Genomic DNA, 56343 nt, shown 5'->3' on the forward strand with positions numbered 1-56343 from the left:
TATCGATGCGCTGCGGCAGTATTCGAAACGCGATCCGGGCAAGGCGCTGGCGGTACTGATCCTGATGTTCAGCCTTGCAGGCGTGCCGCCGATGCTGGGCTTCTTCGCCAAGTTCGGCGTCTGGCAAGCGGGTGTCAGCGCGGACCTGACCGGGTTGGTGATCGTCTCGGCCATCGCCTCGGTCATCGGTGCCTTCTACTATCTGCGGATCGTGTTCTACATGTATTTCGGCGAGGAAAACGAGGACCCGATCGAAACTTATTCGACCCCGGTTCTGTGGGTCGCCCTGATGGGATCGGCCGCGCTTATGCTGATCGGTGTTTTCTATCAGTTCGGCGTCGAAGGTGCGGCGGCAGCAGCGGCGGCTACACTTGTCAACTGATGTCCTGAAACGTCAAACGCAGGGGGCTCGGTCTTTGGACCGGGCCTTTTTGACATGAGCGAATGGCCCCAAGGCTACGGCCTGCATGTGCTGCAAGAGGTTGATAGCACCCTGAACGAAGCCGCGCGCCTTGCGCCCACGGCCCAGGGACCGGTCTGGATCATGGCGCATCACCAGACCGCCGCGCGCGGACGGCGCGGGCGGGCGTGGGCGAACCCCAAGGGCAACCTTGCCGCGACTCTGCTGATGCGCCCCACCGGCGAACCCGAGCAGGCCGCGCTGCGCAGTTTCGTGGCGGCCTTGGCGCTGTTCGATGCGTGTGTGGCCGTGACCGGGCGTGCGGCGGGCCTGTCGCTGAAATGGCCCAATGACGTGTTGCTGAACGGCGGCAAGCTGGCTGGTATCCTGCTGGAAAGCACCGGGCAGGGGCGGGGTGTGACGCATCTGTCCATCGGCATCGGCGTGAACCTATCCGAAGCGCCCCGAGCCGACATGCTCGAACCCGGTGCCGTCCGCCCGGTGTCGCTGCTGTCCGAGACCGGCGCGCATGCGAGCGCCGAGGATTTTCTGACCGAACTCGCCGCCGCCTATGCCGACTACGAGACGCAATTCACCACCTACGGGTTCGAACCGATCCGCACCGCGTGGCTGGCGCGCGCCGCCCGGTTGGGCGAGGTGATCACCGCCCGGACCGCAGCGTCAGAAACCGTCGGCACCTTTGAAACGGTGGACGCCGGGGGCAACCTTGTCCTAAACACCGCAAAAGGCCGCGTCAGCATACCGGCGGCGGATGTGTTTTTCTGAAGGGGGCTCAGATGCTTCTGGCCATCGACTGCGGCAATACAAATACGGTTTTCTCGATCTGGGACGGTGAGAGGTTCCTGTGCACGCTGCGCACCTCGACCCACCACTCGCGTACGGCGGATGCCTACTTCACGTGGTATTCGACGCTGGTGAAACACTATGGGATCGAAGCGGACATCACCGATGTCATCATCTCGTCCACCGTGCCCCGGGTTGTGTTCAATCTGCGGATCTTTGCGGATCGGTTCTTTGGCTGCAGACCGCTGGTCGTGGGCAAGCCCGATTGCCTGCTGCCGGTCCCGCCTCGGGTTGATGAGGGCACGGTCCCCGGACCGGATCGACTGGCCAATGCAGTCGCCGCGTTCGACCGCCACGGCGGGAATTCGGTTGTCGTGGACTTTGGAACCGCAACGAATTTCGACGTTGTTGCAGCGGACGGGGCCTATGTCGGCGGCATCATCGCGCCAGGGGTGAACCTGAGCCTGGAAGCACTGCATCAGGGCGCAGCGGCGCTGCCGCATATCGACATCACCCGGCCCGAAAAAGTGATTGGTACAAATACGGTTGGCTGTATCCAATCCGGCGTGTATTGGGGATATTCCGGTCTGATCGAAGGGCTGATTGCCCGCATCAAGGCCGAATTCGGGATGCCGATGAAAGTCGTTGGAACCGGCGGGCTCGCCCCGCTGTTCGATCAGGCCGACGTTGGGTTCGACGTTATCGAAGATGATCTGACGATGCATGGCCTGACCGTGATCCATCGTTACAATAAGGAAAATGGCTCAACATGAGCAGTGAACGACTGATCTACCTGCCGCTGGGCGGAGCGGGCGAAATTGGCATGAACGCCTATGTCTATGGCTATGGCAAGCCGGGGCAGGAACGGCTGATCCTTGTGGACCTGGGCGTGACCTTCCCCGACATGGACACAACGCCGGGGGTGGACCTGATCCACGCCGATATCGCGTGGCTGCAGGAACGCGCCGACCGGCTCGAGGCTGTTTTTGTCACCCACGCGCACGAAGACCACGTGGGTGCCGTGGCCCATTGCTATGACGCGCTCGGCGCGCCGGTTTATGCCCGCGCCTTCACCGCCAACATCGCGCGCCGCAAGATGGAAGAACACGGCCACCCCGAAGACGCCGTGCGTACGGTTTCGGGCTGGCCCGAGCAGGTCTCGGTGGGGCCCTTCACCGCCGGGTTCCTGCCGGTTTCGCATTCGATCCCCGAAAGCGCGGCGCTGGTTATTGACACTCCGGCAGGGCGGATCGTGCATTCAGGGGACTTCAAGCTGGACGTAAACCCCGTAGTGGGTGAGCCGTTCGACCCCGATCTGTGGGCCGAGGTCGCCAAGAGTGGCGTCAAAGCGCTGGTCTGTGACAGCACAAATGTGTTCTCGCCGCATGAAGGACGCTCGGAATCCGAGGTCGGCCCCGAGATTACCAAACTGGTCGAAGGTGCCGAGGGGATGGTGGTGGCGACCACATTTGCCTCGAACGTGGCGCGGGTAAAAACACTGGCCGAGGCAGGCCAGCGGGCCGGGCGGTCCGTCGTTCTGCTGGGCCGCGCGATGCGCCGGATGATCGAGGCCGCGACGGAAACCGGCATCCTGTCGGACTTTCCCAAGGTGATCAGCGCGGAAGAGGCGGTAGACCTGCCACGCCAGAACCTGATGCTGATCGTCACCGGTAGCCAGGGCGAACGCCGCGCCGCCAGCGCGCAGCTGGCACGCGGCAAGTATCGCGGGATCGAGTTGAAAGAGGGCGACCTGTTCCTGTTTTCCTCAAAAACCATCCCCGGCAACGAACGCGGCGTGATCTTCATCATCAACCAGCTCAGCGAAAAGGGTGTGGATGTCGTGGATGACAGCTCGGGGCTGTATCACGTCTCGGGCCACGCCAACCGGCCCGATCTGGAAAAGGTACATGCGCTGGTCGATCCGCAAATGGTCATCCCAATGCACGGCGAACACCGTCATCTGCGCGAACACGCCAAACTGGCCGAGGCCGGCGGCCGCACCGGCATTCTGGCAGTGAACGGCACCATGCTGGACCTGACCGGGAACGCGCCGCGGGTTGTGGATTACGTCGAAACGGGCCGGACTTATCTGGATGGCACCGTCAAAGTGGGGGCGCTGGATGGCATAGTTCGGGATCGTATCCGCATGGCGCTGAACGGCCACGTCACGGTAACGGTCATTCTGGATGATGAGGATGAGCCGCTGGGCGAGCCCTGGTGCGATACGATGGGTCTGCCGGAAACCGGCACCTCCCGCGCCGCGCTGGTTGAGGTGCTGGAAGAGGATCTGAACCAATTCCTGATGCGGGCCGATGCCAAAACCCTGCGCGATGACGACAAGCTGGAAGAGGCGATGCGCCGGATCGTGCGCCAGACTGCCAAGACCGAGATTGGCAAAAAACCCGAAGTCACCGTGGTGATCAGCCGGATGAGGTGACCACTTAGTCGGCCTGCGGCATGGGATAGCCTTTTAGGCGCAGGAAAAGGTTCTGCTCGTCCTCATTCTTGTAGAAGGGGACGGAATCGGGCGGCTCGGGGGTCGTCACCCGGGCTGCGATTTCGGCCAGAACGACCTCGGTTATGAAGGGCAGGTCGAAATCCCGCGCCCGGTCAAGTTTGACCCATTGCAGATGCGACAGCTCGTCCGAGGCGCGGCTGAAATCATCCAGATCGCCCTGAATCGCCCCGGCATCGACCAGAAAGAACCGCGCATCAAAGCGGCGGGGGCGACCGGGCGGGGTTATGGCCCGGAAAACGAATTGCAGCGCCTCGGCCGAGGGTTGAAACCCAAGCGCGGCGAAGCTGGCCCAATCATCGGGCGCGTCGCCCTGCCATGCACCCGGCTGGCCCAGAATCAGGCCGGTCTCTTCCCAAAGCTCGCGGATTGCCGCGATGGCAAGGGCGTGTTCCAGACCGGGCTGCGATTGTTCACCCAGCCGATCGTGGCAAAGCGCCGGAAGCGGCGAAGCGAGCGGCACGCCAGCGTCTTCCGGATCGACCGCACCGCCGGGGAACACGAACTTGTTCGGCATGAACGCCGCTTTTGCACCGCGCTGACCCATCAGTATCGACGGATCGGTCAGTCGGTCGCGCAGCACGATCACCGTCGCTGCATTGCGGATTGCGGTTTTGTCTGGTGTCATGCCTGTGGTCACGAGGCCTTGTCGAACCCGTGCATGCGCCGGGCCCACTGATAGGCAACAACCGCCCCTTTCAGGCGCGGCAGCAGGAAAAGCGACAAGGCCACGCAGCCGATCGAAAAGCCGATGGCCATGGTCCACGGATCAGGCCGCCAATGCACATAGGACACATGCAGCGCCGGTGCCAGCAAGTGACCGACCAGCAGAATCGTCAGATAGGCCGGCCCGTCATCGGCGCGATGGTGAAACAGCTCCTGCCCGCAGTTCGAGCAGGAATCGTTGACCTTCAGGTAGCTGTGCAGCAGCTTGCCTTCGCCACATTTGGGGCATTTGCACCGAAACCCCTTGACCAGAGCGGGCCATGTCTGGCGCTCTGTCCCGTCCGTGGTGTCGATCGTCTGATCCGTCATAATATAACTCGCGCGTTCATCTTTGCCGGATATTGCGCCTGTTTTGGCCAATATTAAAGGGGGGTGCGTCGCTTTGCATCGCCCCGAACGGGAAAACTCTTGTGAGCGTCGACAGGGGCCGTTTCGAAAAAGTTGAGATACTGGCGACGGAAACCCGGCCCCGCCGCGTTTGAATGGGTATGAGCAGCGGCAATCAGGTCGCGTCAACAAGGGAAAAACCGATATGAAAAGCTCGAAATTCATCACGGCCATTGTTCTTTCGGCGGTCGCAGTCACAGGCACATCCGTTTTGGCCGCAGGCCCGAAAGACCGCGAGCCGGTTTCGTTTCAGGAACTGGACGCCAACAATGACGGTCAGGTGACACAGGAAGAAATGCTGGCGCATCGCAACCAGCGTTTCACGCAGGCCGACACCGATGGCGACGGCCAGCTGAGCGTCGAGGAAATGCAGGCGGCGGCCCAGCAAAAGGCAAACGACCGGGTCACGAAGATGTTCGACAAGTATGACGCCAACAGCGACGGATTTCTGAGCGACGATGAGTTGCCCAAGCCGCGCCGGGCTGACAAGATGTTTGATCGGATGGATGCGGATAACAGTGGCGGCATCTCAGAGCAGGAATTTGCCGATGCGAAGGACAAGATGGGCCGGCATCACAAGAAGCGTGCCAAGGCGGGCTCTGACGACAACTGATGCGGGATGGAGGATCTGACCTCCCACTTGCAACAGGTTCGCGGTGCGGATTGCGCCGCGAACGACCTCAGCGACGATGTGTTGCTGGGGCGCTTTGCCGATGGCGACGCAAAGGCCGCGCGGATTTTGACCGACCGTCTGGGGCCGCGCAGCTATTCTGTCGCGCTGCGCATGCTCGGGAACCGGGCCGAGGCCGAGGATGTGACTCAGGACGCGATGATGCGGCTGTGGCAGATGGCACCGGATTGGGTTACGGGGCAGGCCAAAGTGTCGACTTGGCTCTACCGGGTGACGCTGAATCTGTGCGTCGACCGCAAGCGCAAGAAGGCCCCCGACCGATTGTCGGACGTGCCCGAGCCCGAGGACGGCGCGGCCAGCGTGGTCGACCGGATGCAGGACACGGCGCGCAAGGACGCGCTGCAGGTTGCGCTGTCGCAACTGCCTGACCGGCAACGGCAAGCGGTGATCCTGCGCCATATCGAGGAATTGCCCAACCCCGAGATTGCCGGGATCATGGGCATTTCGGTAGAAGCGGTCGAAAGCCTGACGGCGCGGGGAAAACGGGCATTGGCGGCCATATTGGCCGGGCGTAAGGACGAACTGGGGTATGACGATGGCTGATGACAACATGGAACTGGATCAATTGTTTGCCCAGGCCCGGCAGGATCGCCCGGCGCTGCCGGATGATCTGGCCGAGCGCATCCAGACCGATGCCGAAGCGGTTCGGCTGGGGCGTCTCAGAACCGCGCGCCAGCCGCGTTGGATCCGCATTCTGAACAGTATCGGAGGCTGGCAGGGCATGGGCGGACTGGTTGCCGCCAGTGCGGCGGGCATCTGGATCGGCTTTTCGGCCCCTGGATTTCTGCCTGACCCCGCAGGTCTTCTGACCGCGCAGGACACCTCGTATCTGGTGGCTGACCTCGGGTTCGACACCACCTTTCTGGAGAGCACGGAATGAGCGCTGATCCCAAACCGAAACGGCGTTGGATGCCGATTGTACTGGTCGTTTCACTGGCCCTGAACCTTCTGATTGTCGGTATGGCGGCTGGAACAGCGCTGCGGCTGAAGGGCGGTGATCACGCCAAGTCACCGCCGGGATTTGCCTCGGCCCTGTACCGTGCGCTGCCCAAAGAGGATCGCAAGGCGATGCGCGGCGAATTGTCGGGGCTGCACAAGAAGGGTTCGAAAAACCGCAAGCAGGACTTTCAGGAACTCAGTCAGGCCCTGCGCGCGGTGCCGTTTGATCCGGCTGCCGTTGAAAACCTGTTGCAGCAGCAGGCGCAATCCATGGCCGATCTGCAGGTGGCTCTGCAAACCCAGTGGCTGGACCGCGTGACCGACATGAGCGATCCGGAACGTCAGGCCTATGCGGATCGATTGGAAGAGGTCGTGGATCGCGGCCCGCGTGGCCACAAGAAAAAGGACTGACCGGATCAGGCGGCGTTTTGCCTGATCCAGACCTGATTGCGCCCGGCCTTTTTCGCGGCATAAAGCGCCTTGTCGGCGGATTTCAAAAGGTCTTCGGCAGGTTCCGGCGCGCTGTTTTGGGACAGGAAAGCCGGGGCGGACATTTTTAGCCCGATGCTGATGGTGACATCAACCGAGCCGTGGTGATCGGGAAGATGGAACGGCTTTTCACAGATGCGGGCGCAAAGAGCCTCGGCCAGTTTCAGGGCTTTGGTTCGTGACGTGCTCGGCACCACGATCACAAACTCTTCCCCGCCGATACGGGCAACGAAGCCTGTTTTGCCAAGAACGTCCCGCATACGCGCGGCGGCCTGGCTGAGAACCAGGTCGCCGCCCGCGTGACCGAAACTGTCATTGATGGCTTTGAAATGATCGAGATCGGCCAGCATGACGGCAAACCCTCGACCGGTCTTGACCGACTGGCGTGCGATCAGATTCAGTTCGTGCATCGCGTAGCGCCGGTTGTAGAGGCCGGTCAGCGGGTCGATCCACGAATCCGCGATACCCTTTTTCAACGAGGCCCGCATACGGTCCATCCGCGCTTTGCGGGCGATCTGGTTTTCCAGCCTCAGCAACACTTCCTGCCCGCAGAACCCGCCCAGGCAGACGGCATCTGCGCCCCGGTCCAAAGCCTCGGCCGCGCGGGCGGCGTTGTTGTCCTGCAGCACCCCGATCAGAACCGTGTTCCGCGTGGCACCGCGCGATCTGAGATCGGCAAGAGTGCGCAGGCAGGATGGGTCTGCGTCCAGCTCGACCACAATCGCGTCCGGCACCGCGCCAGACAAAACGCCCCGCAGGTCGGATTGGGTGGACCAGGTCAGGTTGCGGCCCGACTGCCCGTTCAGCGCCCTGAGCCATGCCGCGCCGGTGCGCGCCGTGTTGGTCAGGATACCCACATGTGCAGGCTTGCGTGGGGCGATCAGGTCGGCAGCGGGTTCCGCAAAACCGATCGATTGCGGGCCGTCTTTGACATGCAGCTCCTGCGTGTCGGCACGAGCCCGCAACAGGCTGCGGATGCGCGCCAGCAGCAAGGTGTCCTTGAACGGGTGAACCAGCACATCGTCCAGCCCATCGGCCAAGGCCCGCAGCCTTGCACCCTTGTCATTCTGAACCGCGATTGCAACGACCGGAACATCCGCAAGGTCCGGTTCATCAGCGATCATCTTCTTGACCTCTGCCGCCGTTCCATCGGGCAAGGTCTGGGCGGTCAGCACCAGATCGGGCCGGGTGCGCCGAAGAAGGGCTGGCAGGCCTTTCAGTTTTTCCCCCTGAACCACGTGATACCACGCCGCCGTCAGCTGAACCTTCAGCATGATGCGATTTGTCGATACCCCGTCGAGGACGAGGATGGTTCCCTGCACGGACATAGTTGCTCACCATTGATTGCATGCGTGAACAAAGTGTTTATGAGTCTGGTTAACAAACCCTTTCCAAGCCTGCGATCCGGGAAAAATTAATGTCCATCTCCGACGATTCTGCGCAAACGCTGGCCCTGAAAGCTCTGGGCTGGCTGGTCGGGAATGAGGAACTTCTGCCTGTTTTCCTGGGCTCAACCGGACTGACTGCAAGCGATCTGCGCGACCGGGCGGCCGAGCCGGAATTCATGGCCTCGGTGCTGGATTTCCTGATGCTTGACGATTCGTGGATCATGGCGTTTTGTGACGCCAACGCAGTCGCCTATGACCAGCCCGCACAGGCGCGGGCGGTTTTGTCGGGCGGCGCGGATATCCACTGGACCTAACTCTTACTGCCGCAGGAGCCCCCTTATGCCCATCGAAGCGATCTTGTTCGACAAGGACGGCACGCTGTTTGATTTTGCCGACACATGGGGCACCTTCGCGCGCACCTTGCTGCTGCGCCTGTCCGACAACGACACGGCGCGCGCCGCCGAGTTGGGGCAGGCTATCGGCTTCAACTTTGAGCGCGAGCATTACGCGCCCGACAGCGTCGTGATCGCCGGAACGGTCGAGGAAATTGCCGAAGCCCTGCATCCGCATCTTGAGGACATCGACCGCGCTGAGCTGATCGCGTTGATGAACCAGGAAGCCGCCGCCGCGCCGCAAGCGCCTGCTGTGCCCTTGGGGCCGTTTCTGGAAGGGTTGAAGGAATCGGGGATCAGGCTGGGTGTGGCGACGAATGACAGTGAACACCCGGCGCTGCAGCATCTGGAATCGGCGGGGATAAAAGAGCATTTCGACTTTATCGCCGGGTATGACAGCGGCCACGGGTTCAAGCCCGGACCCGGCCAGTTGCTGGCTTTCGCGACCCATATCGGCGTCGATCCGGCCCGAATTGCCATGGTCGGCGACAGTTTGCACGACCTTCAGGCCGGGCGGGCCGCCGGAATGACCACAATCGGCGTGCTGACCGGACTGGCCGAGGCCGAAGCGCTGGCCCCGATGGCGGATGTCGTGCTGCCGGATATCGGGCATATCCCGGCATGGCTGGCGCAAAACTGACCGCACGAAGCTGAAATTCGGCGAGTCAGGTTAGAAAACCGACACAACCTGTCGCAGACAGAGCGGCCTGCTGCCCCGCTTCGGGGCTTGCTTGAAGGAAAGCAAAAGCAGGAGGTGATGATGGCTGACACCACAACTCGCAAACGTCGTGGCGGCGGGCGTGCCGGAGCAGCCGCGCGTCGGGGTAGCGCTGCCATCGATCAGATGCCCTGGAACCCGCCGGTCAATATCGACCGACCCACCGAGCCGTTGGATCAAGCGGGGGTCGAGGCGATCCACGATGGCGCGATGCGCATCCTCGAAGAGATCGGTGTCGAGTTCTACAATGAAGAGGCCATCGGAATTCTGCGCCAGGCCGGGTGCATCATAGACGGTGACAACGTGCGCATGGGCCGCGATTTCGTGATGGAAATGGTGGCGAAAGCGCCAAGTCAGTTTTCAATCACGCCGCGCAACCTGAACCGTAAGATCGAGATCGGCGGTAAGAACCTGCTGTTCGGCAACGTGTCCTCTCCGCCGAATTACTGGGACATGGAGATCGGAACCAAAGTTCCCGGCAATCGCGAGATGTGCCGAAATCTGCTGAAGCTCACGCAGTATTTCAACTGTATCCACTTCGCAGGCGGCTATCCGGTTGAGCCGGTGGATCTTCACGCCAGTATCCGGCATCTGGACGTGCTCTACGACAAGCTGACCCTGACGGACAAGGTGATGCACGCCTATTCGCTTGGCAAGGAGCGCGTCGAAGACGTGATGGAGATGGTCCGCATCGCGGGCGGCCTGAGCCACGAAGAGTTCGAGGCAACCCCCCGGATGTACACCAACATCAACTCAACCTCGCCGCTGAAGCATGACCATCCGATGATCGACGGCTGTCTGCGTCTGGCGCGGCGGGGGCAGGCGGTGGTGGTGACGCCGTTCACGCTGGCCGGAGCGATGGCCCCGGTGACCATGGCGGGCGCGGTTGCCCAGTCTTTGGCCGAGGCCTTGTGCGCGATTGCGCTGTTCCAGTATGTGCGGCCGGGTACTCCTTCGGTGATCGGCACGTTCACCTCGAATGTGGATATGAAAAGCGGTGCACCGGCCTTTGGAACGCCGGAATATATGCGTTCGACCCAGATGACCGGCCAGATGGCGCGGTACTATGGCCTGCCGATGCGGTCCTCGGGCGTATGTGCCGCGAATGTACCGGATGGGCAGTCGATTTGGGAGACATCGAACTCGCTATGGGCGGCGGTGCAGTCGGGGACGAATGTCGTTTACCACGCTGCGGGATGGCTTGAGGGCGGGCTGATCGCCAGCCCCGAGAAGTTCATTATGGATTGTGAAATCCTGCAGCAAATTCAGCGGTATATGGACCCTGAACTGACAGCGACCGGCCCGGATGAGATCGCGCTGGACGCCATTCGCTCGGTCGGTAATGACGGTCATTTCTTTGGCATCCAGCACACGCAAGACCGTTATACCACCGCGTTCTACCAGCCGTTCCTCAGCGACTGGAAGAACTACGAGGGCTGGGACGCGGCCGGCGGTATCTGGACGGCGGAACGCGCGCATCACATGTTCAAGGAAATCATCACCAGCTTCGAGGCCCCGCCGATGGATGACGCCATTCGCGAGGAACTGGCGGACTTCGTGGAACGGCGCAAAGCCGAAGGCGGCGCGCCCACGGATTTCTGACACTCAAAATCTTCGCATATCCGAGCAGAGCTTGTCGTTTTGTTAAGGATTGTCGGGCCAGATTGGGGGCGTAACCAATCCGGGGCATCTGATGCATGGTCTGATCAATCGGGCGCTACAGTCGTTTGTCTGCGCAACCTACGGGCGCCCCTGCTGGCAGCGCGTGACCGGGGCGGCAGGTCTTGGCTTTACCGAATTTGAAGCCATGCTGGTTTATGACGATGCGGTATCGGCGCGGGTTCTGACGGCGCTGAGTGACGACCTGAACCGCCCGCAGGCAGAGATTCTCGAGGATCTTGGCACCTACCTTGTGTCGCACCCGAACACGGAAGGGCTGCGCCGTCTTCTGCGCTTTGGCGGGGTGACTTATGTGGAGTTTCTGCACTCGCTGGATGATCTGGCGGATCGGGTAAGGTTGGCGGTCTCGGACCTTGCACTGCCTGCCCTTGAACTGCGGGAGCTGAACGCCGCCGAATTCCAACTTCTCTGCTTTCCCGGTCTGCCGGGCTATTCCAGCGTCATGGTCGGTGTGCTGCGGGCTATGGCGGACGACTACGGGGCGCTGGTGATGCTGTCGCGTGACGGGGTACAGGGCGAGGCCGAGGTGATCTCGGTCATGCTGGTCGAAAGCGCTTTTGCCGAGGGGCGTCATTTCGATCTGGGGGCGCGGAACGGATGATGCAATCGGATAAGCTTGCCGGTTTGCTGGAAACGCTTTGCCCGATGTTCGTGTTGGTGGATGACGGCGGCTGTATCCGGCAGGCCGGTCCGACGCTGCAGAAACTGCGGTCTGATACAGTGCTGATCGGCCGGAACTTTCTGGATGTTTTCGAACTGATCCGCCCGCGTGCGGTGACAACGATGCCTGCACTCATGTCGATGGCCGGGGCGCGGGTGCACTTGAAGTTCCTTGATGAACCGCGCACGGCGCTTAAGGGTCTGGTCGCGCCGCTACCCGATGGGGGCGGGGCGGTGATCAACCTGTCGTTCGGGATTTCGATACTGGACGCAGTGCGCGATTACGCGCTGACCAGCGCCGATTTCTCGGGCACCGATCTGGCAATCGAACTGCTGTATCTGGTCGAGGCGAAATCAGCCGCGATGGAGGCATCGCGATCCTTGAACCTGCGCCTGCAAGGCGCGATGCTTGCGGCGGAAGAGCAGGCATATACCGACACGCTGACGGGGATAAAGAACCGGCGCGCCATGGATCACATGCTGGGGCATTTGATTTCGGCCAATTCGAGTTTTGCGCTGATGAACCTGGATCTGGATTTCTTCAAATCGGTGAACGACAGGTTGGGACATGCCGCAGGTGATTTTGTTCTGCAAAACGCTGCCCGGATCATGGTCGAGGAAACGCGCGGCAACGACATGGTGGCCCGGGCCGGGGGTGATGAGTTTGTGATTTTCTTCAAAGACCTGAACGACGAAACTGTGCTTGCCGCGATTGCGGACCGCATCATCACGCGCCTGCAGGAGCCGGTGGTCGTTCAGGGTGAAACCTGCCGGATTTCTGCCAGCATCGGCATGGCCCTGTCGACCCAATTCAAACAGCCAAATGCTGCGGCGATGTTGAAGGCGGCGGATCAGGCCTTGTATCAGGCCAAACGCGCTGGGCGATCACGCCACCGGCTGCATTCGACCCTGTCCAGCGCATGACGTTGTGTGACCCATCGCAGAACCGATGCCGCAGTCAGGCGCGCGCGCCTTCGGAAAACGCGCGCCGCAGTTTTTCGGCAATCCGGGTTTGGATCGGGGGCAATTCGCCCACGACCGGCATCACATGGCCTGTGAAATGCGCCCGGTTCAGTTCCTCGGGGATGTCGTCCAGAACATGACCTCCGACGCACGCAAAGAAAGGCAGGCAGAGGGCGTTCTCTCCGGTGCCACTGGCGGCGTCAGCGATGGAGGGCGGCTCCTCAACAAATCCCACGCGGATGGATTTGAGCGTAAGCAACTGGCCCAACCGGGTCGAAAACGCGTTGGCCACGGCAGAGGGGTTTCGACTGCGGCCAGACCCGTGCGCAGCGATCACCAGATCGGTCGCGGCCACATCCCATTGCAGCCCCGCCGCCGTGTCACGCACGGCATCCGCCGCCAGCCGGGGCAGGTCCGGGTCGATGCCCAACGGGTCGAGGATGCGCAGATTGCGGTCGCCGATCCGTTTCGGCAACGCGCTGGTCACAAACCACCCTTTGGCCATGAACAGAGGGTAAATCACGGCCCCCTCTGGCAGGTTGTCCATTTGCGCCTCAAGCGCGCCGGGCGCGGCCAGGGTGGCCGAGTGTACGGAAACCGACCCGGCCAGCGCGTCGACCTTGGCCGCGAAAGACGCAAGGGCTGCCTCGGCCGGGTCCGGGTCCGAGGGCTGGCCATGAGCGACGATAATGGCATGCGGCATGCGCGGGTCTCCTGTCTGAGTGCGCGAAAGATGTGTCGCCGGACACAAAAGTCAAACCGTGATTAACCCAGAAGGGTCAACCAGAGCCAGACGGTCAATATCGAAGCGGCGGTCCCGAGCAGGACGGATGAGGCGGCAACCCGCTTCGCCCGACCATACATGGAAGCGAAGATATAGGCGTTGAAGCCCGGAGCCATCGCTGCGTTCAGCACGCCGGACCGGAACAGGTCCTGCGGCAGCCCCACGGATTTGCCAAACAGCCAGACAAGGCTGGGATGCAGCATCAGCGAGATGCAACAGACATAGGCGATGGTGCGCAGATCGCCTTCGGGTTTGTACTTGACTAGAACACCCCCAAGCGCAAACAGCGCCCCCGGCAGCGCCGCGCGTGTCACCAGTTCCAGTGCCTCGTCCACAACGGCCGGGATGGTCAGACCGGACAGATTGACCACAAACCCCAATCCGATACCCAGGATCAGCGCGTTTTTGAACATGGCCGACAGAACCGACCGGGCCATATGCGCGCCGCTGTGACCCCGGTTGCGGACAACCTCCATCACCGTGATTCCGACGCCGTAGCAGAAGGGCGAATGGAAGGCGATGATCGCGTAGTTCCCGGTCAGGTTTTCCGGTCCATAGGCGCGTTCGGTGATCGGAAGGCCCAGCAGGACCGAGTTCGAGAACAGGCAGCAGAACCCGATCGCGACGCAATCCTCCCAATCCCGGCCAAAGATGATGCGTGCGCCGAACAGGCCGACCGTGAAACACAAGGCTGCCGCCGAATAGAAGCTGGCCAACAGGCGGGGATCGAAACTTGCGCTGAGATCCAGATGCGCAATCGCCAGAAACAGCAGGCAGGGAATGGCAAAGCCCTGCGTGAACTTCATCAGCCCGTCAACGTGGACTTCCTTGAAGTACCCGGAGCGTGTCGCCGCATAGCCGGCACCGATCACCAGAAAAACCGGCAGGATGACGTTGATCAGGTTCTGAAGCATGCCGCCCCCGCTGGCTGTGCCGCTGACGATATCCGGCAGGCGCGGGGCAGGGCCTTACAGCGCCTGATGGATCACCATGCCGTCATAGGCGGGGGTGATGTAGTCGGGTGTCTCGGCCTCGACCGTGGCATAGTCGAGGTCGATATGCATGTTGGTCAGGATGGCGCGCTGGGGCCGCAGTTCCTCGATCCACCCCAGAGTCTTTTCCAGATGCGCGTGGGTGGGGTGCGGCGCGCGGCGCAGGGCGTCGATGATGAGGCAATCCAACCCCTCCATCTCGGGCCAGGCGTTGTCGTAAATCTCAGCGACATCAGGCAGATAGACGAGTTTTCCCAGGCGGAACCCCAAAGAGTCTATCGAGCCGTGATTGACCTTGAAGGGGTGGAAAGGGATCGGGCCGCCGGGGCCGTCCACTTCAAACGCACCGTCGATGGATTTGAGGTCAAGGATCGGCGGATAGGGTGAGCCTTCGGGCTGGATGAACGCGTAACCGAACCGCCCAAGCAGCGCGTTTTGCGTGTCGCCGTCGGCCCAGACCGGAACGCGCGTCTTCATGTTGAAGACGATCATTCGAAGGTCGTCGATGCCGTGCACGTGATCCGCATGCGAGTGGGTATAGACCACCCCATCCAACCGCCCGGTTCCCGCGTCCAGCAACTGGCTGCGCATGTCCGGCGAGGTGTCGATCAGAACCGAGGTCGTGCCCTCGGGCCCGTCCCGTTCCACCAGCATCGAGCAGCGGCGGCGGATATTTCTTGGGTTATTGGGGTCGCATGCGCCCCATTGACCGCCCAGACGGGGAACGCCGCCGGATGATCCGCAGCCCAGAATGGTGCAACGCAATTGGGTCATGCAGCGGCCTTGTAGTGGGCCGCTTTCGAAAACAGCCGCTCGAAATTGGATTGCGTCTGGGCCGCGAAGGCGGCGTAGTCCATGCCGAACACCTCGGCCCCTTTGCGTGCCGTGTGGGCCGTATAGGCAGGCTCGTTGCGTTTACCGCGATACGGTGGTGGTGCCAGATATGGCGCGTCGGTTTCGACCAGAATGCGGTCTACCGGGGCGCTGGCGAAGATGTCGCGCAGTTCCTGACTTTTGGGAAAAGCCGCGATGCCGGACATGGACAGGAAAAAACCAAGGTCCAGGGCCGCTTTGGCCAGTTCGCCCGAGGATGAAAAGCAGTGCATGACGCAGGAATAGGGCGCGTTGCGGTATTCTTCGGTCAGGATGCGGGCCATGTCGTCATCGGCGGCGCGGGCGTGGATGATCAGGGGCAGGCCGGTGCGCTGGGCCGCTTCGATATGGATGCGCAGGGATTGCTGCTGAATGTCCTTGCTTTCGGCGGTGTAGTGATAATCCAGCCCGCTTTCGCCGATGCCGACGAATTTCGGGTGCTGCGACAGGGCGACCAGTTCGTCCACCGTTGCCATCGGCTCGTCAGCGGCGCTCATCGGGTGGGTGCCTGCGGCGTAGAAGACCGGCGCGTGCGCCTCGGCAATGTCGCGGACGGTGGGTTCGTTGCGCAAGCGGGTGCAGATCGTGACCATACGGGTAACGCCAGCTTCGGCGGCGTTGGCGATGATCTGGTCCAGTTGCCCTTCGAAATCGGGGAAATCCAGATGGCAATGGCTGTCGGTGATCTGGGGGGTGTCGCTCATCTGCTCTGACCGGCGGTTTCCTGTATCTTGAACACCGTATCTAGGACCAGAGCGGCAGGGTCAAGGTTCACCGCCTGACCATGGCGCGCGCGGGCTGTGATTGTCGCCGCAACCTCGGCCCAGCGGCGGGCCTGATGCGGTGAGGCGGACAGGCGCGTCAGCGTTTCCGCCTCGTTCGGGGCGGCCTCGGGCAGTGGGGGTGCCCCCGTTGCCCCGGTCAGCGCCAGCCGGGACAGGGCCACGTCGATCAGCGTCAGCAACAGGTCAAACCGTTCCGCCGCGCCGCGCTGGGCGGCGGTTTCGGCCAGGGCCAGCGCGCGTTGGCGATCCATGCGGGGCAGGGTGCCCAGAATGGCGATGAGTTCGGCGTAAATCTCCAGCCCACCCAGATTGATCAGGCGCACCGCGTCACCCACCGATCCGGCGGCGAGGGCGGCCAGATGGTCCGTCTTACCCGGCAATTCGGCCCCGGTCTGGGACAGCGCGGCCTGCATGTCCTCGGACCCCAGAGCGGACAGGCGCAAGGTGCGGCAGCGCGACCGGATCGTCGGCAACAGGCGTGACGGCTGGTGCGACACCAGCAGCAGCGTTGTCCGCGCGGGCGGTTCTTCGAGCATTTTCAGCAGAGCGTTTGCAGCGCTGACATTCATCTCGTCCGCCGCATCCACGATCACCACCCGGCGACCGCCATCGGCAGAGGACAGGCCGAAGAATTTGCCCAGCTTGCGAATGTCATCGACCACGATCTCGTTTCGCAACCGGCCCTGATCGTTCAGCGAACGGGTGATCGCCGCCAGCCCCGGTTCCGCCCCTGCCAGAATGCGGTGCGAGACCGGGTGTTCGGGGTCGATATCCAGCGTTTCAGGGGGTGGGGGCGCACCAAACAGCCCGCCATCATCCGCCGGGGGCGTCGCCAGCAGGAACCGCGCGATCCGCCAGGCCAGGGTCGCCTTGCCAACCCCGCGCGGCCCCGTCAGCAACCAGCCATGATGCAGGCGATCCGAGTTGAACGCCGTCAGAAACGCCTGTTCCGCCGCGTCCTGCCCGAACAAACGGGTGGTTTCACGTGGGTGAGGTGCGCCGGGGGCCTGATCCGGGGTTGGGGTATCGTCGCTCATCTTCTATCGCAGGGCTGCCATGACGATGTCTGTCACATCCCGGGCGACACTGTCCATGTCCCGATTGCCGTCGATCACGCGAAAACGGTCCGAAAACTCCTCGGCCAAAGCCAGAAACCCGGCTCGCATGTTCTGTTGCAGGGTCGGGCCGAAATCCTCGAACCGTTCTTCGGTGCCCTGCCGGCCCTTGGCGCGGGACAGGCCGGTTTCGGGGTCCATGTCGATCAGCAGAGTTATATCCGGCTCGCGCCCGATCATCAGGCTGTGCAACTGGTCCACCACCCCGCGCAGATCACCGCGCGACAGGCCCTGATACATGCGGGTGCTGTCGGCAAAACGGTCGCAGATCACAACCTTCCCCGCGACCAGCGCAGGTTCGATCGTGCGTTCCATATGGTCACGGCGAGCGGCGGTGAAGAGCAGTATCTCGGTCTCCGCCGACCAGCGGTCCGGATCGCCTTCCAGCACAAGCCTGCGGATTTCCTCGGCCCCGGCTGAACCACCCGGTTCGCGGGTCAGCACAACTTCATGACCCGCCTCACGCAGATGCTGCGCCAGCATCCGCGCCTGTGTGGATTTTCCCGAACCGTCAATGCCTTCGAAGGTCAGAAACAACCCCGGGCGCGTCACATCGACTCCAGCGGAGTATTGATCACGTCTTTCAGAACGATCCCGCCAACGGTCATCATCCGCACCAGAAAGCCGCCAAGGGCCACATCTTCAGCCGCGACCAGAGGGCGGCGGATTTCCGGCAGCCCTTCGGGTTTGATCACCAGTTCGGCCAGTTGCTGGCCCTTTGCCACGGGCGCATTGATGGGGCCTTCGTAGACCACCTCGGCCTCGACATTTTGCGTGCCCAGAACCGGGAACAGCACGGACAGGTCGCCCTCGGGCACCAGCCCGACGGTGCTTTTCTCACCCATCCACAGCTTGGCTTCGGCTATCGGCGTTTCCGCGTTGGCAACTGTCCTCTCGACAAAATTGCGAAACGACCAGTTAACCACGGCCTCAGCCTCCTCTGCGCGCTGGCCGGTGCTGTCGAGGCCCGAAAGCACAAAGATCACCCGCCGGTCGCCTTGCTTGGCCGAGCCGACAAGGCCATACCCGGCCTCTTGCGTGTGGCCGGTTTTCAGGCCATCCGCGCCGATATCCAGTTTCAGCAGCGGGTTCCGGTTGCGTTTGTTCGATGGCGCGCGCCCGTCAAATTCGTACTCTTCCTCGGCGAAGAGCGGGTAGTATTCAGGGAAATCGCTGATCAGGCGGTCCGCGAGAACGGCCAGATCATGCACCGACATCATATGACCTGCGGCGGGCCAGCCGTTGGAATTGGCGAAGTTCGAGTTGTCCATGCCCATCTGCTTGGCCCGCTGGGTCATGTAGCGGGCAAACCCGGCCTCGGTTCCATCGGGGCTCAGCGCTTCGGCGATGACCACACAGGCGTCATTGCCCGACAGAACGATGATCCCGCGCAGCAGGTCCTCGACCGTCACGCGGTCCTGGGTATTCAGGAACATGGTCGAGCCGCCATAGCTCATGGCGTGTTGCGACACTGGAAGGGTTTCGCTGAGTGTCAGCCGCCCGTCCCGCAGCGCCTCGAACGCCACGTAAAGCGTCATGAGCTTGGACATCGAGGCAGGCGGCAACGGCTGATCCGCGTCTTTGGACAGCAGCACCGTGCCGGTCGTCTGGTCCATCACATAAGCAGCACGCGCCGAAGTGTCGAACGCTTGGGCCGGTACCGCCAAAAGTGCCAGCGCCAGAACGGAATTTCGCAGTGAGGACAGCATAGATCGCCTCCTATCTCAGTTGGACACGGTGAACGCGTCGGAAAAGCCCAGGTCTTTCACATCGCTCTGCATGGCCCGGCGCTCGGCCCGGTTTGTGGCGGGGCCAACGAGAACGCGCCAGACGGTCTTATCCTCGGTCTCTAACTCGCGCACCTCGGCGGCCATTCCGTTTCGGCGGATCTTTTCAGCCGCGCTGTTTGCATTCACTTCGACGCCAAAGGTCCCGATCTGCACATAGGGTTTCGACAGCGAAGATGTCGCCGCCGGAGCCGTAGCGGCCACGGGCGTTGGGTCCGACGCCTCGATTGCGGCGGCGGCACCTTCGATGGGATCAAGCGGCGTTTCGGTGATCTCGTTCGGGTCTTTCTTCTGCCACCATTTCCGTTTCGCGGGCTTTTCGGCGGGCGCTTCAACTGGCGCATCTGTCAGGGCAGGGGTTGCAGCCGCGCTGGCCACTTCGGTCGCGGCACTGGCGGTTTCGACCGTCGCAGCGGTGGCCGCCGTGGCTGCACCCGCGGCTGCGGCAGTCGCGGGCTCTTTCTTTTGCCACCATTTGCGCTTGGCCGGCGTCTCGGCCGCTTCCGTTTCCTCAGGCTCTTTGGCAGAGGTATCGGCGTCAGCGCTTGCAGTTTCTTCGCTCGCTTCCGTCGGGGCCTCGTCGGATGCAGCAACCGCCGCTCCGGTCGCAACAGCGGCACCTGCCGCCGGTTCCTTCTTTTGCCACCATTTTCGTTTCGCGGGTTGTTCCGTTTCGGTTTCGGCCACTTCGGTGGCCTCATCCGTTACGTCTTCAGCTTCAGTATTTTGGGTCTCGGTGTCTTCTGCAGGGGGCGGAGTTTCCTCAATCGTCTCGCGGCGCAGGGCGACGACCTGAATCTTGACCGGCGCGCCCGCCAGCATCCCAAGTTGTTCGGCGGCGGCGGACGACACCTGCAGGGCCGGTCCGGGCAGGTTCCGTTCGCGCCGAAAAAGCGCGCCGACCACAGTTTTGTCATTCGCGGCGTTCTTGATCACCACTCGTTCAGGCTGGTCCACATCGGGATGCGCCACCCAGATGCCGCCAAGCGATGGCCGCCCGTCCCAAAGCCCGGCCTCGGACACCTCAAATACCTCGGGCGCTTCAATATCGCGCTGTGAGGCTTTGGAGACACTGGGTAAAAGCTCGGTTTTATTGCTGTCTCCCGCGGCGTCGGGTGCCTCGGTATCGCTTTGTGATAATGCGGCCTCATCACACCCCGACAATACCGTCAGGGTGACGGCGAGAATAGCCAGTCCTCGCGGTTTTGCGCCTGTCTCAGTCGCTCGCTTCATCTGTGTCATCCCTTGCCTGAAGGGGCTGCGTTTCCCGAGCCCCGCCGCCAACCGACTGGTTCTGCATGCCAGCCTGATACGGTCTTATTTCGGGATCATAACGCGGCTGCGGAGCCATGGAAAGACTGCCGCGCGGCCTTCGGCAAGATTTCCCGATTTCGACTTGCCTCTGCACCAACTTGGCCTTAGACCCGGCCCCACGCGGGGAGGTGGCAGAGTGGTCGAATGCGGCGGTCTTGAAAACCGTTGGGCGTGAGAGCGTCCCCAGGGTTCGAATCCCTGTCTCCCCGCCACTCATACCTGTCTCACTTCAGTTGTGTTTTCTGACCCGGAATTGTGCCGCAATTCCTGCGAGTTGGCGCGTGCGCTTTCAATCAGAGACGGAGCAGACTGTACATTCAAAGCGCAATTCCGGCCGCAGTCTCAGTGCCGCATTTTGGCGGGGTCGCTTTGGGCTGGATTTCCCTGATAACCTGCAATTTACAGGGAATTTCTGCAAAACAGTTCTGAGTTCCGTCATTCCTCACTTAAGAACTGTATGTTTTCCAGAGGTTTATGTTGCAAATTCCCTAAAACGTGGAACAGGGAATTTTCTCGTGGGAACAGGGAATTGTTCCGCCGGATCAGGGAGGGCGAACCCTGTATCAGGGACGCAGGATCTGGAGCTATCAAAAGCCGAACAGGCGTTCCTGTTCGGACCAATCAAGTGGGTGGGTCACGCTGACCAAACGTTTGAGTGTAAGTTCGGGTGGCTGGGTGCCGTCGAGAATCGCGGCCTGAATCTTCGGTGAGAGAAATGCGAGCTGGGCACGGGTACGGATGAATGCGCCGGGAACGCTTTCGCGGCGTGCAATCTCCATCAGTTGAACTCCAGCTTTCAGATCACGGGCCCAGCCATGGGCGCGGATCAGCATGGACCGGAGGTGGGGATCAGGTTGGGGTGCCATATCTCCGGCGATGACCTTGGCCTCGACGCCGCGGCGGCGCAGATCGAAAGATGCGGTGACGTGGGTGAGGTCCGGGTGCAGATACTCCGCAGCAGTGCCAAATGCGCTTGCCAGAGTTTTGGGGTTTAATTCGAGGTCAATGTGTCCTCGTGCGATTCCACCGCTGGCCAGAATATCAACGCCGACCTGACCGCCTTGGTGTTGAAGCCGGGTTACTAAATCCGCAACTGAAGTCTGAACTGCCTCGGCTGACCCGGCCTCCGGCTGCGCCAGAACTCGATGCGTGATTGCGGCGTCTTGCAGATGTCTGACGATGACATCAATGACAGCGTTTTCCAGCGCAGGGCCGGGCAGTCGCCAGCCGGAGATATCCTTTCCGCCCGAGATGAGTCTGTTGGAGATATAGTAGCTCAACCGTCGGCCTGTGCGGGTTGTATGGGTTGGCGTCAACCGATCACCAGTTTCGTCCTGCAGCAGACCGGTGAGCCAGGCCCCGGGGTCATTGGTGTGTTGGCGCTCATCGGAACCATCACGTGCCCGGGAGCGGTTGGAGGCCCGTCGCATTTTTTCCTGCACCCGGTCCCAGATGTCCTGGTCGATGATCGCTGGATGTTGTCCGCCCCAGATCTTATCCTTGTGGCGGATTTTTCCGAGATAAACCGGGTTGCGCAGCAGGTAATAGATCTGGCCGCGTGACAGCGGACAATCCCCTTTCACGCTGCCATCTGTCCGAAGAACCCGTTTTGACCGCAGTCCTTCTGCCGTTGCCCGTTCTTCTACTTTGCGAAGGCAACCCAGCTCGTCATAAAGCCCAAAGAGATGCCGGACCGTTCTGGCCTCATCTTCGTTCACCACCAGCGTTCTTGCTTTTGGATCGGGGTGGCGGTCATAGCCCAGGGGCAGGTTGCCACCCATCCAAAGCCCCTTTTTCTTGGACGCCGCGATTTTGTCGCGAATACGTTCGGCGGTGACTTCCCGTTCAAACTGAGCAAAGGACAACAGCACGTTCAGGGTCAGCCGGCCCATGGAGGAAGAGGTGTTGAAGGCCTGCGTGACGGACACAAAGGAACAGTTCGCCTGTTCCAGCCGTTCGACCAGCTTAGAGAAGTCGGCAAGCGACCGGGTCAGCCGGTCAATCTTGTAGACCACCACCATGTCAATACGCCCGGCATCGATCTCTTCAAGAAGGCGCTGAAGGGCAGGGCGCTCTAGGGTGCCGCCCGACAGGCCACCGTCATCGTAGCGGTCTGGCAAAAGGGTCCAACCTTCGTGCCGCTGGCTGGCGACATAGGCCGCGCAGGCCTCATGTTGCGCATCCAGCGAATTGAAGTCCTGATCCAGACCATCTTCTGAGGACTTGCGCGTGTAGATGGCACATCGGGTTTTACGGCGCGGGCTCATTTGGCCCCCTTGCCAGAGAGTCCGAAGAAACGCGGCCCTGACCAATGCGCACCGGTAATCTCTCGGGCGATGGCCGAGAGCGAGCGATGGGACCGACCGTTCCAGGTAAAACCATCCCCTGTTACATCGACCATATGGGTCACGCCATTCCACTCGCGCAGCAGGCGCCCGCCTGGTTTAAGGGTAGGGCATTTAGGCCGGGGCTTTTTCTCACAGCCCTTTCCCAGCGTGGCTTTGGCATGCCGGGTTAGCCCGCCATGACGGCGAGACTGCATCTCAAAGGCAATGAAACGGCGCAGGAAGGGTTGGCTGAGCATGGCGGGTGCGGGTTGATCAAACAGTTGCTGCCAAAGCGTGACCAGATCCGATCGACCCATGGCGGCGAGATCGGCGACATCGCTGATCTTCGTCATGACTCGCCGCCCTTGTTTGCTGTGAGGTGATATGTGGAAAAACCATGTGGCTTGTCGGATTCGCGTCGTTCAATTGTGACGCCTTTCTTCCGTAACCCACTCAATGCCGCTCGGACCGAATGAGGCTGCCATCCCGTTGCTTTGCAGAGCGCCTCAAGGCTGGCGCCGCTTGGGCGACGCAACAAGGCTTGCACCTTGTCAATTTTGGTTTGTTTCGATTTGGACATGTATCGTCTCCTCTGATCCGGGGCTGGCGGAATGCCAAACCCCGGTACCGAGGAGCGCCCGAATGGCTCGGGCGTGGATCCAGTGATGCGTGGTTCACAGCAACAGTCCAGCTCTTTCTGGGGCAGCCTCAGGAGGGGTGTGTTTTGCGGGGCGCTGCTGCCGTACCCCCGATTATTCGTCAACAATCTTAATTGGTTACTTTTTGCTTGGGGGTTGCAATTGCAAAAGCCCGCGCATAGATTCTAGCCAGCCCTGCAAGGGACAAGGTCCCACGGGGAGGTGAATACATCTCCCAGGCAGCGTTCGGCGCCGCTTTTTTGCGGAGTAAGACCGAGAGCATTCGAAGGGGCAACGAACCGGATCGATTGGTCCGGAGAGTTGCTAGTCGTGCTCTCTCCGAATTCCCAACACGATCCTTTCTTGTCGACGCTAACGAGCGTCAAACGAAAGGAGGCGGTTATGCCTGCCAAAAAAACACAGAGCGACGCCAAGGCGTCCAACACGCCGATCTGGATGGCGGACAAAGTCGTCCAATCTCAAATCAGCCAGATCAAGCCCTACGCCAACAACAACCGCGTGCACGCGGCCAAGAATATCGACAAGCTCAAAGCGTCGGTGGCCAAGTTTGGCTTTGTCACACCGATCCTGTTGGATGGTTCGGGCACAATCATCGCGGGTCATGGCCGCTATGAGGCCGCCAAGGCTCTGGGGTTGAAGTCTGTGCCGACGGTTGTCGCGGATCACTTGTCAGACGCGGAAGTACGCGCCCTGCGCATCGCGGATAACAAGCTGGCGGAATTGTCCGACTGGAACGAAGATGCTCTGCAGATTGAATTTGCTGAGCTGATGGATCTCAGCCTTGATGGCGAGCTGGACTTTGATCTGGATATCACCGGGTTCGAGACGCCGGAGATTGACATCATCATCGATAGTGCAGGCGAGGCCACGGAGACTGAAGCAGAAACTGTTGAGACGCCGGACCCTGCGGCACCGGCAATTACGCAGCCGGGCGACCTTTGGATTCTTGGAGATCATCGCATCTTCTGCGGGGATGCCCTGCAAACCCAGAGCTACGACACCTTGCTGAAAGGCGAGACCCCACAGATGGTCTTCACTGATCCGCCTTACAACGTGCCGGTCAATGGGCATGTCCGTTGCGGCACCGGCGGCGATCATCGCGAATTTGCCATGGCGTCGGGAGAAATGTCGGACAGCGAGTTCCGTGGCTTTCTTTCAGAGGTGATCAGTCGGTTGTTTGACTGTCTGCCGGATGGGGGCATCGCAATGATCTGCATGGACTGGCGTCACATTGAAGAACTGATTGCGTCCGGCAAGGCAGGTGGCTTTGATCTCATCAATCTCTGCGTCTGGAACAAGACCAATGGCGGGATGGGCAGCCTTTATCGGTCCAAGCAAGAGCTGGTTTGCATCTTCAAGAAGCCCGGTGCACCGCATATCAACAATGTCGAACTGGGCAAACACGGGCGCTACCGGACCAATGTTTGGGATTATGCGGGGGTGAACAGCTTTGGGGTAGGGCGCGAAGCGGACCTTGCGGATCATCCCACAGTGAAGCCGACAGCTTTGGTGGCAGATGCCATCATGGATGTGAGTCATCGCGGCGATGTTGTGCTGGACGCCTTTGGCGGGTCTGGCGCGACCTTGCTGGCAGCAGTGAAAACAGGACGCCGGGCGCGGCTGATTGAGCTCGACCCGGCCTATGTCGATGTCGCCATCCGCCGTTGGCAGGAGATGACCGGTGAGAACGCCGTGCATTCGGTGACCGGCCAGACGTTCGATGCGCGTTCTGCGGCCAGCGACACCACCTCGAAGCAGGAGGCGGATCATGTCTGACGATACGAGAGAGTTTGAGGTGGGCTACGGCAAACCGCCCAAAGCGACCCAATTCAAGAAAGGCCGATCCGGCAATCCTAAAGGGCGGCCGAAAGGTGCCAAAGGAGTGAATGCCAGCCTGAAACGCGAACTGGAAACCAAAATCACAGTCCGCGAGGGCAACCACGAAACCCGGATTTCCAAGGCCGAGGCAATTGCCAAGCGGTTCACGGCCGGTGCGTTGAAGGGCGACACGAAATTGTTGTTGGCGCTTCTCAAAGTCGACGCCGATCTGTTCGGTGGGACAGATGATGGGTGCGAGCAGGATGGCGCTGCTTTGAAGGGGCCGGAGACAGTTGATTATGAAATCCTCCGGGATTTCTTTTCCAGCCAACTGGACAGTGACAGTGGTCCTGAAAATGAGGAGGCGGAAGATGACGGCTCCTGATCCCCAAATGGTCTTGCAAGCCGCTCGCGAGGTTTGCCGGGATAATTTCTTTCCCTTTGTGTGGCGTGTGTTTGACACGCTGCATCAAGGGACTGACCGCAGCTTTGATCCGGCCTGGCATGTGCGGGCCATGTGCCATGAGCTCGACAATGTCCGCGTAGGCGAGAACAAGCGGTTGGTCATCAACATCCCGCCCCGGTGCCTGAAATCGGTCACCGTGGCCGTTGCATATGTCGCTTATCTTCTCGGTCATAACCCCAGCGCCAAGAACATTGTTGCCAGCTATGGGTTGGATCTGGCGCGCAAGCATTCCGAGGATTGTCGTCGGATCATGTCCGCACGCTGGTACCGGGAAATGTTCCCTGAAACGGTCTTGGCTAAAAAGGGCAACACCTCAGAAGAAATCCGCACCACAAAGGGAGGCAGCCGTAAGGCTGTCTCCATTGGCAGTTCTGTGACTGGACATGGCGCTGATTACATCATCATCGATGACCTGCTGAAAGCCGGAGATGCGGGCTCCGAGGCCGAACTGATCAAGGCGCAGGAGTTCATTGAGGGGACCTTGCTGTCGCGCTTTGACAACCCGGCCGAAGGGCGTGTGGTTATGGTTGCACAACGGTTGCACGAGATGGATCCGCCTGGTTATCTGCTGGAACGCGGGACCTATCGGCATCTGAATCTGCCTGCCATCGCCGAAGACCATGAGACGGTGCCTCTTGGGCGCGGAAAGGTCATGCGCCGCAAACCGGGTGATCTCCTGTGCCCGTCGCGCCTGGATCAGAACACGCTGGATACCAAGCGTCGTGAAATGGGCGCAGCTGTGTTCAATTGCCAGTATCAACAGAACCCGATTGCGCCAGACGGATCGCCGCTGCGCTGGGAGTGGTTCGGCACCTATGAGACAATCGAAGATCGTCGCTGGTATCAGCTTGTCGTTCAAAGCTGGGATACGGGGATGTCTGCGGATCCCAGGTCCGACTTCTCGGTCTGCACAACTTGGGGGTTCCGCGAAAACGCGTGGTACCTTCTCGACGTCTGGCGTGGGCAGGTGGACTACCCAGACCTGAAAGCCAAGGCACTGCAGCTTGTCAGTCGCTGGGATCCGGATCGTGTTTTGATCGAGGATGCCGCTTCTGGCAAACCGCTTTTCGATGAGTTGTTTCGTGATGACCGCCGGCGGTACGACCGTGTCAAACCTGATAAGGACAAGGAAACCCGGTTCCAGTCCGCGTGCGGTCCTGTCGAAGAGGGCAAGGTGTACCTGCCTGCAGACGCGCCCTGGCTGGCGACGTTCAAACGCGAACTGCAGTCCTTTCCACGCGGTCGCAATGACGATCAGGTCGACAGCTTTGCCCACTTTGTGAACTGGTCCAAGGGAGTGGGGTTCTATCGGGCGCTAGGCCATGATCATCAGATAAACATCGAACGTCGCGAGCGCCGTCGCGAGCGGATCAGACGGCGGTAGAACAGAAACCAAAGTTCGAGGCCGGTAGTCGGCCTAGAACCGCCCAGCGAAACCTTGGTCATTGGGTCCGAAGGGCGGAAACCGGAAGTTCGCTGCAGGTGCCAACAACTCTTTGTGCTGGCATCGAAGCGGACCTTCAGATTGCCAAATGTGCGATCAACTGAAAGTGGGTGACGGAACCGCGAAATTGCGTTCTTGTTCATCAGAGAACCACATTTACTTGGCATATACATACAACAATATTGGATTACTCTCGTCGGTGGATAGACAAAGTAATTAAGTGAAAAAGTGATTTACAGTATCGCTCAGTCTCTAGTCGGTTGACGCAAAGCGAGAACCAGCAGACCCGACGCCGGCCGCATCCAAGTATTAGGGCCAGTTGTCGGACACCCCTGTTTCCAGGCCATCGTTCTTTACGCTCCTCTGAGCCGAATTGCTTTCACTTTGAACATGCTGTACGCGGATTGCCCGGCAAACGCTCTGACAGACTTTGGAACACTGCGTACAATACCGGTATCATAAGAAGGCCGAGGGTGCTGTCGATGATCATGCCTGCAAAGACTGGATAGCCGATAGACACCCGGCCCGCCGCGCCCGCACCGCTGGCCAGCATCAGCGGCAGCACGCCCATGATAAAGCATAGGCCCGTCATCGTGACCGGCCGGAACCGCATGTGGGCGGCCTTGATCGCCGCATCATCAATAGATATGCCTTCATTGCGCCGCATGTTATGGGCAAATTCGACAACCATGATGGCCTTCTTTGCGGCGAGGCCGATCAACAGAACGATCCCAATCTGTGCGTAGATATTGTTGTTGATGTTGGGGATGAATTGCAGCGGAATGAGCGCGCCCAGAACCGCAAAGATAGTGGACGCCATGATCGCAAGGGGCAAAATCCAGCTTTCATATTGGGCGACCATAAACAAATAGGCAAAAACCACCGCAAGCGCCAGGATAATGAGAACGAGGTCACCGGCTTGGACCTCCTGCAGTGATACGTCCGTCCACTCTAGGATGTAGCCTTCGGGCAGGGTGCTCGCGGCGACCTGCTCAACCAGCGCGATGCCTTCGCCAGAGCTGACCCCCGTTTGCAGCTGGGTACTGATCGACGCTGAATTGAACAAGTTGTAGCGATAAAGGATCTCGGCCCCCAGTTGCGGCTTGACGGTCACGAATGTCCGCAGCGGCAGCGCGGTGCCTGACGCATTCTTGACATACACTCCTTCAATCTCATCCAACGATTGCCGGTGTTTTGCATCTGCTGACATGACCACCCAATAGACCCGGCCGCCGCGCACGAAATTGTTCACGTACAGTGACCCAAAACTTGCCTGCAGAGCGGTGAAAATCTTGCTAACATCCACTTGCAGCGCTTCGGCCCGGTCTCGGTCTATATCTAGGAAATACTGGGGTGCATTGGCTGACATGGAGCTGTAGGCCTGCTGCACTTGAGGCTGTTTCATCAATGCGGCAAGCAAGCCGTTTTTAACCGCATCAAACTCCTGCACGTCATGGGACTGCAGATCCAGCAGTTGTGCCGACAGGCCGCCTGCCTGCCCGACGCCGGAAATAGCAGGTAGTGGGAAAACAAACGAGGTCGCCTCTGGTCTTGTCGCGAGAATATCGTTCAAGGCGAACATGATGTTATACCACTGGGTTTCCTTGGATTTCCTCTCGTCCCATGGATCGAGAAGCATCACCAACATACCTACATTTGACTTGTCCCCGGCGATCAGGCTGAACCCTGCAACCGACGTCACCGAAGCAACTCCGGGGTGCTCTTTGACCTGTTCGCCGATGTCCAGCAACACCTCTTCGGTGCGCTGAAGCGATGCACCATCGGGCAGGGTAATGCTGGCAAAGAGAACGCCGTTGTCTTCGGGCGGGATAAACCCGGTGGGTGTGTGCAGGAACAGATACACGGTTCCGGCCACAACGCCAGCGTATAGGATCAGGCACAGGGCCTTGAACCTCAGCGTGAGCCTGACCAGTGCCACATAGACATCCCGGCATCGGTTGATCGCTTTGGGTATGATGCGGGCAATCCCTTTGGGATGCCCGGTTTTACGACTTAGAAACTGAGCGCACAGTACCGGGCCTAGCGTGAGGGCGTTTATTGCAGAAAGGGTGAAGGCAAAGGTGATTGTCAGGGCGAATTGAAGGTAGATGCGGCCGGTAATGCCCGGAAAGAAGCAGACCGGTATGAACACGGCGGCCAGAACAAAAGTTGTTGCGATGATCGGTCGCGTAACCTGCGACATGGCCTTGAGCGTTGCCTCGCGCGGCTCCAGACCGTCTTCTTCCATGATCCGTTCGGTGTTTTCGATGATGATGATCGCATCATCAATCACCAGAGTGATGGCCAGTACCAAAGCAAAAAGAGTGATCATATTGGCGCTAAACCCAATCAGGTAGATGAGAGCAATCGTCCCCAGAAGGGACACAGGGATGGCAACCGCTGGGATGATCGTGGCGCGTATGCTCAGCAGGAACACAAAGGTCACGGCAACAACGATGGCGGCTGTTATGGCCAGTGTTGTGATTATCTCTTCGATCGACTGACGCACCGCGTCGGTCACGTCATAGGCAAGGATGTATTCTACATCATCGGGGAATTGTTGGGCCAGTTTTTCGATCTCGGTCTGTACGGCTGTAGAGACATCGATTGCGTTGGCTCCGCTTTCCTGAAAAATCGCAAGGATCGCGGAAGGCTGACCGTTGTAGTAGGCGATGGCGGAATAGTTCTCAGCGCCTAATTCGATGCGGGCAATGTCCTTAAGACGCACAAATGAGCCGTCATCCTGCGCTTGAACAATGATGTTCTCGAACTGTTTTGGATCGTCCAACAGGCCTTGAGCATCCAAAGTGAACTGAAACGCAGTCGTTTCATCGTCGAACGGGGCCGCGCCAATCTGCCCTGCTGCGGCTTCGATATTTTGTGCCTGTATCGCGGCTTCCACGTCAGTGGCATCAATGTTAAGGGCCGCCATCTGATCCGTGTTCAGCCAGATCCGCATGGAATAGTTCAACTGACCAAACTGCGTTGTTGCACCCACTCCGTCGATGCGGCTGAGAGGGTCTTGCAGGAAATCCGCCGAATAGTTGCTCAGAAACAGTTGATCGTAGGTTTTATTGGGCGATACCAGGTTAATCACCTGCAGCATGTTGCTGTTCTGCTTCGAGGTGGAAATCCCTTGCTGAGTCACCGTCTCGGGCAGAAGCGCTGTGGCCAGCGCGACGCGGTTTTGCACATTTACCGCGGCAATATCCGGGTCGGTGTTAATATCGAAAGTGATTGTCAGACTGTATGTACCTTCGCTCGACGACGAGGAGGACATGTAGATCATGCCCTCAACTCCGTTCACTTCTTCTTCGATAGGTGTTGCCACAGCGTCCCGGATCAGAGCAGCATTAGCGCCGGGATAGCTCGCTGTGACCTGGATCTGTGGCGGAGCGATTGACGGGAATTCGGCGATGGGTACCAATCGGGTCGCGATGGCACCCAGCAGAACCATAATCACAGCCAGAACAATGGCAAAGTTCGGACGATCAATGAAGAATTTGGATAGCATATTAAGGACTACCGCTTAGGATTGGTTCTCGGTCGGGGTGACTTTTTCATCCTCCCGGACCCGTTGCAGACCCTGAACGATGACCAAGTCCCCGGCCTGCAGGCCCGAAGAGACCACCCAGTCAAGACCAGTTTGTGCCCCCAAGGTAACATCCTGCCGTTTTGCGACGTTGTCGCTGTTCACAACAAACACGAAGTGACCCTTTTGGTCCAATTGGATGGCGGTCTGAGGGATCACAACCACTTCTTTGGCATTAGGATCGTCGAAGGTGACCGTCACCACTTGTCCGGGGATCAGCAGACCGTCAGAGTTTTCGAATGTGGCACGGATTTCAATCGTGTCGGTTGCCGCTTCGATTTCGTTGCTGATGTAGGTAACCTGCCCGCTTTGCGCATAGGTCGCCCCGCTACTCAGTTCCAGCCGAACACCCAGCGTCGATGTATTTTGTCCGATCAGTCCTTGCTGCCGCTTTTGGATCAGATCACGCTCGCTGACGTAGAGGCTGACATAAATCGGATCGACGCTGGTGATGGTCGCAAGCACGCCGGAGTTTGAGCTAACAAGATTGCCAACGTCGACGTTTGACTTCGATATGCGACCGTCGATTGGGCTGGTGATCGTTGTATAGCTTAGATTGATTTTCGCCTGTTCCAGTTCCGCTTCGGCCTTACTGACCGCAGCCTGATCCGCGCCAAGCGTTGCCTGTGCCGAGTCAACCGTGGATTGCGGAACATCGTCGCGCTGCAGCAGGGCCAGCTGACGCTCGTAGTCCACCTCAGCGCCTTTTGCGGTCGACTTTGCGCCGTTGACCGTCGCAGCGGATTGATCGACCAGCGCCTGGTAGGAATCTCGTTCGATCTCAAACAGGATATCGCCTGTTTTGACCAGCCCACCTTCGACGAACTTTCGCGCATCTAACGTGCCTTCGACACGCGCCATGATATCCACCGTGCTGATCGCCTCGACACGGCCCACATAGGAATCTGTCATGCCTGATTTTTGGGTTTGGGCCTTCAGGACAAGCACACTTGGTGGGGTCGCATCAGTCTGCGCATGAGCGGCCGCCGAAACAAACAAAAGAGCTGTTGCCAGAACGAACCAAACACTTCGCATCAACTCAAATCCACCTTTGTATGAAAACAACTGTTGCGAGCGTTGCATTGGTTTGCCCGTCAGTCAATCATTCAGGCAGCCGGACCTCCATTGGCGCCTTGCGACCCGAACAAAGTGAGAATGGCGAAATGAACACCGCGCGCTTGGTGAACCTACCTGACCGTTTCACCGATCGCGGTTGATGAATTGGCAGGGGCAGCTATGACTGAACTATCTTCTCAATCGAGACAGGGACCGTATGAAGCGCCTCATTCAAATAGTCGGAACTGTTCTGGTCTGTATGATCCCTCTTGTGCTGATTTACGCCGCAAGCGTGTTTTTCTATGGCAGGTACTTTTACGACAGCCAGTCTGAACTGCCAGGCTGGCCGGATACAAAAGACTTTGATGATCCGCTGGAATGGCGTACCGACGATCCCAAGCGGGTGCGCATACTGGCGATGAACGGTGGCGCCTTATATGGTCTGGCAGAGCTTGAAGTTCTGAAGGCGCTTGAGGAGAAATCAGGCAAGCCTGTACACGAACTTTTTGACTTTGTAGCCGGATCATCGACCGGAGCAATCATAGCCGCGCTGTTGTTCAGCCCCAGCGGGGAGAACGGACAACCGATCACGGCCGAAAAAGCGCTGGAGGACTATGAGCAATATGCAAGAGAAATTCTGGGAATCCCTATTTATCATAAAATACTGACGGGCCATGGTCTGTTCGGCCCGGCCATCCCAAATGAGGGCCGCTTTAGAGTGTATGAACAAGCATTTGGTGACACTAGGTTCAATGACCTTCTGCGCCCGGCTATGTTCCCGTCTTATTCGCAGAAAGAGAACGGACTTAGAGTGTTCCGAAACTGGGATACTGTAGAAGGCAACATCTATCTACATTCACTTGTAACGGCGGTGACCAGTGCTCCGGTTTATTTTCCTGCGGTTACGTTCTCGGGCGAACATGCATCTGGGGAATTCCTTGGGGATGCTGCCATGATTTTGAACGCTCCGGGTGAAATCGCGTATCTGCACGCGCGCTCGAACCTGCCAGAACATCAGGAATTCGTAGTTGTCGCGCTTGGAAGCAAGCTGCGACAGCCTGTATCACCCGCGACCGCCGAAGGTGGCGGATTGATTAAGTGGTTCTTTCCTATGATGCATATGGTTTTCAACGGAGAAGCGACGGTCAGTTCGCACGCATTGCAAAGACATGCGGATTTTGAGTCGTCCATTGATATAGACAGCTATTTCCTGTCACCAGACGCGGTGACAGGCGTCAATGGGTTCAATCCTAAACAAGAAAATATCGACCAGATTCGGGCCTCTGGCCAGCGCTATGTCAAAGAAAACACTGAGTTGATTGATAAAGTTGTGAAGAAGCTCACCAACTAGATTCAGTAACACATGTCTCGATACCGAAAACTCTGGGTTTTTATGGGGCACTTTGATTGGCAGGTGGGTCCGGAAGCGATTTGTCGTTTGACTATTCGGCAAGCCAAATACGAGCGGGTATTCCAATATATATATCTGCATCAACTCCGGTCGTTCGTGAACGCCAAAAATAATTGAAGTTTGGGCTGGATCATCAGCAAAGAGGACGGATACACCGGAAGATCGCTCGTCATCGGAGTTACATAGCGCGCTAGACTCAGAACCCATGGCCTTTACTCGATGATCTGAGGAATCGAGACCTTTGGTTTGCGTAAGTACAAGCTGGACGCTTGCAAGGATAAGATCAGAGACACACGCCTTGGGTCACTCACTTCAAATAGTTTTGAATGAACTCCGGCGATTGTTCAATGTAGTCACTCCTGATAGCGTCTGCCGCAGTTTTGAGGACCGCCGCATCTGCCCCTGAGATTTCTGTGTATGTCGTGCCGACCGCGCGCATTTGCTCCTCGAATGCAACTCTTTCATCTTCAAGTTGCAACCAACGCGCGGCTAAGGTGTTTGACACTTCTTCAATCACGATTTGTCTGTCGCGTTCACCGAGCGAAGCGAGCCAGTCATCGTTTAATACGGCACCGTAAAACCCGACGCGCATGTCAAGATCAACCAATACATATTCCCCATCGGTTGGGCCAATCAGGTTCCATCCGGCGAAAGACGTTAAAACGACATCTACCCTCTTGTCTCCTAGGATCTTTGGCAACTCAGGCGCTGGAAAGTTGACGCCTTTCGCTCCAATCGCTTCCAGGTAATCCGTCAGCATTGGCGACCCTGGTACGCGGACGATCTTTCCCGGCAGCTGGTCAACACTGGTCAGAGGGTTCTTACTCACAAACAGAGTGTATCCGGCCGGGGCTAGACCCAAAATGTCCAGGCCCACATTGTGAAGCCGGTTTGAAAGGTCGTCTACTAGCGCCGCGTGGCCTTTTGCATCGCGAATGGCAAACAAGTCGATGCTATACGGAAGCGTCAGCAGCATGAATTCGGGGGCAAAGCGTTCAAGACGCGCCACCGGAGGCCAGACCATCTGAACTTGATTGTTGACCAAGGCGTCCAGTGCGGTGTCTTCATTCGGAAACAAACCCGATTCTGCACTAAAGAACTCGGCTTTGATCCGCCCCTTGGTTCGGTCCCGAATCTGGGTCACCAAGGACGCCAGCAGTTTAGATTTCGGATGCGTGGACGGCGTATCCGAATACACACTCATACTTACTTGCGAAAGCGCCGCCACAGGAAGAAACATCATACAAGCAAAAGCTGTAGCTACCGATAGCATTCTCATAACAACACTCTCCTGTATGGATACTTTGGTGCCAGTCCTCTCTATCCTAGGTTTCAAGCGGCGCCTTGTAAAATCACGCCAATCGCAAACCACGCAAATCTCGCGATCAATACGAATACAGTTAGAAACGCCGGCAGACGTAAGAAATGGGCAAGCTTTGTCGCGCTGAGAAGAAGCTTCACGGCGACGGGGTGCATCGAGCTATCGAGGCTTCCTAAAGCAGTGTATGACAGCGTAATGGCTCTCTATCATCCTTCGCTGCCTCTGCTCTCTGGTGTTTTACCAGAAGAAGATGGCCACTCTGTGTTTTGGCAAACATTCGGTAACGAAAATGCGCCAGCTATTGTGCTGCTGCACGGAGGGCCCGGCGGTGGGACGCGTCCGCAAATGGTTCAGTTGTTCGATCCGGAACGTTGGCACATTGTGACAATTGACCAAAGAGGGGCGGGGCGCTCCAAGCCGCACGCGGGCGACAGCGTGGATGGCCTCACGGCGAATACGACAAAACACCTGATCCATGATCTTGAACGATTACGCGCAAGTTTGGGGCTGGCGAACTGGTACATTTATGGTTCTTCATGGGGTACCACGCTTGCCGTGGCCTACGCGCTGGAACATCTGGACCGGGTGAACGGTTTAATCCTTGCGGCGGTGGCAATGACATCCAGCGAAGACCTCGACTTTCTCTATTTTGGAGCCCGTCGGTTTTTGCCCGAGGCACATGAACAGTTCCATGCTTTAGTACCCGAAGCTCACGACGGGATTGAAATTGCAGCCGCTTACAACGATCTTCTGATGGGTGAGGACGCAAGCTTGAGGTCCGCTGCCGCGCTCGCGTGGTGCACATGGGAAGCCGCCGTAGTAAGCTTGGACCCCCGCGTAGAGCCCAATTTATCTTACGATGACGAACGCTTTCGGCTTGGTTTCGCAAGGGTCGTCACCCACTACTTTCGCAACCTTGCCTGGCTCGACACGCCATTATTAGAGCAAGTCTCCAAACTCGCTGATCTAAAGACATATCTTATCCACAGCCGGCTCGATCTCTCGGCTCCTTTGTGGACACCTTGGCGTCTGCATAGGGCCCTGCCTCGATCAGAACTCGTTATTGTGCCGGGTGGATTGCACGGAACCCTTTATGGCCCCCTTGCCGATGCCATCATCGCCGCAGCGAACAAAGCACTGCAGTCGCAATAACCTGTCTTTAGCTGACGACAGATTTCAACTCTCAGCACGGACGAATTACCCTGAGGGCGTTTTTTCCGGTTTCTCGGTCAGCGACAGGGCAAGATAGACAGAAATAGCATTAAGCCCGGCCAGAACGATCAATGGAAACAGGACGCTTTGGATTTGCGCCACCAGTCCAAGCACCGCAGCGAAAATGATCCCGCCTATACCTGCCACCGCGTCTGCGAGCGCGACCATATATGGGCGATTAGTGTCAGAGGACATCGAAAGCAGATACAAATACCGTCCTTCAGTTTCCCCACCGATTCCAAAGGACAGAAAAAAGATCGTTGTGGCATAAACCCAGGGGTTGCTGGCCAGGCCGAACAGGTCGAATCCAATCGCCATAAGCGCCGAAAGGCAAGCGATCATAGACGCGCCAGCGATTGTGTAGCGGATCGACTTGCGAACAACCCGGCGCCACAAGATCGCGCCAAGTGCGCGTCCAGCACTTGTTGCCGTAACGAAGATACTCAGGATGTGCGGAGTAGACAGGTGAAATGTAGCCGCATGAATTGTGTAGAATGGCGTCGCCAGTTCGACTGACAAAAAGAAAAGTCGCGCGACGAGGAAGCGGCGGAACCAGGCAAATTGGAGCGCCAGGGACCAACCCCGCGAAACCTGATTGAAAAAGGTCTCTTTCTCCTCGGAAGCCTCCGGATTGCTAACCTCTTCGGGCGATTTCGTTAGTACAAGTCGAAACATGCAAAAGCACGAAACCAAAAGTGCCAGCACACCCAACCAAAGCAAAACACGATGTCGCTCGAACGGAGTTTCTCCTGTCATCAGCGCTCGTGTGGCCCAAACGAGGACTATCGCTATGATGCAACTTAGTGCCAGTTGCGTGAAGATGATCTGCCCTCGTTCTTCGTCTTCGAGTTCCGACCCGTAGATGTGGTTACTGCCCAAGGCCCAGATTCCGTAGCAACAGCCAACTACCAAGGCGACCAGCACAAACAGCACCATGACGACCCCATTGGGAAGTGCCGCACCCGACAACGCCAAAACGACTAGGACCAAAGCAATGACAAGGTTGGGAAGGATCATCGCCTTTTTGGAGCGTTCCCCCACGCGCACATACGGAGACATCACGGCTTCAGCAACAATACGAGCACCCTTTACACATGGAAGAAGCAGCCCCGCGAGAAATTGGGGAGCCCCAAGCGCCAGATACAAAAATGGAAGCACAATGCTCGGGCTGGCGAGAATATCGGACAAGGAATCCGCAATGCCACCCCAAAGTAGGTACGCGCGGTTCTTTTTCCCCGTTGAACCCGCTGGCTTGTCTGAGCCACTCATCGCGCTGAACTTTTTGCCATAGATTGTGCCTCGACCCGCTGGCTTGCATTGCCGATCTTGATATCATCATACACGTAGTTTTTGCGAACTTACCCAATGGAAGGAGGATCAACCAACATGAGTGTTGCAGACCTGTTTGACACCGCCATTGCCCGCCTCGAAGCGCAGGACAAAAAAGCTTTCAATCCAAAGTTTGGCGTTGGTGCATACCGTCACGAGGGCGCGAGCTGCTTGTTTGGCGGTATGATCGAAGATGAATTCTACGAACCCACAATGGATGCGCATCACGACGAGTTGGGCAACGTCGTTGCGCAATCGCCTGCGCACAAAGCACCGGTGCTGAAAGCGATCCAGTCTTCTACCGGTGTAAATCTGCTTGATCGTCTGACCGTTGAGGATATCCAAACCATTCATGAAATACACGAAGTGGAGTGGCGACCAGGGCATTCCTTCAGGGACCTCCTGCCATCCAGGATTTCAGCCAAGATATGGTCCACGGCCTCCAGCAAATAAAATTCGTTGATTCATTGTATCCTGTTCGACGTAAATCTGGTTAATTGCAAATTTCGCTCGCGCAGCGAACGGCAGGAAAGAGGGCTGCGGTCGCAGTATCCAGGTGCTCAGCTGAGTGACCGCTTTGGGCCGCTTAAGTGGCGGAAAGAAATCACGGTATCACCTTAGATATCAGCGCTATCGCTCAGATTAAACTAAGTTGGCTATGCCAATTCGATGGCCATCGATTTCAGGTGGCGCATGTCGGTACCGCAGCATCCTCCAAATACTTGGATCGACGGATTCTGCCTCGCAATCGCGGCAATCTGCTTACCAAGTTCAATTGGATCGCCTTCGTCCAGCTCATCTGCTTCGTCAAGTTCCGCATGCGAGCAACTCGAAGCGTTCGCCACCATGCCTCTCAGCCGGGGGTGGTTGCCAAGCGCTCCGGCGAAATGGGTCGGATGAGCGCAGTTGACCATAAAAAACAGCGCCGCCGAGTCGGTTGCCTCGTCGATCTGATCAATTCCGTCCACAAGTTTGGTCCCGTCCGCCAGACACCCGTCCGTTTCGACAACCAGAGACATGATGATCGGCAGATCTGCGTCTCCGGCGGCGAGGATGCATCCCGCAGCCTCACTTGAACGGTTGAACGTATAAGCGGTGACCAGGTCGACGCTTGTGTCTTTCAGGCTGTGCATTTGTGCGGCGTGGTATTGGCGTGCATCTTCGACCGTCACCGGAGGGATGTCGGCGTAAGGATCATAGCGCGGGCCGATACAGGCCGACACCAGTATATCATTGCGAGCGGAAGCTTGGCGCACGTCTTCCATTAGACTGACCGCGTCTTTGTTCACCTCAACGAGCCGTTCTGCATCGTACCCCAAAGGCGCTGCCCGGTCGGCGTTCGCCATCCATGTGGGCGCATCAAGGATGCATCCGACACTCATTTCACCGGCGAGATCGACAAGTGCCTGCATTTGACCAGCCAGTATTGCCCTGGTGTCAGGTTCTTCCAGCAATGGAAACGACGCGAAACCGGGTAGCTCAACCCCATGATTAAATATCAGGTCTGTGCCAGTGCCGGCATAAACCAGAAAGGTCTTGTCACCTTCGAGTGGGAACTGTCGCGCCATTCTGATCCACGCCTATTGCTGTCAAATCTTCATAGAAATCTACATTGTCTTGGGTCTCCTGTGAACCTTAGGGCGACGACAGGGTGTCTTCCCTGAGCATGACCTCATCTGGCCGGGCAACTGGCAACCGCAGCGAAATTCTTTTTCTGCGGGCTGCACCGCAGCGTCATCAAGCCCTTGCCGACGCCCGATTTGGTCCGCCATCAATTGGCTGGAACCGCGTAACCCCGTACACCATTAGTGGTGGGTCCGCAGAGTTATTGCTGATTGTAAATGCTTTGAAGGCCCTTAAGATGAGTGGCAATCTTTGGAGGACCAGATGAGAGTCCTACGGATTAGCCTGCTTTTGGCGACACTCGGTGTTCCCGCCAGTGCTGACGAGCAACGCATCGAAATCAACAATGTCTACCCTCTAAATCAAGAGAACTTTGACCTTGGGGATCACATTTTTCACCTAACAGACAATCGGGGTGGTTTCGAAGTAATTGAGGGTCCAATGGATGATGGGCCTGCCAGATGTTTGGGTTCTGGATTTGGATTTGAAGACGGCACCAACTCAATCAATGGAATATGCGTTTTCGGTGAAGGTGATGACACTTTTATCATGCGATGGAAGGCCGGGGAAAAAGGCGAGGCAAACACTTGGGAAATCGTCACCGGGACGGGGCGCTACGAAGGAATGACTGGCAGCGGCATAGCGACAACAGATATCGCCTCAGCATACCAAGCGCTGCCCCTGAGGCGAACTCATATTGTCGGAACCGTGGAAATCCCGGACTAAGACGGCAGCGGATCTAGTATCTGTCCAGTTTCGATTGGTCTCGAACTAATTCGGTCTTAAGTGGCTTTTGCGGCTTGGCCTCAATCCTTCCGGGATAACTTGCATTAGTGCGGCGTACGTCCGCTTAGTCCCACGAAATGTGAGTTCGTGTATCGTCCGCCAGCACCTCAAACCATCATACCCATGGAGCAAACGCCGCTGATGCACTAACGATCATTTTGGATCAGTCAGGTGAGGCTGCTCAGCAAAGTGGAATTCTGCACCACCGCCGTCTCAAAAAAGCCCTTTCCGTAATATGGTACGGTCAGACATCGGGAGGGATCCAGATATGCTCGAAAAGGTAACAATCGCATTGTCCATGTTTCTGATTTCGGGGCAGGCCTTTGCGCTTGATTGTGGAGATGTATCCAATCCCTGCAAAATAGACACCGGTGAATACCACATCGCCCTGCCAGATGAATGGCGGGGCGGGCCGGTCGTGATGCACTTGCATGGTTATGGCGGGTCCGGAGCAAAGGTACTTAAAAACAAGCAGTTCGTCGAAACATTCACTGCGCGGGGTTATGCGTTTGTGGCACCGACCGCATTGCCATGGCTGGAAGGAAAACCTGCTGACTGGTCGGTTAGGGATGGGTGGATTACCTATCCCCGCTCTGATGTCAGGTTTCTCCGTGACGTGCTGGCGGATCTCGTGATCCGTGCAGACGTAGACCCGGACCAGGTGCTGCTGACAGGGTTCTCACGAGGTGGTTCCATGGTGTGGGAAGTTGCGTGCCTCGCGCCTGACCTGGCGCGTGGCTATGCTCCTGCGTCCGGTGGCTTCTGGCTTCCCATGACCCAGGAGTGTCTTGACCCGGTACATATGCTTCATACGCACGGTTTCACTGACAAGGTTGTGCCGCTTGAGGGCAGATCAATACACAATGAAGAGTTCGATATCACCATTACCCAGGCCGATGTCTGGGAGGGTCTTTCGTTATGGCGGCGAAGAAACGAATGCCAACACAACGCGACAGAAAACGAAGTGACGGCCAATCTTTGGCGCAAACGGTGGGAATGCGAACACGGTAGTCTTGAACTCTTTTTACACGACGGTGGGCACGGCTATCCAAAGGAATGGGGAACGATGGCGCTCGACTGGTTCGAAAGCCTGGAAAACTGACGAACCACGAAATCACAGCGGTCGGGTGATCGCTCAGCCAAAACTAGCCCATTTGCTCCGAGGCACACCGTGTCGGGTGAACTTCACTTACCCTTAAAGGAAATTGCCCAGATAGCAGCAATGATGACACCGGCGCAGGCGGCGGACACCAATGCGATAGCGCTGAAGAACAAACGCGGCTGGCTGGAGCGGCGGATAATCGAAAAATGAATTCTTATCTGGCCTCTGAGTAAACCACCCGCTGCCATGGATATTGCAAAAAGGCCAAGTGACAGCGCACTGGAACCGCCCCATAGCCGTTGCCATTGCTCATTCTCAGTCACTGACAGCAGTAAACCGGTTAGGACAAAAAAGCGCTGCGAAGAGCCACATCAGATAGGTAGAAATAATCAACCCGGTGACCGCACGCCTTGGTCAATCCAGTAGTTGACCAATGCAGTTTCCGCTAACTCACCGAGATCAGGATGGTCGCTAAAATAGTACAGAAACCTCAACACGGCCTCGTTCTGTGCAGGCGTCAATTGGTTGAACTTGGACTTCCTGAACTCATGCAGCAGTTCTTTCGATGTGCCGGGGTCGAGTGCAAGTAGGATGCTTTCACTGGCATATTCCGGACTGTCTGAATTTCGCAGAGTCCAAAGCAGATACGCGGGCAAATAATACTGAAAGGCCTTGGCGCTGAAGGCAGTGGGGGCTGCGTACCCGTATACGATCATTTGATCGGTCATCTCATGCCATTTGACCCCTCCATAGAATTCAAGAATATCCACGTCATCCATACTTTCGGGGTGAAGAAGTTCATCATCAGCAGGTGGATCAAGGCCGTCAAATGCAGCAGTGATCCGGGTTGCAAGAGCTTCCGTTGTTGTCGTTACCTTTGGCATGGTGACATATTAAACTGGCTGAAACCCCGAAATCGAGTGATTGCCATGGACACCGGACAGAGGCTTTTTCAGGATATCGTTCGAAGTTCAGCAGCGGAGATGAAGAAGCTACTTTGGGGCAGCAAAATTGGGTTGTATGTTTAGAAATGTATTGCGGAAGCCGGGTGTCCTTAGTGTGTTACAAAGAGCGCCCTTGATCGATTTGGGAAAAGATGATGAGCGGCGATTCTGAAACCTACCAAGGAATCTGCTACTGCGGCGCATGTAGAGTTTCTACTGTCGGTGAGCCGATGGTTATGGCTTATTGTCATTGCCACTCTTGTAGAAAATGGCATTCGGCGCCGGTCAATGCCTGGTGCCTCTGGTCGGCAGACAATGTCTAGTTGTCAGGACCGACGGTTCACTCGGACAAGAATGATGAAAGCCATCGTGTTTCCTGTGGTAAATGTGGGGGTGCATTGGTGAATATCAAACCCGGAAAGGACATCGTCGCGGTCTACGCAATGTCGCTGGCTGAATCTGGTTTGAGCTTCGAGCCGGCCTTTCACATCTTCTACGGCGAGCGTGTTTTCGACATGGCCGATGGCCTGCCGAAATGGCAGACGGTCCCAATATCGTTCGGTGGGGATGGGGTTGCTGTGGCTGAACCGGATAAAACCGGTTGGATTTCCTTGAACACACGAGCCGAAGGGTGAAACGCAAACTCACCTCGATCTTGGCTGCCGACATTGTCGGCTTCTCGCGGCTTGTGGAAGCCGCCGAGGAAGCCACGCTGGCGCGTCAGAAAGAACTGCGCGTGTCCGTGTTTGATCCCGGCATCAAGCAGGCAGGTGGTAAGATTATCAAGTCAACGGGCGACGGATTTCTGGCCGAGTTTTCAAGCGTAGTGGAAGCGGTACGGTTTGCGATAGCGGCGCAAGAAGCAGTTCGCTCAGAGGAAGAATCCGCTCCTCAAAATCGGCAGATCAGTTACCGCATGGGACTTCACATAGGCGATGTGTTTGTTGATGATGGCGATATCTATGGTGACGGTGTGAATCTCGCAGTTCGCTTAGAGGGCGCAGCCCCGACGGGCGGGATTTGCATCTCCGCTGCCGTTCGTGACCAGATCGTTGGCGTAATGGACGAGCTATTTGCGGATGTCGGTGAATTGACATTAAAAAACATCTCGCGCCCGATCCGCGCCTTTGTTTGGCCCCCGGACCAAGATGGTGCGCAGGACAGTGTCAGCACACCACCCATCGGTGGTACATCCAGGAAACCGACCATAGCCCTCGCGGCATTCGAAGCCCTTGGCAGCAATGATGATGCCAAGATGCTGGCAGAAGCCTGCAATCACACCGTTGAGGCGGCGCTTGCCAATCTTACGGGATTGGATCTGATCGCTCTCAACGCGGACCCAGACCATATCGCTACGGCGGTGTTTCAGGCCTCTGGAAACCAGGTCCGCGCCACCCTAAAGCTACGCGAGACGAGCACGTCAGCAACCTACCTGACCCAGCGGATGAACGGTGATCTTTCCGACCCTTTCGTGGCAGAAGATCTGTTGTCAGGGGAAATCGCGACAACGATCCGATACGGAATTCTGCAACGAATTGCTGAGCACGCGGCCGAGACTGAGACAAGCGACCCCGAGGTAATGCTGAATCTTGCGGGGCATTACATGATGGGATCGCAGCCCGAAGAATGGGAGGCGGCGGGTCGTCTGCTGGACAGGATCCTGACGGTCCAGCCACGCAATTTCATGGCCGTTGGGATGAAGGCGAACACGTTGATCGGCGAATTGGTATGGGGTTACCGTCCGATAAGCCTGGAGGATATCGAAGCCGCCGACTCCGGGCTGAGCAAGGCGGTATCGTTGAATGACCAAAGCGACTACTTGCACCTGATCCGGGGGATTTATCACTACGGCATTACCGGCGATTTGGATGCGGCGGTGCGGTGTGTTGAACGTGGGTTCGAAATCAGTCCGCAGTTTGCCCAGGGGCATATGGTGCTGGGCTGGATTCAGAACCTGATGGGCCAACCAGAGTTAGCACTGAAGTCCATCAAAAAGGGCTCATTTTCTCTGGCCAAGAACCGGATATATCACCGTGTCCCACAAGCGTTGGCCCAGACATATCTGGTTATGGGCGACTTCGAGAATGCCATCGCCAATGCCAACCGGGCTCTACAAAACTCGCCGGGGCTGCCGGTCGCGCAATTGTATCTTGCCAGCGCAGCGGGTCAGGCCGGTCTAAATGCTCAGGGAGAAAGGGCGCGGGAGGCCCTTTTGGCATCAGATCCGGACTTCCGGATTAGCGGCGTGCGCAGTTTCCATTTTCAGGATCCCACACGGTGGGACGCAATCCTAGATGGGCTTCGCGCGGTGGGGCTGCCTGAATAGAAGTTCGCCCGAGACAGTGTCGTGTGCAATTTGAGTTGGATGCGATGATCGGTTTCCAACTCCACGAGACGTGCTCACAATCCTAAACCTAAATTTGGATTTGCAAGCAGTGAAAGCGCTCAATTCGCAATGCGGACGTCGATGACGATTTGTTCAGCGAAAATTTCTTAACCCTGGAAAGTGGCAATTTTTACTGATGCTAACTTTCGCAGTCACAGCGAATGCCGCGAGCGTGGGCTGCAATAGCAGCATTCGGAGGCGATGTTCAATGTCCAGTTCGGGCTGTCCTCGACAGAGCGAGACAGTGCCAGGTTTAAGATACTGCCATTACACTGATGGCAGCAATTATCCCGGTGCGGGCCTTTAGCATGTCAGGCCAAATAAGATTCAAACGCACGGCGTTACTCCAGGAATTGCACCTCGAGTTTTCCGGACAATTGAACGCTAATTATTTCGGTCGGACCTGACCCCGCCGTCAGGACTTTGTGTGCGGTGCCGGCCGGGATTATCAGAATATCACCAACGGTCACTTCCGTTGTGTCGTCTCCAACAATTACATGTGCCTGGCCTTGCCTGACGATATAGACTTCATCGTATGGATGCTTGTGAAGTGGGGGACCTTTGCCTGCATCGCTGACTTCATTGAAAAGAAATGACACGCCCACGCCGGCATCCGCCCCTTCGAACTTTCCGTTCCAACCGTCGCTAGAAGCCCAGTCAGCTTTTCGGAGAAGTCGCCAAGACATGGAAAGTCCCTCTCTTTGAGACGGGCAGTATAACAACGGCGCAACCATATGCCAGCTTCGTCCCAAATTCAGACATTGAGACCGTTGGCTCGGCCAAAATCGGTGTAGAAGGAATCGCTGGTTAGTTTTGTGCGCGTTTGCTCATCGAGTGCTCCGGAGTCGTGCACAATTTTGCTGATACCAGAGCCTTCAATGATACGGTTCACCAAATTGAACACGCCGCAAACCTGAATAGCATCGAACAATGCTTCTTCTGACCATCCAGCATCGTAGACCGCCTGTGAGTCCTCTTCTGTCATACGGGCAGGTGAGAGTGTGAGTTTTGCGACGTAGGCGAGAATGGGCCGGATCCGAGTATCCACCGAGGCAGAGTTTGGATCCTCCATCAGTGCCTCAATCACCTTTGGATCAATGCCATAAGCACGGGCAAAGACTGTATGGGCGTCGTAGCAATATGAGCATGCATTCAAACCAGAAACATAGGCGGCAATAAGCTCCCGCTCAGAAGCAGAAAGTTCGCTCTCTCCCCGCATTACTAGGCTTTCATACTCACACCATGGAGCCAACTTTTTTGGAAACATCTGAAATACGTCGCCGAGCGTAGCGCCGTCGGAAAGTGACGGGAAAAGCCTTTTCATTTGGTGTCCTCCACGACAAGAAATCTTGACAGAAATATGTGCTGCCCAAAACGCCTCATTGGCATCAGACTAACATCTCGCTCGGTCTTCACAAATGTCAGCTTGGTCCGCTAGGCCGTGAGTTCGACTACCGACGGACATCGCTCCCGAAGCGAAAGTCCGGTTCGGTGAAGCTGCATTGCAGCGTGAGCTTACACGATGAATGGCTGGAATGGGCCGTCACTATCCGAGCGTAGGTTTGCCGTGCCTACGTGCTGGCACTGCTCCAAGGACCGCACCGTGCTCATTTTGCTCATACGACGCCGCGCAGCGAATGTCTGGTCGTCAATGCGCGGCCGCACTGAGCGCAAAACCCAGTTGTGAGATCAAAGTGTGAGGTCCCAGGTTTCTTGCACGCTCTCACTACCAAAGTGATACCCGGAAACGCGCTCTGTCAAAGTGAATCCGAATCTAGCGTAGAGCGCGCGTGCGACTATCTGTGTCTCGTGGGTCATTAACGTCATGCGTTTGAACCCTGATGCACGTGCGTGATTCAGACAGATCGTCATTAAACGCTTGCCCAAGCCCATTCCGCGGGCCTCGGGTTCCAGAAAGAACAATCGCAGTTTCGCGACGCCGGGTTCTTCTGTATTCATGCAAAAAATTGATCCGAGCCGCGTCTCGCCGCTATGAGCAATAAAGGCGCGGTTTCCATCAATGCCTTGGACCGGCAAAAAAGCCGCCAGGATTTGCATGACGAGCATTTCCATGCGGTAATCAAATTCATAATCCGTGTAATAGGTCTCGGCGTGCCGATTGACGACCCATCCGGCGTCGCCCGGGGTCAATTCGCGAAACTCGACTGGACCCGACAGGTCAAATGATCTCACCGCCTGCTCCAAGGCCCGGGCGACGCGCCCTGCATCTGCCCCATCCAATCGCTTGTGGACTTCAAGCGCCATCCGGTCGACAAGCTCGCTAAACTTCTGGTGCCCAGATTCAGTAAGATGAAGTTCCTTTTGCCGTGCATCATGTTCAGAAGGTTTTCTTAGAATCCATCCGGATCGCTCAAAGTTCTTCAGGATACGACTGACATAGCCTTCGTCGAGGTCCAGGGCATTGGCGATCAACCGGGCAGTTGAGCCATTTTGCACTCCGATCTCATAGAAAACCCGCAGTTCTGTGAGGTTCATTCCACTACCGCCGTAGTCGGGGGAGAACAAACCCATTCTCTGTGTGTAGAACCGATTGAAGGCGCGAATTGTCGAGATGTGATCCATATTGCAATCCCATTTACTTGACAAATTCAAGTAATATGGAGTTGCTTGATTTTGTCAAGTAAAAGTAAGGAATGCTGTAGCGCCAACGTAAAGACTGCGTCCCTACATTCTCAATGGCTAAAATCGCGTGTGGGCCAAATTCAAAACTAGTGTTGGTCTAATAAGGTCCGGAAAGGGCCGTCTACGCGTTCAGCTGACGGCGGGGTAGGGGCCTGTGCTGCAACGGCACCGAGGTCCGGAATGAGCCCAAACTAACGGATGCTGCAGGCGTTTCGAATGGCCGCTTTTGCTCGCCAATCTTCAGATTGAAAAGCTCATTACCAACCGCAAGAGCTCGATCTGGCTGTTCACGCCGACTTTTTCATACACGCGCCTAAGGTGCGTACGTGCAGTGTTCTTTGTGACGCCCATAGCTTCTGCGGCTTCTGAGAGTTCCATCCCCTTGGCAATCAATCTGACGATATCAGTCTGCGTATTTGAGAGCGAAAAGATCGCCTGAACAATGTCGATCTGTTCTGAGAGATCGGTGCCAGGTCCAAACAGAATGTACACGCGCGCGTCCGCAACTTTGACCCAGCAAAGCATCAAGCCGCCGTCGACGTTTTCGCCCAAGACGACGGGATACTTGACCTCACCTCCGCCAGCATTTTTTGCAAGATTGTAACTTCCGAACGCGGTTAGCTTGTGAGCGCCAGAAATAGCGTCGTAGAGTTTCGCATTCCACGACGGCTTCGAGGCACGGAGTTTTCCATTACTGAGGGCAAGGCCATCGAAAGTCTTCAGTTCCGCCTCGGCGGCTTTATTCATCCAAAGGACGCAACCATCCACAGCGACTTCTAGCACCGGGTCCTCAGTGTCTCGGAGCGGTTCTGCCCAACAGCCATGAAATACAATTCGCCATTCTCCATTTTTGTGTTCTAAGAGGCGAAAATTGTGTGAATGACTTGGTGTTGCTCGAGGATTGGACGTGCTTGTGACAATCTCTTCATAGGTTGCCCAAGCGAGGTTATCGCTAACCTGGATTTCAAGGCCTTCAAACCGTACGTCTGCTTGGACTGGATCGGGTTCGGCGTCCATCGCATCAAACACATTCCGACGAAATTCATCGAACGAACGCGCAATTTGCATCGTTCCGCATTCCATAACGCTTCGAAAACGAGTGTCATCGACCCAACACCTCAACCAAGTTTCGCGGTCCCTCGCAAGATAGCTTTCTATGTCGGTTTCAAGCACGCTCCGAATAGCATCATGGACGTTAAGTTCTGTGATCGTGGACCGAGGCATACTCATTAGCTCGTAGTTGATTTGGAAGATGCTACTCCAGCAATGGGCCAACGCAAACCATCTGCAGTGCGGGTTCCTTCTACCTTATCGAAGACCCTTCTGACACTAACGAAAATTGACTTAAGCGTACTCGGCTCCGATCCGGCAAAGAACTCGAAGTACGCGTCTTGTTCAGCTTTGCTACGCCCCGCAAAGTCACCGTGGGCTTTGGCATTACGTGAGATTTTTGCCCAATTCGCCATTGTCTTGCTCCAAGTTAATGATCCTTGGAGCTAACTAGCATTGGTAGAAGTTCAGCTTTGTCACCCGCGCGGACGACAAGCGCCCAGCCTTGGACAAAAACAATATGAAAGCCGACATTGCTTGCTCCGAACCAGTGTCCGCTTTGTCCGCATAGCGGACATTCATGCAAGCTGTAGCGAATGGCTGTTTCTAGCCCGAAAGGGCCCAATGCTGCGCGTTTATCGAAGGTCAGCTTGACGAGGCAAAGCTCCAATACGTTTGCCAAACGAAATTTGAACATAGGCGCGAAGCCATCCTCATGCTAATTTTAGAGAGGATTTGTAGGGCGGGAAGCTGTTGGATCGCCAACACACAAAAGAGATTGACCGTGTCTTAAGCGGGTTCGATACAGGGAGAGACCGGCTTGTCGCGGACAGCTGGCAGCGCTGCGTTGAAACCTATGGTATGGATCCCTCACGGCAGGAACCCGCGCATATCCTGCCTGACACCAAATTCCGTGAACATCTGGAACAATCGGAACGTCTGATCGCAACAGCGCGCTCGGGGCTGCAATCGTTGTTTGCGCAGGTTGCAGGGCAGAACTACGTCCTGCTGCTTGCTGATGCGGATGGCGTCTGCGTCGATTTCTTTGGCGACCGGAACTTTGAGGACGAACTCAGAACTGCCGGTCTTCATCTGGGATTCAAGTGGACGGAAGAGTTGGCAGGAACGAACGGGGTAGGGTCGTGCATCGTTACAGGTCAGCCGGTGACGATCCATCAGGGGGATCATTTTTCGATCACGCATACGCCGCTGTCTTGTACGGCAGCGCCTATTTTCGATACCAAAGGTGGTCTTGCGGCTGTTCTGGATGTTTCGTTGTTGCGTGGCCCTTCGCCTAAGGCGTCGCAGAATCTGGCCATGACATTGGTGACGAATTCCGCCCGTCGCGTCGAGATGGCAAACCTGATGGCATCGACCAGGCGCGATTGGGTCCTGCGCTTTTCAGCAAGCCCCGAATTTCTTGAGGTCGATCCTGAAGCGGCGGTTGCAGTGGACGGAAGCGGCAAGATCATTGGTATGACCTCGGGGGCCCGACGCGCACTGGACCCGGACGGTTCGGGCCACCTGATCGGGTCGCAATTGCAGGACTGGCTTGAAATCAGTGTTGATGACATGCCCGAATTCATGCGCGGCAGGCCCTCAGAAGACCGGGTATTGCGCCTCAAGGACGGGCGCGCGCTCTATGGTCATGCCGTTGCACCACAGACGTCGCAGATGACGGCGGCCCTGCGCAAGCGAGAACAGGTTCTGCCCGGAGCCCTTGGCAGTTTTGCTGGGCCGGATGCGGACCTTCAGCAGCTTTTGAACAATGCTGCACGTCTTGCACCGACCAGCCTGCCGCTTTTGCTGACTGGTGAAAGCGGCACGGGCAAGACCAAACTGGCGCGTGCGATCCACATGGCCGATCCTGCGAGACAGGATTTCCACACAGTGATCTGCTGCGATACCGAGACATTCGATTTCTGCCAAACCATCGACCCCGGCACGCTGTACCTGCGCGGTGTTGAAGACCTGAGCGAGCCAGCACAGGCCTCTCTTTTAGCAGTGCTTGAGCGGCGGGCTGATCTGAGGATCATTGCCTCATGTCGGCAGCCCCCGGCAGGATTGCAGGGCGGTCTGCGTGAAGATCTGCTGCACCGGATTGCGGGGGCCACATTTTCTCTGCCGCCTTTGCGCCACCGAGCGGATCTGGATTGGCTAATTGATCGCCTGCTTCGACGGTTTGCAAGCCATGATATTCACCTGTCGACAGTCGCGCGCGCCGATCTGAAATCACGACTATGGAGCGGCAATATTCGTGAACTGGAACATCTGCTGCACAGCGCGGTCGCCCTGTGTCAGGACAACATCATCGACTTGACGGATTTGCCAGCCCCGGCGCTCGCCCCTGCGCAAAAGCTGGACTCAGATGATCTGGAAGCACTGCTGCGTGCCTGCGATTGGAATATGTCTCAAGTGGCGCGACGCCTTGGCGTGAACCGGTCGACAATCCTGCGCCGTGTGCGAAAGGCCGGGCTTATTCCACCTGCATAAACGCACATGCCTTCGTGTTGCGCCTTTGTTGCGCGCGCAACAGGTCTTGGGATTTTTGGGCGAGGTCAAGCGTTGAGCCGCCAAATCGACTTGCCCGAAGGGACGCGGATTTGCCAGCCTTTTGCTCCGTGGAGATAGGGAGGATGACATGCTCGACACAACACTCTCGGATCAGGTGCAGGGGTTCCTGGATGACTTCGGTGCGGCTTTATCCCAAGGCGATATCGATGCCGCCTGCGATATGTTCCAGGACGATTGCTATTGGCGCGATCTGGTCAGCTTTACCTGGAATATCAAAACGGTCGAAGGCAAGGCGCAGGTGGCAGATATGCTCGCGCATCAGTTGGCCACAACAAAGCCGAGCGGTTGGAAAATAGCCGAAGGTGAAGTGCCCACTGAAGATGGCGGAATAACCACCGCATGGATCGAGTTCGAAACCGAAGTGGCACGCGGCTTTGGGTTAATCCGCCTCAAGGATGGCAAGATATGGACCTTGCTGACCACGATGGTCGAGCTGAAAGGTCATGAAGAGCCTAAAGGGTTCAACCGCCCACTTGGGGCCAAGCATGGTGCGGGTAAACACAGGACCACATGGGCGGAAGAACGGGCCCAAGAAGAGGTTGAACTGGGCTACAAAACACAGCCCTACTGCGTCATCATCGGCGGTGGTCAGGGTGGGATCGCCATGGGTGCGCGGCTGCGACAGCTCGGCGTCCCGACGATCATCGTTGAACGGAATGACCGGCCTGGCGACAGTTGGCGCAATCGCTACAAATCCCTCTGCCTGCATGATCCGGTCTGGTATGACCATCTGCCTTACATCAAGTTCCCGGAAAACTGGCCCGTGTTCTCGCCCAAGGACAAGATCGGTGACTGGCTTGAGATGTACACCAAGGTTATGGAACTGAACTATTGGACGCGCACAACGGCCAAATCCGCCACGTTTGACGCAGACAAGGGCGAATGGACCATCACGGTAGACCGGGACGGCGAAGAGGTGGTGTTGCGGCCCAAGCAGCTGATCATGGCGACGGGTATGTCCGGCAAGAAACGCATGCCTGATTTTCCGGGTATGGATGTTTTTAAGGGTGAGCAGGCACATTCTTCGGAACACGACGGGCCGGCCAGATGGGCAGGCAAGAAAGTTGTCGTGGTGGGGTCCAACAACTCGGCCCATGACATCTGCGCCGCGCTTTGGGAAAACGATGCCGATGTGACAATGGTACAGCGGTCCTCAACCCATATTGTCCGCTCGGACACCCTCATGGAAATCGGACTGGGCGATCTTTATTCTGAACGTGCGGTGCGGTCTGGCATGACGACCGAAAAGGCCGATCTGATCTTTGCATCACTACCTTATCGCATTCTGCATGAATTCCAGATTCCGGCCTATGCCGCGATGAAAGAGCAGGACAAAGAGTTTTATGACGGTTTGGAAAAGGCCGGGTTCTGGCTGGATTGGGGCGATGACGACAGCGGGCTGTTCATGAAATACCTGCGCCGAGGATCAGGCTACTACATCGATATTGGGGCCAGCCAGTTGATCATTGATGGTGAGATCAAGCTGAAACGCGGTCAGGTCTCTGCGCTTGATGAAACCGGAGTTATCCTTGATGACGGAACTCATCTGGATGCCGATCTGGTGGTCTATGCGACCGGGTATAATTCGATGAACGGCTGGGTTGCTGACCTGATGGGTCAGGATATGGCGGATCGGCTTGGGAAATGTTGGGGTCTGGGCTCTGACACAACCAAGGACCCGGGGCCTTGGGAAGGCGAGCAACGCAATATGTGGAAGCCGACACAGCTTCCAAACCTCTGGATGCATGGTGGAAACCTGCATCAGTCCCGACATTATTCACAGTTCCTGTCGTTGCAAATAAAGGCCCGGATGGAGGGTATCCCGACGCCGGTCTATGGCATGCAAGAAGTGCATCACCTCAGTTAAAGCATGTGCTGCGACCGAGAAGCAGACTTTCAATTTATTCGATTGAAAGTCTGCTTTGGCCGCATCTTGCCAGTGCGTGCGCCACGCCGCGAAAGGCGCTCCTTACCGATGCCGTCGTTCATGGATCTCGCGGCGAATGTGCCGGGAGAGCCCACTTTGCCCGATGCTGCACCGTGCGCCAATGTCCGCTCCTTGTTTCGGGCCAAAAACGTGCAGAAATCAAACTGGGTTTGCCAATAGTTTGTGGTACGGTTCCTGCCAACGGTCGTTGGTCCTGGGCGCAGTCTTTTCTTGGAAGCAAATCCTAAGCTATGGTGGCCTTGCCGACTTCAATTCCGTGGGCGAGGCCAAGAATGCTCAAGTTCTTTTTTGCTATTCTCTTTGTATTTCTCGCAACTGCGGCACATGCAAACGAGGACCAGCGCTTCGCCCTCGTGATTGGCAACGCAGCATACGAAAACGTTGAAAAGCTCAAAAACCCAATCAATGATGCCAATGACATTGCAGCTGCACTCCGACGAATGGGCTTCGACGTCAGCCTCGGACTAGATTTAGATCGTGACGGTCTTCTTTCCGCCATTAATGACTTCTCTGAGGACGCGAAGAACGCCGATCTATCTCTGATTTATTTTGCTGGTCATGGGATCGAACTGGACCAAATCAACTTCCTCATCCCAGTGGATGCCCGACTGAAGCATGACGGCGATGCGGAGGCAGAAACTGTTACGCTCGACACAGTCATGTCTCGCGTGGCAGGCATGCGAGGAATCAAGGTTGTTCTAATCGATGCTTGTCGCAACAATCCCTTCGCCGAACGCCTGCGTCAGAACCAACCCTCGCGCTCCATCGGCGTTGGCCTCGTTCGCGTCGATCCGCAGGGCGGCGTGCTTCCAGATGGGGTGCTCATAGGGTACGCCGCTAAGGAGGGTACCGTCGCATTTGATGGTCAGGGCCGGAACAGTCCCTATGCAGAGGGGCTCCTAAGGCACATTGAGGAGCCGGGCCTCGAAATCAGCAAACTATTCCGGAAGGTCCGGGATAGCGTGTTCAAGGCTACCGAAGGCGCGCAGCAACCCTTCACCTATGGCTCGCTGCCAAGCGAAGATATTTTTCTTGTGCCTGCAGTTAACCAACCGGAGAGCGAGGGCTTCAGCAACAGCAAAGAGATTGATCGATTGAGCGATGACTTCGTCCGCGCCGAACGGCTCAACACAATTATTAACTGGGAGCGTTTCATTCAGAAATACGCAAAGCTGTATCCAGGAAATCAGCTTGTGCGAAGCGCCCAACAGAAACTTGAGGTATTTCAGGAAAACGCTCGGCGTGCGCGCTCTGTTGTCTGGCTCGACGTTGCCTACGATTCGTCTGGTGAAGCAATTTTGGGCAGAGAGCAGACGCAGTTGCTCCAGACTTCCTTAATGTATTCAGGCTTCGACCCAGGAACACCAGATGGCGCCATGGGGCCAAGAACCCGTCGGGCGATCGCGGCAGCGAGAGTGCACAATGGATTGTCCATTGGCGACAGAGTTGATGAGCAACTACTCCAACGACTGATTGACCCACGTCCAGTTCTCGAATTGAGGTCCGACATCAGCCGACAGTATTCCGCTCTCAATCTTCCGGACGCCTTAGAACCGAGGTTGAAGCGCGTGATCAAGCTGCTCCCTCGCTATCACTACATCTTTGATTACTTCGAAGGGCGTCTTTATGTAGCCGTGAGAAATGACAATAGTTCACCGGGATTGAAGCTGACTTGGGAAATGGCCAGCCAACTTGCCCAAGCGGCCGGAGGGCATCTAGCAACAGTCACTAGCCGAACGGAGAATGATTTCATTTATGAGCTGTTCAGCAGGGACCCAAGGTTTGTCGTCGAGCGCGACGGCAACATTCACGGTCCGGGATTCGGGCTTTTTCAGATTGAGCGCGCCGCCGAACCGTCAGGCGGTTGGACTTGGGTCAACGGGGAAAAGGCAAGTTTCACAAATTGGGCGCCCGGTCAGCCAAACAACGTCGGCGGGAACGAGCATTACGGCGAATTTTTCAGCTCCGGTCGTCAGCGCAATGGCCCCTCCGGACCACGGTTCTGGAATGATGCAACATTGGGGTTAGGGCGGAACGCTAACCATACCTGGTTTAGCGGGTTCATCTTCGAGTTTGACTAAGCTCTTCAATTCAAATGCGATTAGCGTGTCGCACGAAGGGATCACCTAAAACGTCAAAGCAAGATGCATAAAATATGGAGCCGAGCTCGCATCAAAGTGGGGTGCACGCAAATAGTCAGAAATTTCGAAACACGGTTTTTGGCCCTGGCAGTTTTCGAAGAAAGCCGACATTGGCGCAAACGCGGCGAATTGGTGCTTTGTCCGCGTAGCCGCCATTCGCCGCGGCAGGGTCGAATGACGGCTTTGGTGCGAAGTTAGTTGTGGGCCGAGCGCGCCAAGCTACCGGGGCTCACATGCTTCCCAACCGTCAATCCGTTTACCATTTTGACAATAGCATCGGCGTCGATGCCGTGATGGCGGTAGAGGTCGCCAATCGTGCCGGTTTGGCCGAAATGTTCGACACCCATCGGGATGGTCTGATGGCCGGCAACAGAGCCAAGCCAGGACAGCGTCGCCGGGTGACCATCGATGACGGTGATGACACTGCAATGGGGCGGAAGATCACCCATCAGGGTCCCGATGTGAGACTGCGCAGACTTATTCCCGCGAGACCGGGCACGTTGGGCTGCGGTCCAGCCTGCGTTGAGCCGATCGGCCGAGGTCACGGCCAGCACACCGACGTCCCTGCGCCCCTCTCCGATCATCCCGGCCGCTTTGATCGCCTCGCGGGCGACGGCGCCCTGATAGGCGATGACGATCTCGCAGTTCGGTCCGGGTTTACGCAACCAATAAGCCCCGTCAATGGCCCCTTGTTTGAACGCGTTGTCATGACGCTTGCCGGGTTGCTCGATCGGATTGGTGGTCAGGCGCAGATACACTGAACCTCCTGTTTCGTCGCGCAACCATGTGCGCTCGCATGGATCGCCCTCTCCATCGCGTTGAAGATAGTCGAAGGCCCATTTCATAATCACCGCAAGCTCATCTGAAAAGGCAGGCTCGAACGAGGCAAGCCCGTCCTGGCTCATCCCGATCAGAGGCGAGCCGACCGATTGGTGTGCTCCGCCTTCCGGGGCCAGCGTGACGCCAGAGGGGGTGCCCACCAGAATAAATCGGGCGTCCTGGTAGCAAGCGTAGTTTAGCGCATCGAGGCCGCGCGCCACGAAGGGATCATAGACGGTGCCGATGGGGATAAGCCGCTTGCCGAAGATCGAATGCGACAGGCCAGCGGCGCCCAGAAGCAGCATCAGGTTCATTTCGGCGATGCCCAGCTCGATATGCTGTCCTTCCGGCGTGAATTCCCATTTGGCAGTCGACGGAATGCGGTGTTCGATAAAGACGTCGGCCTGTTCGGAGCGGGCGAAAAGCTTGCGCCGGTTCACCCAAGGACCAAGGTTGGTGGTCCCCGTTACATCAGGGGACGCGGTGACAATCCGGGCAGCCAGATCACTGTCCCCTTTAGAGAGATCGTCGAGGATCTTGCCAAAGGCCATCTGGGTCGAGGTCTCACGGGAGGTATCAATGTCGATGTCGGGCACGGCAAGCTTGTCATCGTTGTACCGCCGGATGCCTTTGGCAAAAAAGGGAACCTTAGACAGGAAATCACGCAGTGCGGCGGGGTATTCGACCGTGGCCAGAGGTTCCCACTCATCGCCCGTTGCAACGCCCATGTGCTGTTGCCAGGCGGCGAACTGCGTGTTGTTCATCAGCCCCCCATGATTGTCCTTGTGGCCTGCAATGGGCGTACCCCAGCCTTTCACCGTATAGGCCAGGAAGCAGGTGGGTCGGTCGTGATCGATGGCGTCGAAGGTTTCCGCCATGGTCTGGACGCAGTTACCGCCGAGGTTTTCCATCAGGGCTGCCAGTTCGTCGTCGCTGTGTCTGTCGATTAGGGCAGAGACATCACCCTGGTCTCCAAGATCATCCATTAACCTCTTGCGCCAGACTGCTCCGCCCATAAACGTAAGTGCCGAGTATTCCTGATTTGGGCAGGCGTCGATCCAGTCGCGCAGTTTGTGTCCGCCCGGCTTCTCAAAGGCCGCGCGCTGCAATGCGCCGTGCTTCACCCGTACCACGTCCCATCCGAAAGCATCGAAAATCATTTCGATTCGTTCAAACAGCCCCTCGCGCACGATCCCGTCTAGCGACTGCCGGTTGTAGTCGATGATCCACCACGTGTTGCGCAGGTCGTTTTTCCAGCCTTCCTGCAGGGCCTCGTAGATGTTGCCCTCA

At 57.4% G+C, this 56343-nt stretch carries 54 protein-coding genes and 1 tRNA gene (2 of these 55 running past the window's edge); 29 read left to right on the forward strand and 26 right to left on the reverse strand.

The genetic code is table 11. The features are described from left to right. The 4 genes in view from nuoN to ACR0EZ_RS11635 are tightly spaced (at most 54 nt apart) and all read left to right on the forward strand, a layout consistent with a single transcriptional unit that may run on beyond the window. A protein-coding gene (gene nuoN / locus ACR0EZ_RS11620; protein WP_480613167.1) for an NADH-quinone oxidoreductase subunit NuoN crosses the window boundary here: on the forward strand, window positions 1–382 show its end. Its footprint begins 1061 nt before the window's first position; the window shows 382 of its 1443 coding nt (coding positions 1062–1443); its start codon lies beyond the left edge, outside the window; its stop codon occupies window positions 380–382. A gap of 54 nt (window positions 383–436) precedes the next feature. After that, window positions 437–1186: a biotin--[acetyl-CoA-carboxylase] ligase gene (locus tag ACR0EZ_RS11625; protein WP_480613169.1), complete on the forward strand. Its 750-nt coding sequence runs from the start codon at window positions 437–439 to the stop codon at window positions 1184–1186. A gap of 11 nt (window positions 1187–1197) precedes the next feature. Continuing rightward, window positions 1198–1977, forward strand: coding sequence for a type III pantothenate kinase (locus ACR0EZ_RS11630; RefSeq protein ID WP_480613171.1), 780 nt, complete (start codon window positions 1198–1200; stop codon window positions 1975–1977). Next, window positions 1974–3641, forward strand: coding sequence for a ribonuclease J (locus ACR0EZ_RS11635; protein WP_480613173.1), 1668 nt, complete (start codon window positions 1974–1976; stop codon window positions 3639–3641). The genes ACR0EZ_RS11630 and ACR0EZ_RS11635 overlap by 4 nt, the downstream gene beginning before the upstream one ends. Window positions 3642–3645: 4 nt before the next feature. On the opposite strand, the gene ACR0EZ_RS11640 is transcribed toward ACR0EZ_RS11635, so the two are convergent. After that, window positions 3646–4347: an NUDIX hydrolase gene (locus ACR0EZ_RS11640; protein ID WP_480613175.1), complete on the reverse strand. Its 702-nt coding sequence runs from the start codon at window positions 4345–4347 to the stop codon at window positions 3646–3648. Window positions 4348–4355: 8 nt separating this feature from the next. Continuing rightward, window positions 4356–4754 (reverse strand): DUF983 domain-containing protein, encoded by a 399-nt coding sequence (locus ACR0EZ_RS11645; protein ID WP_480613177.1) that lies wholly within the window; start codon window positions 4752–4754, stop codon window positions 4356–4358. 223 nt (window positions 4755–4977) lie between these two features. Here ACR0EZ_RS11645 and ACR0EZ_RS11650 point away from each other — a divergent pair, with 223 nt between their 5' ends. Genes ACR0EZ_RS11650 through ACR0EZ_RS11665 form a run of 4 tightly spaced genes read left to right on the forward strand, consistent with a single transcriptional unit; the run spans window position 4978 to window position 6873 of the window. Next, window positions 4978–5445 (forward strand): EF-hand domain-containing protein, encoded by a 468-nt coding sequence (locus ACR0EZ_RS11650; protein ID WP_480613179.1) that lies wholly within the window; start codon window positions 4978–4980, stop codon window positions 5443–5445. 6 nt (window positions 5446–5451) lie between these two features. Continuing rightward, window positions 5452–6066 (forward strand): RNA polymerase sigma factor, encoded by a 615-nt coding sequence (locus tag ACR0EZ_RS11655; protein WP_480613181.1) that lies wholly within the window; start codon window positions 5452–5454, stop codon window positions 6064–6066. Beyond that, complete coding sequence (locus ACR0EZ_RS11660; RefSeq protein ID WP_480613183.1) at window positions 6059–6403, forward strand: hypothetical protein; 345 nt, start codon at window positions 6059–6061, stop codon at window positions 6401–6403. The genes ACR0EZ_RS11655 and ACR0EZ_RS11660 overlap by 8 nt, the downstream gene beginning before the upstream one ends. Next, window positions 6400–6873 carry a periplasmic heavy metal sensor gene (locus ACR0EZ_RS11665; protein ID WP_480613185.1) on the forward strand — a complete coding sequence of 158 codons (474 nt, stop codon included), beginning with the start codon at window positions 6400–6402 and terminating at the stop codon, window positions 6871–6873. Before ACR0EZ_RS11660 ends, ACR0EZ_RS11665 begins: the two co-directional genes overlap by 4 nt. A gap of 5 nt (window positions 6874–6878) precedes the next feature. Here ACR0EZ_RS11665 and ACR0EZ_RS11670 read toward each other — a convergent pair whose 3' ends face one another. Continuing rightward, entirely contained in the window at window positions 6879–8279 is a 1401-nt protein-coding gene (locus ACR0EZ_RS11670; protein ID WP_480613187.1) for a diguanylate cyclase, read from the reverse strand. A gap of 89 nt (window positions 8280–8368) precedes the next feature. Between ACR0EZ_RS11670 and ACR0EZ_RS11675 the strand changes: the two genes are divergently transcribed. The 5 genes from ACR0EZ_RS11675 to ACR0EZ_RS11695 all read left to right on the forward strand — a co-directional run bounded on the left by ACR0EZ_RS11675 (window position 8369) and on the right by ACR0EZ_RS11695 (window position 12713). Continuing rightward, window positions 8369–8653, forward strand: a complete 285-nt coding sequence (locus tag ACR0EZ_RS11675) for a DUF3572 domain-containing protein (protein WP_480613189.1) — start codon at window positions 8369–8371, stop codon at window positions 8651–8653. A 25-nt stretch (window positions 8654–8678) separates the two neighbouring features. Beyond that, the gene (locus ACR0EZ_RS11680) at window positions 8679–9371 is read left to right on the forward strand and encodes an HAD family hydrolase (protein WP_480613191.1); all 693 of its coding nucleotides are present in this window, start codon (window positions 8679–8681) and stop codon (window positions 9369–9371) included. Between the two features lie 120 nt (window positions 9372–9491). Beyond that, window positions 9492–11051, forward strand: a complete 1560-nt coding sequence (locus tag ACR0EZ_RS11685; protein WP_480613193.1) for a trimethylamine methyltransferase family protein — start codon at window positions 9492–9494, stop codon at window positions 11049–11051. A 91-nt stretch (window positions 11052–11142) separates the two neighbouring features. Beyond that, the gene (locus ACR0EZ_RS11690) at window positions 11143–11730 is read left to right on the forward strand and encodes a heme NO-binding domain-containing protein (protein ID WP_480613195.1); all 588 of its coding nucleotides are present in this window, start codon (window positions 11143–11145) and stop codon (window positions 11728–11730) included. Then, a complete protein-coding gene (locus ACR0EZ_RS11695) occupies window positions 11727–12713 on the forward strand; it encodes a GGDEF domain-containing protein (RefSeq protein WP_480613197.1) in 987 nt (328 codons plus the stop codon). Before ACR0EZ_RS11690 ends, ACR0EZ_RS11695 begins: the two co-directional genes overlap by 4 nt. A gap of 34 nt (window positions 12714–12747) precedes the next feature. On the opposite strand, the gene ACR0EZ_RS11700 is transcribed toward ACR0EZ_RS11695, so the two are convergent. The 8 genes from ACR0EZ_RS11700 to ACR0EZ_RS11735 form a co-directional block, all read right to left on the reverse strand. Then, on the reverse strand, window positions 12748–13455 hold the full coding sequence (locus tag ACR0EZ_RS11700; RefSeq protein WP_480613199.1) for a CbiX/SirB N-terminal domain-containing protein: 708 nt from the start codon (window positions 13453–13455) through the stop codon (window positions 12748–12750). A 62-nt stretch (window positions 13456–13517) separates the two neighbouring features. Next, on the reverse strand, window positions 13518–14450 hold the full coding sequence (locus ACR0EZ_RS11705; RefSeq protein WP_480613201.1) for an AEC family transporter: 933 nt from the start codon (window positions 14448–14450) through the stop codon (window positions 13518–13520). Window positions 14451–14504: 54 nt separating this feature from the next. Then, window positions 14505–15302, reverse strand: coding sequence for an MBL fold metallo-hydrolase (locus tag ACR0EZ_RS11710; protein WP_480613203.1), 798 nt, complete (start codon window positions 15300–15302; stop codon window positions 14505–14507). Beyond that, complete coding sequence (locus ACR0EZ_RS11715) at window positions 15299–16105, reverse strand: TatD family hydrolase (RefSeq protein WP_480613205.1); 807 nt, start codon at window positions 16103–16105, stop codon at window positions 15299–15301. Before ACR0EZ_RS11715 ends, ACR0EZ_RS11710 begins: the two co-directional genes overlap by 4 nt. After that, window positions 16102–17223, reverse strand: coding sequence for a DNA polymerase III subunit delta' (locus ACR0EZ_RS11720; RefSeq protein ID WP_480613206.1), 1122 nt, complete (start codon window positions 17221–17223; stop codon window positions 16102–16104). The genes ACR0EZ_RS11715 and ACR0EZ_RS11720 overlap by 4 nt, the downstream gene beginning before the upstream one ends. Window positions 17224–17226: 3 nt before the next feature. Beyond that, window positions 17227–17853, reverse strand: a complete 627-nt coding sequence (gene tmk / locus ACR0EZ_RS11725) for a dTMP kinase (RefSeq protein ID WP_480613208.1) — start codon at window positions 17851–17853, stop codon at window positions 17227–17229. Then, on the reverse strand, window positions 17850–19010 hold the full coding sequence (locus ACR0EZ_RS11730; protein WP_480613210.1) for a D-alanyl-D-alanine carboxypeptidase family protein: 1161 nt from the start codon (window positions 19008–19010) through the stop codon (window positions 17850–17852). The genes tmk and ACR0EZ_RS11730 overlap by 4 nt, the downstream gene beginning before the upstream one ends. A gap of 15 nt (window positions 19011–19025) precedes the next feature. After that, window positions 19026–20321, reverse strand: a complete 1296-nt coding sequence (locus ACR0EZ_RS11735; protein WP_480613212.1) for an SPOR domain-containing protein — start codon at window positions 20319–20321, stop codon at window positions 19026–19028. A 203-nt stretch (window positions 20322–20524) separates the two neighbouring features. On the opposite strand from ACR0EZ_RS11735, the gene ACR0EZ_RS11740 reads away from it, so the two are divergent. Further along, a tRNA-Ser gene (locus ACR0EZ_RS11740) sits at window positions 20525–20614 on the forward strand. A 375-nt stretch (window positions 20615–20989) separates the two neighbouring features. Here ACR0EZ_RS11740 and ACR0EZ_RS11745 read toward each other — a convergent pair. The 3 genes from ACR0EZ_RS11745 to ACR0EZ_RS11755 are packed head-to-tail and all read right to left on the reverse strand — an operon-like array spanning window position 20990 to window position 23309. Continuing rightward, window positions 20990–22669 carry a recombinase family protein gene (locus ACR0EZ_RS11745; RefSeq protein ID WP_480613214.1) on the reverse strand — a complete coding sequence of 560 codons (1680 nt, stop codon included), beginning with the start codon at window positions 22667–22669 and terminating at the stop codon, window positions 20990–20992. Beyond that, a complete protein-coding gene (locus ACR0EZ_RS11750; protein ID WP_480613216.1) occupies window positions 22666–23082 on the reverse strand; it encodes a DUF2924 domain-containing protein in 417 nt (138 codons plus the stop codon). The genes ACR0EZ_RS11745 and ACR0EZ_RS11750 overlap by 4 nt, the downstream gene beginning before the upstream one ends. After that, window positions 23079–23309, reverse strand: a complete 231-nt coding sequence (locus tag ACR0EZ_RS11755) for a DUF3489 domain-containing protein (protein WP_480613218.1) — start codon at window positions 23307–23309, stop codon at window positions 23079–23081. The genes ACR0EZ_RS11750 and ACR0EZ_RS11755 overlap by 4 nt, the downstream gene beginning before the upstream one ends. Window positions 23310–23769: 460 nt before the next feature. Between ACR0EZ_RS11755 and ACR0EZ_RS11760 the strand changes: the two genes are divergently transcribed. The 3 genes from ACR0EZ_RS11760 to terL are packed head-to-tail and all read left to right on the forward strand — an operon-like array spanning window position 23770 to window position 27056. Continuing rightward, a complete protein-coding gene (locus ACR0EZ_RS11760) occupies window positions 23770–25164 on the forward strand; it encodes a site-specific DNA-methyltransferase (RefSeq protein WP_480613220.1) in 1395 nt (464 codons plus the stop codon). Further along, on the forward strand, window positions 25157–25591 hold the full coding sequence (locus ACR0EZ_RS11765) for a DUF5681 domain-containing protein (RefSeq protein ID WP_480613222.1): 435 nt from the start codon (window positions 25157–25159) through the stop codon (window positions 25589–25591). The genes ACR0EZ_RS11760 and ACR0EZ_RS11765 overlap by 8 nt, the downstream gene beginning before the upstream one ends. Next, window positions 25578–27056, forward strand: coding sequence for a phage terminase large subunit (gene terL, locus ACR0EZ_RS11770; RefSeq protein WP_480613224.1), 1479 nt, complete (start codon window positions 25578–25580; stop codon window positions 27054–27056). The genes ACR0EZ_RS11765 and terL overlap by 14 nt, the downstream gene beginning before the upstream one ends. A 439-nt stretch (window positions 27057–27495) precedes the next feature. Here the strand turns inward: terL and ACR0EZ_RS11775 are convergent, their stop codons facing one another. Further along, entirely contained in the window at window positions 27496–30630 is a 3135-nt protein-coding gene (locus ACR0EZ_RS11775) for an efflux RND transporter permease subunit (protein WP_170720343.1), read from the reverse strand. Between the two features lie 15 nt (window positions 30631–30645). Continuing rightward, entirely contained in the window at window positions 30646–31791 is a 1146-nt protein-coding gene (locus tag ACR0EZ_RS11780; RefSeq protein ID WP_480613226.1) for an efflux RND transporter periplasmic adaptor subunit, read from the reverse strand. 190 nt (window positions 31792–31981) lie between these two features. Between ACR0EZ_RS11780 and ACR0EZ_RS11785 the strand changes: the two genes are divergently transcribed. Beyond that, complete coding sequence (locus tag ACR0EZ_RS11785) at window positions 31982–33115, forward strand: patatin-like phospholipase family protein (protein ID WP_170660734.1); 1134 nt, start codon at window positions 31982–31984, stop codon at window positions 33113–33115. 367 nt (window positions 33116–33482) lie between these two features. Here the strand turns inward: ACR0EZ_RS11785 and ACR0EZ_RS11790 are convergent, their stop codons facing one another. After that, entirely contained in the window at window positions 33483–34454 is a 972-nt protein-coding gene (locus ACR0EZ_RS11790) for a TRAP transporter substrate-binding protein DctP (RefSeq protein ID WP_170660735.1), read from the reverse strand. A 237-nt stretch (window positions 34455–34691) separates the two neighbouring features. On the opposite strand from ACR0EZ_RS11790, the gene pip reads away from it, so the two are divergent. Further along, window positions 34692–35648 carry a prolyl aminopeptidase gene (gene pip, locus ACR0EZ_RS11795; protein WP_480613228.1) on the forward strand — a complete coding sequence of 319 codons (957 nt, stop codon included), beginning with the start codon at window positions 34692–34694 and terminating at the stop codon, window positions 35646–35648. 45 nt (window positions 35649–35693) lie between these two features. Here the strand turns inward: pip and ACR0EZ_RS11800 are convergent, their stop codons facing one another. After that, window positions 35694–36977, reverse strand: coding sequence for a hypothetical protein (locus ACR0EZ_RS11800; RefSeq protein ID WP_480613230.1), 1284 nt, complete (start codon window positions 36975–36977; stop codon window positions 35694–35696). Between the two features lie 117 nt (window positions 36978–37094). Between ACR0EZ_RS11800 and ACR0EZ_RS11805 the strand changes: the two genes are divergently transcribed. Then, the gene (locus ACR0EZ_RS11805) at window positions 37095–37490 is read left to right on the forward strand and encodes a hypothetical protein (protein WP_170660738.1); all 396 of its coding nucleotides are present in this window, start codon (window positions 37095–37097) and stop codon (window positions 37488–37490) included. 203 nt (window positions 37491–37693) lie between these two features. Here the strand turns inward: ACR0EZ_RS11805 and ACR0EZ_RS11810 are convergent, their stop codons facing one another. Then, window positions 37694–38605 (reverse strand): homocysteine S-methyltransferase family protein, encoded by a 912-nt coding sequence (locus tag ACR0EZ_RS11810; protein WP_480613232.1) that lies wholly within the window; start codon window positions 38603–38605, stop codon window positions 37694–37696. A 319-nt stretch (window positions 38606–38924) separates the two neighbouring features. Between ACR0EZ_RS11810 and ACR0EZ_RS11815 the strand changes: the two genes are divergently transcribed. From ACR0EZ_RS11815 to ACR0EZ_RS11825, 3 genes are all read left to right on the forward strand, one after another. Then, on the forward strand, window positions 38925–39386 hold the full coding sequence (locus ACR0EZ_RS11815; protein WP_170660739.1) for a hypothetical protein: 462 nt from the start codon (window positions 38925–38927) through the stop codon (window positions 39384–39386). 328 nt (window positions 39387–39714) lie between these two features. Then, a complete protein-coding gene (locus ACR0EZ_RS11820; protein ID WP_170660740.1) occupies window positions 39715–40548 on the forward strand; it encodes an alpha/beta hydrolase family protein in 834 nt (277 codons plus the stop codon). Window positions 40549–40617: 69 nt separating this feature from the next. Continuing rightward, entirely contained in the window at window positions 40618–40758 is a 141-nt protein-coding gene (locus tag ACR0EZ_RS11825; protein ID WP_170403785.1) for a hypothetical protein, read from the forward strand. 179 nt (window positions 40759–40937) lie between these two features. On the opposite strand, the gene ACR0EZ_RS11830 is transcribed toward ACR0EZ_RS11825, so the two are convergent. Beyond that, window positions 40938–41432 carry a DUF6714 family protein gene (locus ACR0EZ_RS11830; RefSeq protein ID WP_170517372.1) on the reverse strand — a complete coding sequence of 165 codons (495 nt, stop codon included), beginning with the start codon at window positions 41430–41432 and terminating at the stop codon, window positions 40938–40940. 215 nt (window positions 41433–41647) lie between these two features. On the opposite strand from ACR0EZ_RS11830, the gene ACR0EZ_RS11835 reads away from it, so the two are divergent. From ACR0EZ_RS11835 to ACR0EZ_RS11845, 3 genes are all read left to right on the forward strand, one after another. After that, the gene (locus ACR0EZ_RS11835; RefSeq protein ID WP_480613235.1) at window positions 41648–41815 is read left to right on the forward strand and encodes a GFA family protein; all 168 of its coding nucleotides are present in this window, start codon (window positions 41648–41650) and stop codon (window positions 41813–41815) included. A 78-nt stretch (window positions 41816–41893) separates the two neighbouring features. Further along, window positions 41894–42127 carry a hypothetical protein gene (locus tag ACR0EZ_RS11840; protein ID WP_480613237.1) on the forward strand — a complete coding sequence of 78 codons (234 nt, stop codon included), beginning with the start codon at window positions 41894–41896 and terminating at the stop codon, window positions 42125–42127. Then, a complete protein-coding gene (locus ACR0EZ_RS11845) occupies window positions 42124–43818 on the forward strand; it encodes an adenylate/guanylate cyclase domain-containing protein (protein ID WP_480613239.1) in 1695 nt (564 codons plus the stop codon). Before ACR0EZ_RS11840 ends, ACR0EZ_RS11845 begins: the two co-directional genes overlap by 4 nt. Window positions 43819–44219: 401 nt before the next feature. Here ACR0EZ_RS11845 and ACR0EZ_RS11850 read toward each other — a convergent pair whose 3' ends face one another. The 5 genes from ACR0EZ_RS11850 to ACR0EZ_RS11870 all read right to left on the reverse strand — a co-directional run bounded on the left by ACR0EZ_RS11850 (window position 44220) and on the right by ACR0EZ_RS11870 (window position 48268). Next, window positions 44220–44564 carry a cupin domain-containing protein gene (locus ACR0EZ_RS11850; RefSeq protein ID WP_170403774.1) on the reverse strand — a complete coding sequence of 115 codons (345 nt, stop codon included), beginning with the start codon at window positions 44562–44564 and terminating at the stop codon, window positions 44220–44222. Between the two features lie 68 nt (window positions 44565–44632). Beyond that, window positions 44633–45202, reverse strand: a complete 570-nt coding sequence (locus ACR0EZ_RS11855) for a peroxidase-related enzyme (protein ID WP_170403770.1) — start codon at window positions 45200–45202, stop codon at window positions 44633–44635. 365 nt (window positions 45203–45567) lie between these two features. Continuing rightward, on the reverse strand, window positions 45568–46461 hold the full coding sequence (locus ACR0EZ_RS11860) for a GNAT family N-acetyltransferase (protein WP_480613241.1): 894 nt from the start codon (window positions 46459–46461) through the stop codon (window positions 45568–45570). A 300-nt stretch (window positions 46462–46761) separates the two neighbouring features. Beyond that, window positions 46762–47589 (reverse strand): LuxR C-terminal-related transcriptional regulator, encoded by an 828-nt coding sequence (locus ACR0EZ_RS11865; RefSeq protein WP_480613243.1) that lies wholly within the window; start codon window positions 47587–47589, stop codon window positions 46762–46764. Window positions 47590–48001: 412 nt separating this feature from the next. Then, window positions 48002–48268, reverse strand: coding sequence for a hypothetical protein (locus ACR0EZ_RS11870; protein WP_480613245.1), 267 nt, complete (start codon window positions 48266–48268; stop codon window positions 48002–48004). Window positions 48269–48432: 164 nt separating this feature from the next. Here ACR0EZ_RS11870 and ACR0EZ_RS11875 point away from each other — a divergent pair, with 164 nt between their 5' ends. From ACR0EZ_RS11875 to ACR0EZ_RS11885, 3 genes are all read left to right on the forward strand, one after another. Next, window positions 48433–50064: a sigma-54-dependent Fis family transcriptional regulator gene (locus ACR0EZ_RS11875; protein WP_480613247.1), complete on the forward strand. Its 1632-nt coding sequence runs from the start codon at window positions 48433–48435 to the stop codon at window positions 50062–50064. A gap of 148 nt (window positions 50065–50212) precedes the next feature. Next, entirely contained in the window at window positions 50213–52012 is a 1800-nt protein-coding gene (locus ACR0EZ_RS11880; RefSeq protein WP_480613249.1) for an NAD(P)-binding domain-containing protein, read from the forward strand. Window positions 52013–52365: 353 nt separating this feature from the next. Further along, complete coding sequence (locus tag ACR0EZ_RS11885; protein ID WP_480613250.1) at window positions 52366–54174, forward strand: caspase family protein; 1809 nt, start codon at window positions 52366–52368, stop codon at window positions 54172–54174. A gap of 254 nt (window positions 54175–54428) precedes the next feature. Here ACR0EZ_RS11885 and ACR0EZ_RS11890 read toward each other — a convergent pair whose 3' ends face one another. Then, a protein-coding gene (locus ACR0EZ_RS11890) for a 1-deoxy-D-xylulose-5-phosphate synthase N-terminal domain-containing protein (RefSeq protein WP_480613252.1) crosses the window boundary here: on the reverse strand, window positions 54429–56343 show its 3' portion. It continues 482 nt past the right edge of the window; only the last 1915 of its 2397 coding nucleotides appear in the window; the start codon falls outside the window, past its right edge; it ends in the stop codon at window positions 54429–54431.

The organism is Ruegeria sp. AK4 (genome assembly GCF_056541025.1).

Coding starts and splice junctions, on each gene's coding strand:
- ACR0EZ_RS11630 (WP_480613171.1), top strand. CDS start 1,198: ATGCTTCTGGCCATCGACTGCGGCAATACAAATACGGTTTTCTCGATC.
- ACR0EZ_RS11640 (WP_480613175.1), bottom strand. CDS start 4,347: ATGACACCAGACAAAACCGCAATCCGCAATGCAGCGACGGTGATCGTG.
- ACR0EZ_RS11695 (WP_480613197.1), top strand. CDS start 11,727: ATGATGCAATCGGATAAGCTTGCCGGTTTGCTGGAAACGCTTTGCCCG.
- ACR0EZ_RS11660 (WP_480613183.1), top strand. CDS start 6,059: ATGGCTGATGACAACATGGAACTGGATCAATTGTTTGCCCAGGCCCGG.
- ACR0EZ_RS11665 (WP_480613185.1), top strand. CDS start 6,400: ATGAGCGCTGATCCCAAACCGAAACGGCGTTGGATGCCGATTGTACTG.
- ACR0EZ_RS11875 (WP_480613247.1), top strand. CDS start 48,433: ATGGATCCCTCACGGCAGGAACCCGCGCATATCCTGCCTGACACCAAA.
- ACR0EZ_RS11720 (WP_480613206.1), bottom strand. CDS start 17,223: ATGAGCGACGATACCCCAACCCCGGATCAGGCCCCCGGCGCACCTCAC.
- ACR0EZ_RS11775 (WP_170720343.1), bottom strand. CDS start 30,630: ATGCTATCCAAATTCTTCATTGATCGTCCGAACTTTGCCATTGTTCTG.
- terL (WP_480613224.1), top strand. CDS start 25,578: ATGACGGCTCCTGATCCCCAAATGGTCTTGCAAGCCGCTCGCGAGGTT.
- ACR0EZ_RS11635 (WP_480613173.1), top strand. CDS start 1,974: ATGAGCAGTGAACGACTGATCTACCTGCCGCTGGGCGGAGCGGGCGAA.
- ACR0EZ_RS11625 (WP_480613169.1), top strand. CDS start 437: ATGAGCGAATGGCCCCAAGGCTACGGCCTGCATGTGCTGCAAGAGGTT.
- ACR0EZ_RS11760 (WP_480613220.1), top strand. CDS start 23,770: ATGCCTGCCAAAAAAACACAGAGCGACGCCAAGGCGTCCAACACGCCG.
- ACR0EZ_RS11820 (WP_170660740.1), top strand. CDS start 39,715: ATGCTCGAAAAGGTAACAATCGCATTGTCCATGTTTCTGATTTCGGGG.
- ACR0EZ_RS11645 (WP_480613177.1), bottom strand. CDS start 4,754: ATGACGGATCAGACGATCGACACCACGGACGGGACAGAGCGCCAGACA.
- ACR0EZ_RS11750 (WP_480613216.1), bottom strand. CDS start 23,082: ATGACGAAGATCAGCGATGTCGCCGATCTCGCCGCCATGGGTCGATCG.
- ACR0EZ_RS11675 (WP_480613189.1), top strand. CDS start 8,369: ATGTCCATCTCCGACGATTCTGCGCAAACGCTGGCCCTGAAAGCTCTG.
- ACR0EZ_RS11670 (WP_480613187.1), bottom strand. CDS start 8,279: ATGTCCGTGCAGGGAACCATCCTCGTCCTCGACGGGGTATCGACAAAT.
- ACR0EZ_RS11680 (WP_480613191.1), top strand. CDS start 8,679: ATGCCCATCGAAGCGATCTTGTTCGACAAGGACGGCACGCTGTTTGAT.
- ACR0EZ_RS11870 (WP_480613245.1), bottom strand. CDS start 48,268: ATGTTCAAATTTCGTTTGGCAAACGTATTGGAGCTTTGCCTCGTCAAG.
- ACR0EZ_RS11730 (WP_480613210.1), bottom strand. CDS start 19,010: ATGCTGTCCTCACTGCGAAATTCCGTTCTGGCGCTGGCACTTTTGGCG.
- ACR0EZ_RS11745 (WP_480613214.1), bottom strand. CDS start 22,669: ATGAGCCCGCGCCGTAAAACCCGATGTGCCATCTACACGCGCAAGTCC.
- ACR0EZ_RS11830 (WP_170517372.1), bottom strand. CDS start 41,432: ATGCCAAAGGTAACGACAACAACGGAAGCTCTTGCAACCCGGATCACT.
- ACR0EZ_RS11655 (WP_480613181.1), top strand. CDS start 5,452: ATGGAGGATCTGACCTCCCACTTGCAACAGGTTCGCGGTGCGGATTGC.
- ACR0EZ_RS11690 (WP_480613195.1), top strand. CDS start 11,143: ATGCATGGTCTGATCAATCGGGCGCTACAGTCGTTTGTCTGCGCAACC.
- ACR0EZ_RS11850 (WP_170403774.1), bottom strand. CDS start 44,564: ATGTCTTGGCGACTTCTCCGAAAAGCTGACTGGGCTTCTAGCGACGGT.
- ACR0EZ_RS11815 (WP_170660739.1), top strand. CDS start 38,925: ATGAGAGTCCTACGGATTAGCCTGCTTTTGGCGACACTCGGTGTTCCC.
- ACR0EZ_RS11685 (WP_480613193.1), top strand. CDS start 9,492: ATGGCTGACACCACAACTCGCAAACGTCGTGGCGGCGGGCGTGCCGGA.
- ACR0EZ_RS11705 (WP_480613201.1), bottom strand. CDS start 14,450: ATGCTTCAGAACCTGATCAACGTCATCCTGCCGGTTTTTCTGGTGATC.
- ACR0EZ_RS11880 (WP_480613249.1), top strand. CDS start 50,213: ATGCTCGACACAACACTCTCGGATCAGGTGCAGGGGTTCCTGGATGAC.
- ACR0EZ_RS11780 (WP_480613226.1), bottom strand. CDS start 31,791: ATGCAACGCTCGCAACAGTTGTTTTCATACAAAGGTGGATTTGAGTTG.
- ACR0EZ_RS11735 (WP_480613212.1), bottom strand. CDS start 20,321: ATGAAGCGAGCGACTGAGACAGGCGCAAAACCGCGAGGACTGGCTATT.
- ACR0EZ_RS11765 (WP_480613222.1), top strand. CDS start 25,157: ATGTCTGACGATACGAGAGAGTTTGAGGTGGGCTACGGCAAACCGCCC.
- ACR0EZ_RS11650 (WP_480613179.1), top strand. CDS start 4,978: ATGAAAAGCTCGAAATTCATCACGGCCATTGTTCTTTCGGCGGTCGCA.
- ACR0EZ_RS11790 (WP_170660735.1), bottom strand. CDS start 34,454: ATGAGAATGCTATCGGTAGCTACAGCTTTTGCTTGTATGATGTTTCTT.
- ACR0EZ_RS11865 (WP_480613243.1), bottom strand. CDS start 47,589: ATGCAAATTGCGCGTTCGTTCGATGAATTTCGTCGGAATGTGTTTGAT.
- ACR0EZ_RS11800 (WP_480613230.1), bottom strand. CDS start 36,977: ATGAGTGGCTCAGACAAGCCAGCGGGTTCAACGGGGAAAAAGAACCGC.
- ACR0EZ_RS11860 (WP_480613241.1), bottom strand. CDS start 46,461: ATGGATCACATCTCGACAATTCGCGCCTTCAATCGGTTCTACACACAG.
- ACR0EZ_RS11700 (WP_480613199.1), bottom strand. CDS start 13,455: ATGCCGCATGCCATTATCGTCGCTCATGGCCAGCCCTCGGACCCGGAC.
- ACR0EZ_RS11710 (WP_480613203.1), bottom strand. CDS start 15,302: ATGACCCAATTGCGTTGCACCATTCTGGGCTGCGGATCATCCGGCGGC.
- pip (WP_480613228.1), top strand. CDS start 34,692: ATGGCTCTCTATCATCCTTCGCTGCCTCTGCTCTCTGGTGTTTTACCA.
- ACR0EZ_RS11835 (WP_480613235.1), top strand. CDS start 41,648: ATGAGCGGCGATTCTGAAACCTACCAAGGAATCTGCTACTGCGGCGCA.
- ACR0EZ_RS11855 (WP_170403770.1), bottom strand. CDS start 45,202: ATGAAAAGGCTTTTCCCGTCACTTTCCGACGGCGCTACGCTCGGCGAC.
- ACR0EZ_RS11810 (WP_480613232.1), bottom strand. CDS start 38,605: ATGGCGCGACAGTTCCCACTCGAAGGTGACAAGACCTTTCTGGTTTAT.
- ACR0EZ_RS11715 (WP_480613205.1), bottom strand. CDS start 16,105: ATGAGCGACACCCCCCAGATCACCGACAGCCATTGCCATCTGGATTTC.
- ACR0EZ_RS11755 (WP_480613218.1), bottom strand. CDS start 23,309: ATGTCCAAATCGAAACAAACCAAAATTGACAAGGTGCAAGCCTTGTTG.
- ACR0EZ_RS11805 (WP_170660738.1), top strand. CDS start 37,095: ATGAGTGTTGCAGACCTGTTTGACACCGCCATTGCCCGCCTCGAAGCG.
- ACR0EZ_RS11885 (WP_480613250.1), top strand. CDS start 52,366: ATGCTCAAGTTCTTTTTTGCTATTCTCTTTGTATTTCTCGCAACTGCG.
- ACR0EZ_RS11785 (WP_170660734.1), top strand. CDS start 31,982: ATGAAGCGCCTCATTCAAATAGTCGGAACTGTTCTGGTCTGTATGATC.